This is a genomic window from Stutzerimonas kunmingensis, from assembly GCF_021432085.1.
Classification (GTDB): domain Bacteria; phylum Pseudomonadota; class Gammaproteobacteria; order Pseudomonadales; family Pseudomonadaceae; genus Stutzerimonas.
In genome coordinates, this window is the sequence record NZ_CP090366.1 from 165,304 (window position 1) to 220,582 (window position 55,279).

Annotated in this window: 52 protein-coding genes, 1 other RNA gene and 1 pseudogene (1 of these 54 cut by a window edge); 36 read left to right on the forward strand and 18 right to left on the reverse strand. The window is 64.6% G+C overall.

Going from position 1 to position 55,279, the window contains the following annotated elements:
• From hisA to LW136_RS00855, 4 genes are all read left to right on the forward strand, one after another.
• Positions 1-172, forward strand: the 3' end of a protein-coding gene (gene hisA / locus LW136_RS00840; protein WP_234174446.1) for a 1-(5-phosphoribosyl)-5-[(5-phosphoribosylamino)methylideneamino]imidazole-4-carboxamide isomerase. Its footprint begins 572 nt before the window's first position; the window shows 172 of its 744 coding nt (coding positions 573-744); its start codon lies off the left edge, out of view; its stop codon occupies positions 170-172.
• 98 nt (positions 173-270) lie between these two features.
• A complete protein-coding gene (gene hisF / locus LW136_RS00845; RefSeq protein ID WP_014818634.1) occupies positions 271-1,041 on the forward strand; it encodes an imidazole glycerol phosphate synthase subunit HisF in 771 nt (256 codons plus the stop codon).
• A gap of 87 nt (positions 1,042-1,128) precedes the next feature.
• Complete coding sequence (locus tag LW136_RS00850) at positions 1,129-1,875, forward strand: substrate-binding periplasmic protein (RefSeq protein WP_014818635.1); 747 nt, start codon at positions 1,129-1,131, stop codon at positions 1,873-1,875.
• Positions 1,876-2,110: 235 nt separating this feature from the next.
• Positions 2,111-2,830, forward strand: coding sequence for a substrate-binding periplasmic protein (locus LW136_RS00855; RefSeq protein WP_234174447.1), 720 nt, complete (start codon positions 2,111-2,113; stop codon positions 2,828-2,830).
• A 3-nt stretch (positions 2,831-2,833) separates the two neighbouring features.
• Here the strand turns inward: LW136_RS00855 and LW136_RS00860 are convergent, their stop codons facing one another.
• From LW136_RS00860 to gpmI, 4 genes are all read right to left on the reverse strand, one after another.
• Positions 2,834-3,625 carry a divergent polysaccharide deacetylase family protein gene (locus LW136_RS00860; RefSeq protein ID WP_376779852.1) on the reverse strand — a complete coding sequence of 264 codons (792 nt, stop codon included), beginning with the start codon at positions 3,623-3,625 and terminating at the stop codon, positions 2,834-2,836.
• Positions 3,626-3,627: 2 nt separating this feature from the next.
• Entirely contained in the window at positions 3,628-4,953 is a 1,326-nt protein-coding gene (locus LW136_RS00865) for a S41 family peptidase (protein WP_014818638.1), read from the reverse strand.
• Positions 4,954-5,024: 71 nt separating this feature from the next.
• Positions 5,025-6,284 carry a murein hydrolase activator EnvC family protein gene (locus tag LW136_RS00870; protein WP_023444019.1) on the reverse strand — a complete coding sequence of 420 codons (1,260 nt, stop codon included), beginning with the start codon at positions 6,282-6,284 and terminating at the stop codon, positions 5,025-5,027.
• 116 nt (positions 6,285-6,400) lie between these two features.
• The gene (gpmI, locus tag LW136_RS00875) at positions 6,401-7,948 is read right to left on the reverse strand and encodes a 2,3-bisphosphoglycerate-independent phosphoglycerate mutase (protein ID WP_234174451.1); all 1,548 of its coding nucleotides are present in this window, start codon (positions 7,946-7,948) and stop codon (positions 6,401-6,403) included.
• A gap of 140 nt (positions 7,949-8,088) precedes the next feature.
• Here gpmI and LW136_RS00880 point away from each other — a divergent pair, with 140 nt between their 5' ends.
• The 3 genes from LW136_RS00880 to secB all read left to right on the forward strand — a co-directional run bounded on the left by LW136_RS00880 (position 8,089) and on the right by secB (position 9,318).
• On the forward strand, positions 8,089-8,502 hold the full coding sequence (locus LW136_RS00880; protein WP_014818641.1) for a rhodanese-like domain-containing protein: 414 nt from the start codon (positions 8,089-8,091) through the stop codon (positions 8,500-8,502).
• A gap of 2 nt (positions 8,503-8,504) precedes the next feature.
• The gene (grxC, locus tag LW136_RS00885) at positions 8,505-8,759 is read left to right on the forward strand and encodes a glutaredoxin 3 (RefSeq protein ID WP_234174453.1); all 255 of its coding nucleotides are present in this window, start codon (positions 8,505-8,507) and stop codon (positions 8,757-8,759) included.
• A 64-nt stretch (positions 8,760-8,823) separates the two neighbouring features.
• Entirely contained in the window at positions 8,824-9,318 is a 495-nt protein-coding gene (gene secB, locus LW136_RS00890; protein ID WP_014818643.1) for a protein-export chaperone SecB, read from the forward strand.
• 55 nt (positions 9,319-9,373) lie between these two features.
• Here the strand turns inward: secB and LW136_RS00895 are convergent, their stop codons facing one another.
• A complete protein-coding gene (locus LW136_RS00895; protein WP_234174454.1) occupies positions 9,374-10,354 on the reverse strand; it encodes an NADPH:quinone oxidoreductase family protein in 981 nt (326 codons plus the stop codon).
• Between the two features lie 231 nt (positions 10,355-10,585).
• Here LW136_RS00895 and LW136_RS00900 point away from each other — a divergent pair, with 231 nt between their 5' ends.
• A complete protein-coding gene (locus LW136_RS00900) occupies positions 10,586-10,972 on the forward strand; it encodes a flagellar basal body-associated FliL family protein (protein WP_230697652.1) in 387 nt (128 codons plus the stop codon).
• 1 nt (position 10,973) lies between these two features.
• Here LW136_RS00900 and LW136_RS00905 read toward each other — a convergent pair whose 3' ends face one another.
• Positions 10,974-11,423, reverse strand: coding sequence for an EVE domain-containing protein (locus LW136_RS00905; RefSeq protein WP_234174455.1), 450 nt, complete (start codon positions 11,421-11,423; stop codon positions 10,974-10,976).
• Positions 11,424-11,618: 195 nt separating this feature from the next.
• On the opposite strand from LW136_RS00905, the gene LW136_RS00910 reads away from it, so the two are divergent.
• Positions 11,619-11,771, forward strand: a complete 153-nt coding sequence (locus LW136_RS00910) for a hypothetical protein (protein WP_014818647.1) — start codon at positions 11,619-11,621, stop codon at positions 11,769-11,771.
• 28 nt (positions 11,772-11,799) lie between these two features.
• On the opposite strand, the gene LW136_RS00915 is transcribed toward LW136_RS00910, so the two are convergent.
• The 4 genes from LW136_RS00915 to LW136_RS00930 form a co-directional block, all read right to left on the reverse strand.
• Positions 11,800-12,402, reverse strand: coding sequence for a 5-formyltetrahydrofolate cyclo-ligase (locus LW136_RS00915; protein WP_125897337.1), 603 nt, complete (start codon positions 12,400-12,402; stop codon positions 11,800-11,802).
• A 6-nt stretch (positions 12,403-12,408) separates the two neighbouring features.
• Positions 12,409-12,587: non-coding RNA, 6S RNA (gene ssrS, locus LW136_RS00920), on the reverse strand.
• A gap of 33 nt (positions 12,588-12,620) precedes the next feature.
• Positions 12,621-12,935, reverse strand: a complete 315-nt coding sequence (locus LW136_RS00925) for a cell division protein ZapA (protein ID WP_003303305.1) — start codon at positions 12,933-12,935, stop codon at positions 12,621-12,623.
• Positions 12,932-13,141 (reverse strand): TIGR02449 family protein, encoded by a 210-nt coding sequence (locus LW136_RS00930; protein ID WP_003303302.1) that lies wholly within the window; start codon positions 13,139-13,141, stop codon positions 12,932-12,934. Before LW136_RS00930 ends, LW136_RS00925 begins: the two co-directional genes overlap by 4 nt.
• A gap of 130 nt (positions 13,142-13,271) precedes the next feature.
• On the opposite strand from LW136_RS00930, the gene LW136_RS00935 reads away from it, so the two are divergent.
• From LW136_RS00935 to gcvP, 10 genes are all read left to right on the forward strand, one after another.
• A complete protein-coding gene (locus LW136_RS00935; protein WP_014818649.1) occupies positions 13,272-13,826 on the forward strand; it encodes a YecA/YgfB family protein in 555 nt (184 codons plus the stop codon).
• Between the two features lie 16 nt (positions 13,827-13,842).
• The gene (gene pepP / locus LW136_RS00940) at positions 13,843-15,177 is read left to right on the forward strand and encodes a Xaa-Pro aminopeptidase (protein ID WP_044314849.1); all 1,335 of its coding nucleotides are present in this window, start codon (positions 13,843-13,845) and stop codon (positions 15,175-15,177) included.
• A 1-nt stretch (position 15,178) separates the two neighbouring features.
• On the forward strand, positions 15,179-16,357 hold the full coding sequence (gene ubiH / locus LW136_RS00945; protein ID WP_044314848.1) for a 2-octaprenyl-6-methoxyphenyl hydroxylase: 1,179 nt from the start codon (positions 15,179-15,181) through the stop codon (positions 16,355-16,357).
• 25 nt (positions 16,358-16,382) lie between these two features.
• Complete coding sequence (locus LW136_RS00950) at positions 16,383-16,871, forward strand: DUF4442 domain-containing protein (RefSeq protein WP_014818652.1); 489 nt, start codon at positions 16,383-16,385, stop codon at positions 16,869-16,871.
• Positions 16,871-18,091: a 2-octaprenyl-3-methyl-6-methoxy-1,4-benzoquinol hydroxylase gene (locus tag LW136_RS00955; protein ID WP_234174456.1), complete on the forward strand. Its 1,221-nt coding sequence runs from the start codon at positions 16,871-16,873 to the stop codon at positions 18,089-18,091. The genes LW136_RS00950 and LW136_RS00955 overlap by 1 nt, the downstream gene beginning before the upstream one ends.
• 109 nt (positions 18,092-18,200) lie before the next feature.
• On the forward strand, positions 18,201-19,202 hold the full coding sequence (locus tag LW136_RS00960) for an extracellular solute-binding protein (RefSeq protein ID WP_014818654.1): 1,002 nt from the start codon (positions 18,201-18,203) through the stop codon (positions 19,200-19,202).
• A gap of 117 nt (positions 19,203-19,319) precedes the next feature.
• Positions 19,320-20,936, forward strand: coding sequence for an ABC transporter permease (locus tag LW136_RS00965; protein ID WP_046617455.1), 1,617 nt, complete (start codon positions 19,320-19,322; stop codon positions 20,934-20,936).
• A gap of 212 nt (positions 20,937-21,148) precedes the next feature.
• Positions 21,149-22,231 (forward strand): glycine cleavage system aminomethyltransferase GcvT, encoded by a 1,083-nt coding sequence (gene gcvT / locus LW136_RS00970; protein ID WP_234174457.1) that lies wholly within the window; start codon positions 21,149-21,151, stop codon positions 22,229-22,231.
• A 52-nt stretch (positions 22,232-22,283) separates the two neighbouring features.
• Positions 22,284-22,673, forward strand: coding sequence for a glycine cleavage system protein GcvH (gene gcvH, locus LW136_RS00975; RefSeq protein WP_003303288.1), 390 nt, complete (start codon positions 22,284-22,286; stop codon positions 22,671-22,673).
• Positions 22,674-22,731: 58 nt separating this feature from the next.
• Positions 22,732-25,608 carry an aminomethyl-transferring glycine dehydrogenase gene (gene gcvP / locus LW136_RS00980; RefSeq protein WP_234174458.1) on the forward strand — a complete coding sequence of 959 codons (2,877 nt, stop codon included), beginning with the start codon at positions 22,732-22,734 and terminating at the stop codon, positions 25,606-25,608.
• 183 nt (positions 25,609-25,791) lie between these two features.
• On the opposite strand, the gene yihA is transcribed toward gcvP, so the two are convergent.
• Positions 25,792-26,445, reverse strand: a complete 654-nt coding sequence (gene yihA / locus LW136_RS00985) for a ribosome biogenesis GTP-binding protein YihA/YsxC (RefSeq protein WP_014818659.1) — start codon at positions 26,443-26,445, stop codon at positions 25,792-25,794.
• Between the two features lie 267 nt (positions 26,446-26,712).
• On the opposite strand from yihA, the gene LW136_RS00990 reads away from it, so the two are divergent.
• The 5 genes from LW136_RS00990 (at position 26,713) to LW136_RS01010 (ending at position 31,760) form a co-directional block, all read left to right on the forward strand.
• On the forward strand, positions 26,713-27,345 hold the full coding sequence (locus LW136_RS00990) for a c-type cytochrome (RefSeq protein ID WP_234174459.1): 633 nt from the start codon (positions 26,713-26,715) through the stop codon (positions 27,343-27,345).
• Positions 27,346-27,527: 182 nt separating this feature from the next.
• Positions 27,528-28,157, forward strand: a complete 630-nt coding sequence (locus tag LW136_RS00995) for a thiol:disulfide interchange protein DsbA/DsbL (RefSeq protein ID WP_014818661.1) — start codon at positions 27,528-27,530, stop codon at positions 28,155-28,157.
• A 6-nt stretch (positions 28,158-28,163) separates the two neighbouring features.
• The gene (locus LW136_RS01000; RefSeq protein WP_234174460.1) at positions 28,164-29,021 is read left to right on the forward strand and encodes an endonuclease/exonuclease/phosphatase family protein; all 858 of its coding nucleotides are present in this window, start codon (positions 28,164-28,166) and stop codon (positions 29,019-29,021) included.
• A gap of 8 nt (positions 29,022-29,029) precedes the next feature.
• Complete coding sequence (locus LW136_RS01005; RefSeq protein ID WP_234174461.1) at positions 29,030-30,841, forward strand: GGDEF domain-containing protein; 1,812 nt, start codon at positions 29,030-29,032, stop codon at positions 30,839-30,841.
• Between the two features lie 130 nt (positions 30,842-30,971).
• Positions 30,972-31,760 carry an N-acetylmuramoyl-L-alanine amidase gene (locus tag LW136_RS01010; protein ID WP_234174462.1) on the forward strand — a complete coding sequence of 263 codons (789 nt, stop codon included), beginning with the start codon at positions 30,972-30,974 and terminating at the stop codon, positions 31,758-31,760.
• 1 nt (position 31,761) lies between these two features.
• Here LW136_RS01010 and LW136_RS01015 read toward each other — a convergent pair whose 3' ends face one another.
• The 3 genes from LW136_RS01015 to algB are packed head-to-tail and all read right to left on the reverse strand — an operon-like array spanning position 31,762 to position 35,318.
• Positions 31,762-32,166 (reverse strand): DUF1330 domain-containing protein, encoded by a 405-nt coding sequence (locus tag LW136_RS01015; RefSeq protein ID WP_234174463.1) that lies wholly within the window; start codon positions 32,164-32,166, stop codon positions 31,762-31,764.
• 21 nt (positions 32,167-32,187) lie between these two features.
• Positions 32,188-33,975 (reverse strand): KinB sensor domain-containing domain, encoded by a 1,788-nt coding sequence (locus LW136_RS01020; RefSeq protein WP_023444003.1) that lies wholly within the window; start codon positions 33,973-33,975, stop codon positions 32,188-32,190.
• Positions 33,972-35,318, reverse strand: coding sequence for a sigma-54-dependent response regulator transcription factor AlgB (gene algB, locus LW136_RS01025; RefSeq protein ID WP_228207981.1), 1,347 nt, complete (start codon positions 35,316-35,318; stop codon positions 33,972-33,974). Before algB ends, LW136_RS01020 begins: the two co-directional genes overlap by 4 nt.
• 313 nt (positions 35,319-35,631) lie before the next feature.
• Here algB and LW136_RS01030 point away from each other — a divergent pair, with 313 nt between their 5' ends.
• From LW136_RS01030 to LW136_RS01045, 4 genes are all read left to right on the forward strand, one after another.
• Positions 35,632-36,063 carry a PA2169 family four-helix-bundle protein gene (locus tag LW136_RS01030; RefSeq protein WP_042925513.1) on the forward strand — a complete coding sequence of 144 codons (432 nt, stop codon included), beginning with the start codon at positions 35,632-35,634 and terminating at the stop codon, positions 36,061-36,063.
• Between the two features lie 179 nt (positions 36,064-36,242).
• Positions 36,243-36,479: a hypothetical protein gene (locus LW136_RS01035; RefSeq protein ID WP_230357581.1), complete on the forward strand. Its 237-nt coding sequence runs from the start codon at positions 36,243-36,245 to the stop codon at positions 36,477-36,479.
• Between the two features lie 109 nt (positions 36,480-36,588).
• Positions 36,589-36,759, forward strand: coding sequence for a DUF1328 domain-containing protein (locus LW136_RS01040; RefSeq protein WP_003282841.1), 171 nt, complete (start codon positions 36,589-36,591; stop codon positions 36,757-36,759).
• A 424-nt stretch (positions 36,760-37,183) separates the two neighbouring features.
• Positions 37,184-38,413 (forward strand): nucleoside recognition domain-containing protein, encoded by a 1,230-nt coding sequence (locus tag LW136_RS01045; RefSeq protein WP_234174464.1) that lies wholly within the window; start codon positions 37,184-37,186, stop codon positions 38,411-38,413.
• Positions 38,414-38,524: 111 nt separating this feature from the next.
• Here the strand turns inward: LW136_RS01045 and LW136_RS01050 are convergent, their stop codons facing one another.
• Positions 38,525-41,077 (reverse strand): TRAP transporter permease, encoded by a 2,553-nt coding sequence (locus tag LW136_RS01050; protein WP_234174465.1) that lies wholly within the window; start codon positions 41,075-41,077, stop codon positions 38,525-38,527.
• Between the two features lie 120 nt (positions 41,078-41,197).
• A complete protein-coding gene (locus LW136_RS01055) occupies positions 41,198-42,163 on the reverse strand; it encodes a TAXI family TRAP transporter solute-binding subunit (protein WP_014818672.1) in 966 nt (321 codons plus the stop codon).
• Positions 42,164-42,773: 610 nt separating this feature from the next.
• Between LW136_RS01055 and LW136_RS01060 the strand changes: the two genes are divergently transcribed.
• From LW136_RS01060 to LW136_RS01085, 6 genes and pseudogenes are all read left to right on the forward strand, one after another.
• Entirely contained in the window at positions 42,774-44,357 is a 1,584-nt protein-coding gene (locus tag LW136_RS01060; protein WP_101275379.1) for a methyl-accepting chemotaxis protein, read from the forward strand.
• A 299-nt stretch (positions 44,358-44,656) separates the two neighbouring features.
• Positions 44,657-44,821, forward strand: a complete 165-nt coding sequence (locus tag LW136_RS01065) for a hypothetical protein (protein WP_167362157.1) — start codon at positions 44,657-44,659, stop codon at positions 44,819-44,821.
• A gap of 123 nt (positions 44,822-44,944) precedes the next feature.
• Positions 44,945-46,531: a methyl-accepting chemotaxis protein gene (locus LW136_RS01070; RefSeq protein ID WP_234174466.1), complete on the forward strand. Its 1,587-nt coding sequence runs from the start codon at positions 44,945-44,947 to the stop codon at positions 46,529-46,531.
• A gap of 130 nt (positions 46,532-46,661) precedes the next feature.
• Positions 46,662-48,584: a sensor domain-containing diguanylate cyclase gene (locus LW136_RS01075; protein WP_234174467.1), complete on the forward strand. Its 1,923-nt coding sequence runs from the start codon at positions 46,662-46,664 to the stop codon at positions 48,582-48,584.
• A gap of 291 nt (positions 48,585-48,875) precedes the next feature.
• Positions 48,876-49,205: pseudogene (locus LW136_RS01080) on the forward strand (7TMR-DISMED2 domain-containing protein); the annotation flags it as partial.
• Positions 49,206-49,284: 79 nt separating this feature from the next.
• Positions 49,285-50,712 carry a sensor domain-containing diguanylate cyclase gene (locus LW136_RS01085; RefSeq protein ID WP_234174468.1) on the forward strand — a complete coding sequence of 476 codons (1,428 nt, stop codon included), beginning with the start codon at positions 49,285-49,287 and terminating at the stop codon, positions 50,710-50,712.
• A gap of 14 nt (positions 50,713-50,726) precedes the next feature.
• Here LW136_RS01085 and LW136_RS01090 read toward each other — a convergent pair whose 3' ends face one another.
• Complete coding sequence (locus LW136_RS01090) at positions 50,727-52,127, reverse strand: sensor histidine kinase (protein WP_234174469.1); 1,401 nt, start codon at positions 52,125-52,127, stop codon at positions 50,727-50,729.
• Complete coding sequence (locus tag LW136_RS01095) at positions 52,120-52,791, reverse strand: response regulator (protein WP_014818677.1); 672 nt, start codon at positions 52,789-52,791, stop codon at positions 52,120-52,122. Before LW136_RS01095 ends, LW136_RS01090 begins: the two co-directional genes overlap by 8 nt.
• Before the next feature lie 181 nt (positions 52,792-52,972).
• Here LW136_RS01095 and LW136_RS01100 point away from each other — a divergent pair, with 181 nt between their 5' ends.
• Together LW136_RS01100 and LW136_RS01105 are read left to right on the forward strand one after the other, a co-directional pair.
• Complete coding sequence (locus tag LW136_RS01100; RefSeq protein WP_234174470.1) at positions 52,973-54,235, forward strand: OprD family porin; 1,263 nt, start codon at positions 52,973-52,975, stop codon at positions 54,233-54,235.
• A 27-nt stretch (positions 54,236-54,262) separates the two neighbouring features.
• Entirely contained in the window at positions 54,263-55,237 is a 975-nt protein-coding gene (locus LW136_RS01105; protein WP_234174471.1) for a Bug family tripartite tricarboxylate transporter substrate binding protein, read from the forward strand.
• Positions 55,238-55,279 lie beyond the last annotated feature (42 nt).

Consider the following 55,279-nt stretch of genomic DNA (forward strand, 5'->3'; position numbering starts at 1 on the left):
CATCCCGGTGATCGCCTCCGGCGGCATCCATAACATCGGCGACATCCAGAAGCTGCTCGATACCAACACGCCGGGTATCGTCGGCGCCATCACCGGCCGGGCGATCTACGAAGGCACGCTCGACGTCGCCGAGGCGCAGGCGCTCTGCGACCTGAAGTACAAGGACGAGTGATTCGCTGAACTGCGGTGGATCGGTGAAGCGCGATCCACCCTACACGCTACCTGCAGCTTGAAGCCTGCGGCTTGAATAAGCCGCTTTCGGAGAAAGCCATGGCCCTGGCCAAACGCATCATTCCCTGCCTCGACGTGGACAACGGCCGCGTGGTCAAGGGCGTCCAGTTCGAGAACATTCGCGACGCCGGCGACCCGGTGGAAATCGCCCGCCGCTACGACGAGCAGGGCGCCGACGAGATCACCTTCCTCGACATCACCGCCAGCGTCGACAACCGTGACACCACTCTGCACACCGTCGAGCGCATGGCCAGCCAGGTGTTCATCCCGCTGACCGTGGGCGGCGGCGTGCGCAGCGTGCAGGACATCCGCAACCTGCTCAATGCCGGCGCCGACAAGGTCTCGATCAATACCGCCGCGGTGTTCAATCCGGACTTCGTTGGCGAGGCCGCGGACCGTTTCGGCTCGCAATGCATCGTCGTCGCCATCGATGCGAAGAAGGTCTCCGCGCCGGGCGAGCCGGGTCGCTGGGAAATCTTCACCCATGGCGGGCGCAAGCCCACCGGCCTGGATGCGGTGGCCTGGGCGAAGAAGATGGAAGACCTCGGCGCTGGCGAAATCCTGCTGACCAGCATGGATCAGGACGGCGTGAAGAGCGGCTACGACCTGGGCGTCACCCGGGCCATCAGCGAAGCGCTGTGCATCCCGGTGATCGCCTCCGGTGGCGTCGGCAATCTGCAGCACCTGGCCGATGGCATCCTCGAAGGCAAGGCCGATGCGGTGCTCGCCGCGAGCATCTTCCACTTCGGCGAATACACGATTCCGGAAGCCAAGGCCTATCTGGCCGCCCGCGGCATCGTGATGCGCTGATCGCGTTGCCGGCAGAGCGAAAGGCTTCGCTCTCGAAACATGGACACGTCCGCGGCTGTTGCGGATAAGTACTCAGGGGGTACACACATGCGCAAGACAATCTCTACCATCGCCGCAGCTTTGCTGCTGGGCGCTACGCTGGCGCACGCTCAGGCGCCAGACAAGATCAATCTGCTGACCGAGAATTTCCCGCCCTACAACATGGCGGACGATGGCAAGAACTTCGCGCGTGACGAGCACATCACCGGGATCGCCGCGGACATCGTGCGCGAGATGTTCAAGCGTGCCGGCATCGACTACACCTTGACGCTGCGCTTCCCCTGGGAGCGTATCTACGGCATGGCGCTGGAGCAGCCGAACTACGGGGTTTTCGTCACGGCGCGCCTGCCCGAGCGCGAAGAGCTGTTCAAGTGGGTTGGTCCCATCGGCCCGGACGACTGGGTGTTGCTGGCTCGTGGCGACAGTCCGATCAACCTGACCAGCCTGGATCAGGCGCGCCAGTACAACATCGGCGCCTACAAGGGTGATGCCATTGCCGAGCACCTGGACGGTCAGGGGCTGCAGCCGCAGCTCGCCCTGCGCGATCAGGAGAACGTGAAGAAGCTGATCGACGGCAAGATCGACCTGTGGGCCACTGGTGATCCCGCTGGCCGCTACCTCGCCCGCCAGGACGGCGTGACCGGACTCAAGCGCGTGCTGCGTTTCGACAGTGCCGAGCTGTACCTGGCGCTGAACAAGCAGGTCGCCGATGAGACGGTGCAGAAGCTGCAGAAAGCGCTCGACCAGATGCGTAGCGAAGGTGTGATCGACGAGATCAACGCGCGCTACCTCTGAGCCTTCCCAGGTCGGCGCATCTTCTGCGCCGACTTTCTCGAGTGATGGCGGTGCGCCAGTAGCGTGCACCGATCCTCCTGCTCGCGCGGTCGTGGCGCATGCACGCTTCCCTGATTCAGCGGGCGCTCAGCTGCTGGCGCCGTGGCGCTTCGCTGGTTCGCATCTTGCTTTGGACAGCCCCCGGCTCTGGCTCGCGGAGGGGTGGGCCAGGGAATCGAGAAGAAGGGAGCGATCCATGTTCAAGCGAATCATTGCCGTCGTCTTGCTGCTGCTCTGCGCTCATGCGCACGCCGCGCTGCCTGACGACTACCGAGTCGTGCTGCTGACCGAGAATTTTCCACCATTCAACATGGCCGAGGACGGCAAGAACTACGCCGCCGACGCGCGCATCCACGGCATCAACGCCGACATCGTGCGCGAGATGTTCCGCCGCACGAATATCCGCTACGAGCTGACCCTGCGCTTTCCCTGGGATCGCATCTACAAGCAGGTGCTCGAACAGCCGGATCAGGGGCTGTTCTCCACCACCTTCACGGCCGAGCGCGAGCAGCAGTTCAAATGGGTCGGCCCGTTGGCGAGCATCAGCTGGGTGCTGCTGGCGCCCGCCGACAGTCCTCTGCGCCTGACCGGACTGGAGCAGGCACGCGACCTGCGCATCGGTGCCTACAAGAACGATGCGGTCAGCCAGCATCTGGAGGGCAAGGGCCTGGCGCCGATCAACTCGCTGCTTGATCAGGAGAACATCGGCAAGCTGCTCAAGGGTCAGATCGACGTCTGGGCTACCGCCGATCCGGTCGGACCCTACCTGGCCAAGCTGGAAGGTGTGACCGGTCTGAAACCGGTGCTGCGTTTCAATGAAGCGCGGCTGTTCCTCGCGCTCAACCGGGCGACACCGGACGAGGTGGTTGAGCGTCTGCAGCGGGCGCTGGATGCGATGCTGCGCCGCTATCTCTGAAGCTCAGCGGTAGACGCCGCCACGACCGTGGGCGGCCATCGCGCGGTTGCTGCGGGTGGCGATCATCTGCCCGACATCGACCCATTCGATGCCCTGCGCCGAGAGTCGCGGCAGTTCGCGTTCGAGCACGGCCAGCGTGCTCTCGTGGGGATGACCGATGATGACGACCGAGCCTTGCTTGCGCGCCAGCGCGACTGCCGCGTGAAAGCGTTCGGCTACCGCGGACGGTGAAGGGTCGTCATCGAGAAAGATGTCCCGAGACAGGCTGGCCAGTGCCGTGCGTTGGGCGCTGGCGGCGGCCACGGTGCGCGGGCTGGTGCGGCTGTCGAGAAAGAACAGGTGGCGGCGCTGCAGTTCGCCCATCAGCCAGGTCATGGCCTGTATCTGATCGGTCATGGCGCTGCCCATGTGGTTGTTCAGCCCGCTGGCATGCGGTACCGCCGCAAGCGCTGCGTCGAGACGGCGCGCCAGTTCGTCATGAGGTAGTTGGGGATGCCAGGCGAAACGGCCTTGGGCAGGCGCCATCGGCATGTGCAGCATGACCGTTTTGCCGGCGCGATGGGCCTGCTCGGCAAGGTCGGCTGCATGGCGGGTGTCGGGAAGGATCGCCAGCGCGACCGGCCCCGGCAGTTGCAGCACTCGGCGGTCGCGTGCCGGGTTCTGCCCGAGGTCGTCGATTATCAGGGTCAACCGCGGTCGCGGGACATGGTCCGGCGTGGCTGCGGGCTCGCTGGCATACAGCGCCTGGCTGGCGAGCAACATCAGCAGCGCCAGCCCTGCTACCCAGCCTGACATCTTCACTGGCCGCGGGTGAGGTTCAATCCCTTGAGCAGATTCAGGGCCTGACCGAGCTGGTAGTCATCGTCCTGCGGGCGCGGCGAGTCGCTGGCGATCTGGGTGGCGGTGGGACGGTCCGGACCGCCGTTGCCGTTGCCCAAGTGGCCAGCAAGATCTGCCTCGCGGAAGCCATCGGCGGCCTGCTCGCGGGTCAGCTTGGCACGCTCGACCTTGATGTCCGGCTCAATGCCCTGGGCCTGGATCGAGCGGCCGTTGGGGGTGTAGTACAGCGCGGTAGTCAGCTTCAGTGCACGATCGTTGTTCAGCGGCAGCACGGTCTGTACCGAGCCCTTGCCGAAGCTGTCGGTGCCCATCACCACACCGCGCTTGTGATCCTGCAGCGCGCCAGCGACGATCTCCGAGGCCGAGGCGCTGCCGCCGTTGATCAGCACCACCAGCGGTACGCCTTCGCTGGCATCGGCCGGGTCGGCGTTGAAGCGCAGCTCGGAATTGGCGATGCGACCCTCGGTGTAGACGATCAGGCCCTTGGTCAGGAAGTGGTCGGAAATCTCGACAGCCGCCTGCAGCACGCCACCGGGGTTGTTGCGCAGGTCGAGGACCAGGCCGTTGAGCTTCTTGCCGTCGTTGTCCTTCTTCAGCTTCGCCAGCGCCTTGCCCACTTCCTCGCCGGAGTTGACCTGGAACTGAGTGACGCGCAGGTAGCCGTAGCCCGGCTCCAGGATCTGGCTGCGGACGCTGCGCACCTTGATGACCGCGCGGGTCAGCTTCACGTCGAACGGCTGGCCGCCTTCGCGCACCAGCGTCAGGCTGATGCTGCTGCCCGGCTTGCCGCGCATCTTGCCGATGGCGTCCATCATCGACAGCCCCTTGGTCGGCTGGCCATCGATCTTGACGATCAGGTCGCCGGCTTCGATGCCGGCCTTGGACGCCGGGGTATCGTCGATCGGTGAAACGACCTTGATGAAGCCGTCTTCCATGCCGACTTCGATGCCGAGACCACCGAATTCGCCGCTGGTGCTTTCCTGCAGCTCGGCGAACGCTTCGGGCTCGAGATAGGCGGAATGAGGATCGAGATTGCTGAGCATGCCTTTGATGGCATTTTCCAGCAGGGTCTTGTCATCCACTGGTTCGACATAGGCAGCCTTGATACGGTCCAGTACCTCGGCAAAGGTGCGCAGTTCCTCCAGCGGCAGCGGGGCTTTGGCACTGGCACTTGGCGCCGCGGCCTCCTCCATGGGCTGCTGGGCCCATGCGCCGCCCTGCATCCCCAGCAATACGGCCAGGGCGAGCGTGGATGGGCGGGCGAAACGGCGCAGGTGCAACATGTCGAACTCCAATTATGAGAGGGCGCGCTTGGTGGTGCGGGCGGCTCGGCAGGACCGAACGCCGCTGATCGCTAACCTTGCGCGCGGCACCATTGGGCAGGATCGCTGGGGCGCCCCTGCTGGCGAATGGCGAAATACAGTGCGGCAGTTTCCTGGCCGCCGCTGGTGCCTACCGTGGCAATTGCGTCGCCGGCCTTGACGATATCGCCGGCGTCGCGCAGCAGGCTCTGGTTGTGGCCATACAGGCTCAGATAACCATTGCCATGGTCGAGGATTACCAGCAGTCCAGCGCCGCGCAGCCAGTCGGCGAACACTACGCGTCCGCCATGGACGGCGCGGACCTGAGTACCGACGCTGGCGCCGATCAGTACGCCGTCCCACTTGGTTCGAGCGTCGCCGCCGCGCGGAGTGCCATAGCGGGCGACGAGACGTCCATCCACCGGCCATGGCAGCTTGCCCTTGGCCTTGGCGAACGGGCCGCCGAAGTTGCCGCCGGCACTGGAAACCAATGGGCCGCTCGGCGCAGTGCTGGCGCCGGGCCGGGATTGTTGTTGCTCCTGACGCTGGCGCTCGGCAAGCAGTTCGCGTTGCCGGGCTTCCTCGGCTTCGCGAGCCTGGCGCGCCAGAGTTTCCTCGATGGTCTTGAGTACCCGTTCGAACTGGGCCTGCTCCTGACGGCGGGCCTGCAGCTTCTGTTCGCGGCTGGACAGGTCGCTGTTGAGCTTGGCCAGCGTTTGCTGTCGCTCCTTGCGCACCTCGGCGAGTTGCTCGCGCCGCTCCAGCAGGCCGTCCTTCTTTTCCGCCAGAAGGTTCTGCTGCGCTTCGATGTCAGTCTCGACTCCGGCCAGTTGGCGCAGGGTCTCGTTGAAGCTGTCGAGCTGTTCGAGGCGCGCCTTGTTCAGGTAGTCGTAATAGGTGATGGTGCGGCTGAATTTTTCCGGGTTTTGCTGGTTGAGCAGCAGCTTGAGGTATTCCTGCCTCCCATTCTGATAGGCGGCGCGGGCCTGCAGCCCGATCAGGCGCTGCTGCTCCAGACGTGCGCCTTCGAGGGTGGTTTTCTCCTCGTTCAGGCGTTCCAGCTCCGCCTCGCTGCGGTCGATCTCCTGCTGCAGGGTGTCGACCTGCTTTTCCAGCTGACCCATCTCGCTTTCGGTGGTCTTCAGCTGCTTCTGAACGCCGGATTTCTCCTGCTCGATCTGCTTGAGCAGTTTCTGCAGTTCGGCAATGTCCTGGCGAGCGGCTTCGATCTGCTGCCGCGCTGCGGCACGTTCGTCCGCCACGGCGGGACCGAGCAGGCAGAGGAAGGCGAGGGCGAGAAAGGTACGAGGCATTGGAGGGCGTCAACCGAGCGTTATGACCGACGTAGTATGCCTAAAAAGCAAGCTGGAAGCTTGAAGCCTGTAGCGGGAAACGGCGGGTGGCGCCAGCCGCTTCCCGCCCGGCTCGATCAGCTCAGCTCGACGATCGAGCGACCGGTCATCTCCGGCGGTACCGGCATGCCGAGCAGGGTCAGCATGGTTGGCGCGACATCGGCCAGCACGCCGCCTTCGCGGATCGAGACGTTGCGCTTGCCTATATAGATGAAAGGCACTGGCTCACAGGTATGCGCGGTGTGCGCCTGGCCCGTCATGACGTCTTCCATCTGTTCGACGTTGCCGTGGTCGGCGGTCAGCAGCGCTTCGCCACCGACCTTGTCCAGCGCCTCGACGATCCGCCCGACGCAGCTGTCCAGGCATTCCACCGCCTTGACCGCGGCATCGAACACGCCGGTATGACCGACCATGTCGCCGTTGGCGTAGTTGACCACGATAACGTCGTAGCGCTGGTTTTCGATGGCATCGACGATACGATCGGTGACCTCGGGCGCGCTCATCTCGGGTTTCAGGTCGTAGGTGGCGACCTGAGGCGAGGGGATCAGAATGCGCTCTTCGCCGGGGAAGGGCTCTTCGCGGCCGCCGGAGAAGAAGAAGGTGACGTGGGCGTATTTCTCGGTTTCGGCGATGCGCAGCTGGGTCTTGCCGTTGTTGGCCAGGTACTCGCCGAGCACGTTGGTCAGTGCTTCCGGGGCGAAGGCTGCCGGCGCTGGAATGCTCGCGGCGTACTGGGTGAGCATGACGAACTCGGCCAGTTGCGGCACTCGGGCGCGTTCGAATTCATTGAAGCCGGGTTCGACGAAGCAACGGGTCAGCTCGCGGGCGCGGTCGGCACGGAAGTTCATGAACACTACGGCGTCGCCATCCTCGACGCGCACCGGTTCGCCGATGGTGGTCGCCTTGACGAATTCGTCGCTTTCGCCACGCTCGTAGGCGGCGATCAGGCCATCCACGGCGTAGTCGGAGCGGTACTCGGCCTTGCCCTCGACGATCAGCTCGTAGGCCTGTTGTACGCGATCCCAGCGGTTGTCGCGGTCCATGGCGAAGTAGCGGCCGATCAGGCTGGCGATACGGCCCTTGCCCAGGCGCGTGAAGGTGGCCTGGAGCAGTTCGATGGAGTGCTGTGCGCTCTTCGGCGGGGTGTCGCGGCCGTCGAGGAAGGCATGCAGGTAGATCTTCTCGGCGCCGCGCTGGGCCGCCAGCTCGGCCATGGCGACCAGATGATCCTGATGGCTGTGCACGCCACCGTCGGAAAGCAGGCCGAGGATGTGCACCGCCTTGCCGGCCCCCGCGGCCTTGTCGACGGCGGCACAGATGGTCGGGTTGGCAAAGAACTCGCCGTCGCGGATCGCCTTGGTCACCCGGGTGAAGTCCTGATACACCACACGCCCGGCGCCCAGGTTCATGTGGCCGACCTCGGAGTTGCCCATCTGCCCGTCCGGCAGACCGACATCCATGCCGCTGCCAGAGATCAATCCGTGCGGCTGGCTGGCCAGCAGGCGATCGTAGACCGGCTTGCGGGCGGCGTGGATGGCGTTGAAGTCCGGACTGTCGCTGTGCCCGAAGCCATCGAGAATGATCAGTACCAGGGGTTTGGGCGTGGCGGTGGGTGCGACGGACATGCTTTCGGGCTCCTTGCACGGGGGCGGAAAAGGGCAGCCAGTCTACTGGCTGGCCGGGGCGAGGTCACGAATCATCAGGGTTCAGCCGGTAGGAGGGGCTGTGTATACTGGCCCGCATTTTATCGTCCGGGTACCCGTTGATGCTCGCTAACCTGATTGAATTTGTCTCTAACCACTATGTACTCAGCAGCCTGTTCGTGGTGCTGTTGATCCTTCTGTTCATCACCGAGACCCGCAAGGGTGGCAAGAGCCTGAGTAATCGCGAACTGACGGCACTGGTCAACAGTGGCGAGGGCGTGGTGTTGGACGTGCGCGTCAAGAAGGAGTTCGACGCCGGTCATATCGTCGATGCATTGAACATTCCCTACGAGAAGCTGGTCAGCCGCACAGGCGAGCTGGAAAAGCACAAGGCCAAGACCATCATCGTGGTCGACGCCATGGGGCAGCACGCCGGAACGGCCTGCCGTGAGCTGCAGAAGGCAGGCTTCACCGCCGCCAAGTTGTCGGGAGGGATTTCCAGCTGGCGCGGCGACAATCTGCCAGTGGTCAAGTAATCATGCCCAACGTCGTCATCTATACCACCGCCTGGTGCCCGTTCTGTATCCGCGCCAAGGCGCTGCTCGATCGCAAGTGTGTCGCCTACGAGGAAGTTCCCGTGGATGGCAACCCGTCCCTGCGCGCCGAGATGGCCAGCAAGGCCGGACGCACCTCGGTGCCGCAGATATGGATCGGCGACAAGCACGTCGGCGGCTGCGATGAGCTGCACGCTCTGGAGCGCGCCGGACGTCTCGACCCGTTGCTGCAGGCTTGAGGCCGGCAGCGCGGGTCTGCGAACAATTCAAACGACACGCACAACTGGATAGAAGGTTGCAGAAATGACCGAACAAGCTAACAACGGCGGCGCAGCGTCGCAGAACGAACAGGGCGCGCAGTTCTCCCTGCAGCGCATCTACGTCCGCGACCTGTCCTTCGAAGCGCCGAAGAGCCCGGAAATTTTCCGTCAGGAATGGAATCCGAGTGTCGCGCTGGACCTGAACACCAAGCAGAAGGCGCTTGAGGGCGACTTCCATGAAGTCGTGCTGACCCTTTCGGTCACCGTGAAGACCGGCGAAGAAGTTGCCTTCATTGCCGAAGTGCAGCAGGCCGGGATCTTCCTGATCAAGGGTCTGGAAGCGGCTGCGATGAGCCACACCCTTGGCGCGTTCTGCCCGAACATCCTCTTCCCGTACGCCCGTGAGGCGCTGGACAGCCTGGTGACCCGCGGTTCGTTCCCGGCGCTGATGCTGGCTCCGGTGAACTTCGACGCACTCTACGCCCAGGAAATGGCGCGCATGCAGAGCGCCGGCGAAGCCCCCAGCACCGCCCACTGATCCATGCGGATCATGCAGGAAGCGTCTGACGCTTCCTGCATTTCCCTTCTGCGCATTAGCGCACCTGCACCACCAGCTTGCCGACCGCCTTGCGCTGCCCCAGCGTGGCGATAGCCTGGCCAGCCTCTTCCAGCGCAAAGCGTTGCGACACCAGCGGCTTGAGCTTGCCTTCGGCATGCCAGGCGAACAGCTGACGGAAATTTGCGGCGTTGTCCTGCGGTTGACGCTGGGCGAAGGCGCCCCAGAACACGCCGATCAGTGCGGCACCCTTGAGCAGCGGCAGGTTGGCCGGCAACGCCGGAATGTCGCCACCGGCGGCGAAACCCACCACCAGCATGCGGCCGTTCCAGGCGATGCTGCGGAAGGCTTCCTCGAACAGCTTGCCGCCCACCGGATCGTAGATGACATCCACACCCTGGCCGCCGGTGAGTTCCTTCAGGCGCTCCTTGAGGCTGACTTCGCTGTAGTTGATCAGCTCGTCGGCGCCGGCATTCTTCGCCACCTCCAGCTTTTCGGCGCTGGAGGCGGCGGCGATGACTCGCGCGCCCATGGCCTTGCCGATCTCCACGGCAGCCAGGCCGACGCCTCCGGAGGCACCGAGCACCAGCAAGGTCTCGCCGGGTTGCAGGTTGGCGCGCTGCTTGAGCGCATGCATCGAGGTGCCATAGGTCATGCTGAAGGCGGCAGCGGTGTCGAAGTCCATGCTCGGCGGGATCGGCAGTGCGTTGGTACCGGCCACGGCAACCTGTTCGGCAAAGCTGCCCCAGCCGGTGAGCGCCATGACCCGGTCGCCGACCTTGAGGAGGCTGACCTTCTCTCCGACTGCGGCAATCACGCCGGCCGCCTCGCCGCCGGGCGAGAACGGGAACGGCGGCTTGAACTGATACTTGCCCTCGATCATCAGCGTGTCAGGGAAATTCACCCCGGCGGCATGCACGTCGAGCAGGATCTCGCTCGGCTTGATCTGAGGGGAGGGGGCATCTTCGACAACCAGGCTTTCGGGCGGGCCGAAGCTTTTGCACAGGACGGCTTTCATCGCTTTTCCTTGTTCGACTGGTCGGACGCTTGCCGCCCGACATGGGATGGCTCGACTGCTCAGGACTTTCCAGTCTAGGAGCGCTGCGTGGCGAGGCAATCAGCATCGTTCACTGTAATGGCGGCGTATAAGTGGCAGGCGGTTGCGCGATAGGCTTGGGTGGGCCGCGGCGACTGGTTATGCTGGCGCAGGAATCCCTTGGAGCAGTACCGCGTGAAATACCTCATCTCGATGTTTTTCTGCCTCGCCCTGGCTGGGCCCGCGCTGGCTGAGGAGCCGGCCGAAGACGCCGCCGCCACGCAGACACTCTATTACGCGCTGACGCCTGCGATGGTTGGCAACTACGGCTCCGGCGAGCGACTGAAGTACTACAAGGCCGATGTTGCGCTGCGTATCTCCAGCAAGGAGGTGGAGGATCGCGTCAAGCATCACGAGCCGCTGATTCGCCATCAGCTGGTGATGCTGTTTTCCCAGCAGACCGACGAGACGCTGAGCGGCCCCGAAGCCAAGGAACAGCTGCGTCAGGAAGCCTTGCGCCAGGTGCGCGAGGTGCTGGAGCAGGAGGAAGGCAAACCGCTGGTGGATGATCTGCTGTTCAACAATCTGATCATCCAGTAGCTCAGCGCATCGCCAGGATTGCCTGCCATTCGTCTTCGCTGACCGGCATCACCGACAGGCGGCTTCCTTTCTTCACGAGTGCCAGTTCGTGCAGTGCTGGCTCGGTTTTCAGTCGCGCCAATTTCAACGGTGTCGCAAAGGCGTCGACGAACTCGACATCGACCGCGCTCCACGGATTTGCATCATCGCGAGCCTTGGCATCGTGATAGGGGCTGGCAGAGTCGAGGGCAGTGGGATCGGGATAGGCGCTGCGACTGATCCTGCCGATGCCGGCGATTCCTGGCTCGGCGCAACTGGAGTGATAGAAGAAGAACTGATCGCCTTCCTGCATCTGGCGCATGAAGTTTCTCGCCTGGTAGTTGCGTACACCGTCCCAGCGTCCGTGACCCATTTTTTTCAGGTCCCGGATGGAAAATTCGTCGGGTTCTGACTTCATTAGCCAGTAAGGCATGAACCTTGCTCTCCTATCAGACGGTTCGATCAGACCATGATGGCAAAATCTCCGACAATCGGCTGCAATACCTGTTTGCGCGGTGCCGACGCTTCACGGAAAATGCCGCAGCTGTAAGGTGGCCTATCGAGTCCTAGAACGAAAACACATCGACTCGACGCAAGCATTTCGCCTGGTAGGGGGAGGCGAACACAAATGAAACGTAAGCCCGATATTCTGTGGATTTTGGTCTTTATCTTTGGTCTCGGCGTAGTCACCACGGGCTATACGCAGAGTCTGTGGGATCAGCACGATGGCGCGGCCGGCATGGCCCCGGTCATTCAGGTGCAGCAGGCTCAGCAGCGATGACCTTGTGCCGCATGGACGCGGCGTTCCATCACCCGGCGTACCAGCCCTGGTCCGTCACCGTAGCCTGAAGCGCTACATCCCAGCTCTCCAGCGGCAGTCGATCGACGCGCTGACATTCATGAGCCAGTCCCAACAATGTCGGTTTGTGACTTTTTTTGCGCATGGCGCGATACGCTAGGCTGCGATCATAGAAGCCGCCACCCATGCCAAGCCGTCCGCCCTTTCCGTCGAAGCCCACCAGTGGCATGAGCAGCAGGTCCAGCGCCCAGACACGGCGTTGCCGAGCGGCCCGGATCACGGGTTCCGGAATGCCGAAGCGGTTGCGGCGCAGCTGTTCGCCGGGCTCGATGCGCTGGAACACCATGCGCGTACGTGGCCAGGGGTTGAGTACCGGAAGATAGGTTGCCTTGCCGCGGCGCTGAGCCGCTTGCAGCAATAGGCGCGGATCGATTTCGCCATCATTGGGCAGGTACAGGGCGATATGCCGGGCGCGCCGAAACCAGGGATGCTGAGCCAGCTGCCGATAGAGATGGCGAGCGGCCAGGCGCTGCTGGGCGGGTGTCAGTTGGCGTCGAGCGTGGCGCAGCTTGCGGCGTAGCGCCGGGCGCGAAAGGCCTTCGGCTACGATCATCAGAAGTGGCTCCCCAGCATGCCGCTGCCAGCGTAGGCCCTTGAACCCGAGAGTTCAAGGTGGCGACTACAGAGTACCTTAAGGCTTTCCGTCAGGCGGACATGCACACCGGCACCACGTGTAGCCTCCATGGTGTTGCTTATCGGGAGAGGGTCATCGCCGACTGGCGAACATGCCAGGGAGTTGGGCGGAGTATAACGCAAACCGGCTGCCGTTGATCAGTTGCCGGAAGGGTTCGGGTCGGTGGCCAGTGCGCTGTCGACGCGCTCCAGCAGCATGCGTACGTGCTCGCGCGCGCTGTTGGCTTCGGCATCCAGGCGATCATGCTTGTGCAACAATTCGTGGGTGATGTTCAGCGCGGCCATCACCGCAACGCGGTCGGCGCCGATGACTTTGCCGCTGCTGCGGATCTCGCGCATCTTGCGATCCAGATAGCGGGCCGCGCCTTCCAGATTGCTGCGTTCCTCTGGCGGACAGGCAATGCAATATTCCTTATCCATGATGTGCACGGTGACGGTGTTCGGCTGGGTCATGAGTCCTGCTCCAGGGCTTTCAGGCGCGAAATCATTGATTCGACCTTCAAGCGGGCCATTTCGTTCTTTTCGATCAGATGAGCGCGCTCTTCACGCCAGTTCCGCTCGTTGGCCAGTAGCAGGTGGTTCTGCGCCTTGAGCTGTTCGATGCGCTGAATCAGCTGCTCCAGCTTGGTGGTCAGCGCTTTCAGATCGGCGTCTTCCATGGGATTCCTGTTGGGGCACTGAGTGAAGACGGAGGCGATGCCCGGGGGCTTCGATGGTCTTGCCGCGGCCGCCGGTGCTAGGATACGAAGCCTTCATTCTAGTCATTGCGCCATCGTGCGCCTAGCCGCCATGTCCATTCAGAATTCCCCATATGCCGCTTTCGCCACACTTCTGGCTGGCGCACCGCAAACTGTTTCTCCTGCCGAATTGCATGGCCTGTTGCTCGGGCGCAGCTGCGCCGGTGCCGGCTTCGATGTCGAACCCTGGCTGACCGATGCTTCGGACCTACTTGGCGAAGCGCCGCAGGACAATATCCGTCAGGCCTTGATCGGCCTGCAGGAGATGGTCAAGGGTGAGCTCGCCGGCGACGACATTGCCGTCGTTCTGCTGCTGCCCAGCGATGATGCGCCGCTGGCCGAGCGCGCTGTCGCGCTGGGCCAGTGGTGCCAGGGCTTTCTCGCCGGCTTCGGTCTGACCGCTGGCGACCGCGCGCTGAGCGCCGAGGCCATGGAAGTACTGCAGGATCTCTCGGCCATCGCGCAGATTCAGGACTCGCTGGAAGAGTCCGAAGACGGCGAGACCGATTACATGGAAGTGATGGAGTACTTGCGCGTGGCGCCGTTGCTGCTGTTCACCGAGTGCGCCAAGCCGGTACCTGCTGCTCCGAAACCTTCCCTGCATTGAGGAAATCGTTCCGCTCATGACTCGCATCCCGAAATCGGAATACGCCCGTCGGCGCAAGGCGCTGATGGAGCAGATGGAACCCAACAGCATCGCCATTTTGCCGGCGGCGCCGATGTATATCCGCAACCGCGATGTCGAGCATGTCTACCGCCAGGACAGCGACTTTCAGTACCTGTCCGGCTTCCCCGAACCGGAGGCGGTGATCGCGCTGATTCCCGGGCGTGAGCATGGCGAATACGTGCTGTTCTGCCGCGAGCGCGACCCCGAGCGCGAGCTGTGGGATGGCCTGCGTGCCGGGCAGGACGGCGCGATAAGTGAATACGGTGCCGACGATGCCTTTCCCATCGGCGACATCGACGACATCCTCCCCGGGCTGATCGAAGGCCGCGACCGTGTCTACTACGCCATCGGCACCAACGAAGCCTTCGATCATCGGCTGATGGAGTGGATCAAGACCATTCGCGCCAAGGCGCGCCAGGGTGCGCAGCCGCCCAGCGAGTTCGTCGCGCTCGATCACTTGCTGCACGACATGCGCCTGTACAAGTCGAGCAACGAGGTGAAGGTGATGAAGCATGCGGCGGATATTTCCGCTCGTGCGCATATCCGTGCCATGCAGGCCAGCCGCGCTGGCCTGTTCGAGTACCACCTGGAAGCCGAGCTGGATTACGAGTTCCGCAAGGGCGGGGCCAAGATGCCCGCTTACGGCAGCATCGTCGCCGCGGGTCGCAATGCCTGCATCCTGCATTACCGCGAGAACGATGCGCCGCTGAAGGATGGCGACCTGGTGCTGATCGACGCCGGTTGCGAAATCGACTGCTACGCCAGCGACATTACCCGCACCTTTCCGGTCAACGGCCGCTTCTCGCCCGAGCAGAAGGCCATTTACGAACTGGTGCTCAAGGCCAACGAAGAGGCTTTCAAGCACATCGCACCCGGCAAGCACTGGAACGAGGCCCACGAGGCCACCGTACGGGTAATCACCGGCGGGCTGGTCGAGCTGGGCCTGCTGCAGGGCGAGGTCGACGAACTGATCGCAAGCGAGGCCTACAAACCCTTCTACATGCACCGCGCCGGGCACTGGCTGGGCATGGACGTGCATGACGTCGGCGACTACAAGATCGGCGGCGAGTGGCGCGTGCTCGAGCCGGGCATGTCGATGACCGTCGAGCCGGGCATCTATATTGCCGTGGACAATCAGAACGTCGCCAAGAAGTGGCGCGGCATCGGCGTGCGCATCGAGGACGATGTGGTGGTGACCCGGACCGGCTGCGAAATCCTCACCGGTGGCGTGCCGAAGAGCGTCGCCCAGATCGAGGCGCTGATGGCCGCCGCTCGCGAGAAGGTCGCCTGACATGCAGAGCCTGGCGATCATCGGTGGCGGGCTGGTTGGTGCCAGTCTCGCGCTGGCCTTGCAGGATGGCGCCCGTGAGCGCGGCTGGCGGATTCATCTGATCGAGCCGTTCGAGCCCGGCCACGAGTACCAGCCGAGTTATGACGCGCGCTCCACCGCGCTGTCCTATGGCACCCGGCTGATCTACCAGCGCCTCGGCCTGTGGGAGCGGATTGCCGAGCGCGCCGAACCGATTCTGCGCATTCATGTATCCGAGCGCGGCAGTTTCGGGGCGGCACGCCTCGATTGCACACGCGAAGGCGTCGAGGCGCTGGGTTACGTGGTGGAGAACGCCTGGATCGGGCATTGCCTGTGGCAGGCACTGGATGATGCGGTGGTGACCCGCCACTGCCCGGCCGAGGTCGAGCGACTGGAGCCCAGTACCACCGGTTACCGGTTGAGTTTTACCGATGGTCAGCAGCTGGAGTGCGACCTCACCGTGCTCGCAGATGGTGGCCGCTCCGGGCTGCGCGAGCAGCTTGGCATCCAGGTGTCGCGCCGGCCGTACGGCCAGACCGCCCTGATCGCCAACATCACGCCAGGCAAACCGCACGGCGGTCTGGCGTTCGAGCGCTTCACCGAAGATGGCCCGATGGCGCTGCTGCCGCTGCAGGATGATCGCTGTGCGCTGGTATGGACGCGCTCCCAGGTCGATGCCGCGCGCCTGGCGCAGGCACACGAGGCGGTTTTCCTCGGCGAACTGCAGGAGGCCTTCGGCTATCGCCTGGGCGCGTTGCAGCAGGTCGGTGCCCGGCATCTGTATCCGCTGACGCTGATCGAGGCCGAAGAGCAGGTACGTTCGGGGCTGGTGGTGCTCGGCAACGCGGCGCACAGCCTGCACCCGATCGCCGGGCAGGGCTACAACCTGTCGCTGCGTGATGTGGAGGCACTGAGCGTCGCTTTGCTGCGTAGCGACGCCGCGCTGGGCGACCTGGCGGTGCTGCAGGAGTATGCCCGCAGGCAGCGCTTCGATCAGCGCGTGACGGTCGGTTTCTCCGATCAGGTCACCCGGCTGTTCGGTGATTCCGGTCGGCTGGTCGCGGCCGGACGCAATCTCGGTCTGCTCGGGCTGGACCTCATGCCCGCCGCCAAGCGTTGGTTTGCGCGCCAGGCGATGGGCCTGGGCACTCGCGCTGGCTGAAAAGCGGCAACCAAAAGGACTCGGCATGAGCGGCTCCCGTTTGGCGCGCAAGGCGCGGTTTCTGCGCTGGGCCATGAATTTCTACCCGCCATACATCGGAGCCGGTGTTCGGGTGCGGCACATCAGCGCGGATATGCGCCTGGTTCAGGTCAAGATGGTGCTGCGCTGGTACAACCGCAATTATGTCGGTACGCAGTTCGGCGGCTCGCTGTATTCGATGGTCGACCCGTTCTTCGTGCTGATGCTGATGGAGAATCTCGGGCGCGACTACATCGTTTGGGACAAGGCGGCCAACATAGAATTCGTCAGCCCCGGGCGCGGCGCGGTCTACGCCGAATTCGCCATCAGCGACAGGCTGCTGGATGAGATCCGCGCGCACACGGCCGACGGCAGCAAGTACCTGCCCAGAATGCATGTCGAAGTGCGCGACGGCGAGGGCACGCTGGTGGCACGGGTGCAGAAGACCCTCTACATACGACTCAAGCCGCGGGCGCGGCAGCCAGGAGAGAAGTGATGCAAGCGGATCTGATCATCGTGGGTGCCGGCATGGTCGGCAGTACCCTGGCACTCGCCCTCGAAGGTTGCGGGCTGAAGATCGTCGTGCTCGATGCGAGCCCGCTCGAGGTCGTCGACTTCGACCCGCAGGGCGGCTTCGAACCGCGGGTCAGTGCGCTGTCCGCAGCCAGCCAGCGCATCCTGCAGCGGGTCGGTGCCTGGCCGGGCATCGCCGCGCGCCGCGCGAGCCCCTACACCGACATGCACGTATGGGACGGCTCGGGCACCGGGCAGATTCATTTTTCCGCCGAGACCGTACATGCCGAAGTGCTTGGGCATATCGTCGAAAACCGTGTGGTGCAGGATGCGCTGCTGGGGGTGATGCAGCGCCGTGGCGGACTGCAGCTGATCGGCGACGCGCGAGTCGAGCAGCTGGCGCGCACCCCTGACGGCTGGCAGCTGACGCTGGTCGACGGCCGCGAGTTGCGTACGCCCCTGCTGATTGCGGCGGATGGCGCCAACTCGGCGATTCGCCGCCTGGCTGGTTGCGAAACTCGCGAATGGGATTATCTGCATCAGGCCATCGTCACCAGCGTGCGTTGCAGCGAGCCGCACCAGCGTACGGCCTGGCAACGCTTCACCGATGACGGCCCCCTGGCGTTTTTGCCGCTCGAGCGCGATGGCGACCGGCACTGGTGCTCGATTGTCTGGTCGGTTACTGAAGCTGAAGCCAAGCGGCTCATGGCGCTGGATGACGCGGCATTCCGAACGGCGCTTGGTCGAGCCTTCGAGGAGCGCCTGGGCGAAGTGCTCGAGGTCGATCCGCGGCTGTGCATCCCGCTGCGCCAACGCCATGCCAAACGCTATGTGCAGCCGGGCCTGGCGTTGATCGGCGATGCCGCACACACCATCCATCCGTTGGCGGGGCAGGGCGTGAATCTTGGTCTGCTGGATGCCGCCGTGCTGGCGGAAGTGCTCAAGGCGGCGATTGCCCGCGGTGAGCGGCTGGCCGATGTCCAGGTGCTGAGCCGCTTCGAGCGCCGGCGCATGCCGCACAACTTGGCGATGATGGCTGCCATGGAAGGCTTCGAACGGCTGTTCCAGGCTGATCCACTGCCGCTGCGCTGGCTGCGCAATACCGGTCTCAAGGCCGTACAGGCGCTACCGGAGGCGAAGGCGCTGTTCGTTCGTCAGGCGCTCGGATTGAGCGGCGATCTGCCGGAACTGGCCAAACCCTGATGTCAGATTGATATTTACAAAACATTACCTGCACGATTTGTCGCATTGAGAAGGTAAATAACATTCACTACTATTCAGCCTCTGTTCCAACTCACCAAGAGGCTGTTCCATGCAGGCAAGCAAAGGTTTACTCGCCGCCCTGGCGCTGACGGCGCTGTCGGGTGCCGTCCAGGCTGCCGACGAAGTAGTGGTCTACTCCTCGCGTATCGATGAGCTGATCAAGCCGGTGTTCGACGCCTACACCGAGAAGACCGGTGTAGCGATCAAGTTCATCACCGACAAGGAAGCCCCGCTGATGGCCCGCATCAAGGCCGAAGGCGCGAACACCCCGGCGGACCTTCTGCTCACCGTCGATGGCGGCAACCTCTGGCAAGCCGAGGAAATGGGCATCCTGCAGCCGCTGAACTCTCAGGTGGTCAAGGACAACATCCCGGCCCAGTATCGGTCCTCCAACGACGCCTGGACCGGCCTGTCGCTGCGCGCACGGACCATCGTCTACTCGCCGGAGCGGGTCAAGGACGGCGAGCTGAGCACTTACGAGGCGCTGGCCGACGAGCGTTGGGACGGCCGCCTGTGCCTGCGCACCAGCAAGAAGGTGTACAACCAGTCGCTGACCGCGACCATGATCGAGACTCACGGCGCCGAGAAGACCGAAGAGATCATCAAGGGCTGGGTCGGCAATCTCGCCACCGACGTCTTCGCCGACGACACGGCGCTGGTGCAGGCCGTCGACGCCGGGCAATGCGATGCCGGCATCGTCAACACCTACTACTTCGGTCGCCTGCACGCGCAGAATCCGCAGCTCAAGGCCAAGCTGTTCTGGCCGAACCAGGAAGATCGCGGCGTGCACGTCAATCTGTCGGGCATCGGCCTGACCAAGCACGCACCGAACGCGGACGCCGCGCGCAAGCTGGTGGAGTGGATGACCAGTGAGGAAGCGCAGAGCATCTTCGCCGACATCAACATGGAGTACCCGGCCAACCCGAGTGTGAAGCCGTCTGCCGAAGTGGCGGCATGGGGCGAGTTCAAGGCCGACACCATTCCGGTGGAAGTGGCCGGCAAGCGCCAGGCCGAAGCCATCAAGCTGATGGACCGCGCCGGCTGGAACTGATCAGCCTCCGCGCTTGCAGCGGTGACGTGCAGCTCCGGCCGCCACGTTCACCGCTGCGGTTATACTCGGTGCCCCGGCCTGGTCCGGGGCGTCGTCTTTTTTGCTGTCGAGGCTTGAGTGTCCCATCCCGTCGAGCGCCGCTGGTATCCCATCACGTTTGCTGTCGCAGCCCTGGTGTTGCTGCCACTGAGCATCCTACTGTTCAGCTGGAGCAGTATCGATACCGAGATCTGGTCGCACCTGTGGGACACGCAGATGCCGCGTCTGCTGGGCAATACCCTGACGCTGGTTCTCGGCGTGGGCATCGGCGTGGTGGTGCTCGGCGTCAGCCTCGCCTGGCTGACGGCATTGTGCGAATTTCCCGGTCGCCGCTGGCTGGATTGGGCGCTGATGCTGCCGTTCGCGATTCCTGCCTATGTGTTGGCGTTCGTCTTCATCGGGCTGCTCGATTTCGCCGGTCCGGTGCAAACCCTGGCGCGCGAGTGGTTCGGTAGCGGCATCCGCTTTCCGCGGGTGCGCTCCACGGGCGGTGTGATCACGGTGCTGGTGCTGGTGTTCTACCCCTATGTCTATCTGCTGGCGCGCTCGGCCTTTCTCGCTCAGGGCAAGGGACTGATGGAAGCGGCGCGGGTGCTCGGCCAGTCGCCCTGGCAGGCCTTCTGGCGCGTGGCGCTGCCGATGGCGCGACCGGCGATCGGTGCCGGTCTGGCCCTGGCAATGATGGAAACCCTGGCTGACTTCGGTGCGGTGTCGGTGTTCAACTTCGATACCTTCACCACTGCGATCTACAAGACCTGGTACGGCTTCTTCAGTCTGACCAGCGCCACCCAGCTGGCCAGCCTGTTGTTGCTGGCGGTGATGCTGGTGCTCTACGGCGAGCGCTTGGCGCGCGGTGCTGCGCGACCGGCCAATGAGCGAGCGCGCTCCGCGGCGCTGTATCGGCTGACCGGTGTGAAGGCGTTCGCGGCCAGCGCCTGGTGCGGCCTGGTATTTCTCTGCGCGTTCATCATCCCGCTGTTGCAGCTGCTGGCCTGGCTCTGGCAGCGCGGTCGCTTTGATCTCGACGAGCGCTACGCCGGGATGATCCTGCACACGCTCTATCTCGGCGCTATCGCCGCACTGATCACTGTGAGCGTAGCGCTGCTGCTGGCCTTCGCCCGACGTCAGGCGCCGGTGCGCTCGATCCGCAGCGCGGTGAGCCTGGCCAATCTCGGCTATGCCTTGCCGGGTTCGGTACTGGCGGTTTCGATCATGCTGGCGTTCAGTTACCTCGACCGGCACCTGGTCATTCCGCTGTCGAGCTGGTTGGGCGCTGGCGGCAAGCCGATCCTGCTCGGCAGCCTCGGCGCGTTGCTGCTGGCCTATCTGATCCGCTTCATGGCGGTTGCCTTCGGCCCGCTGGAAAACGCCCTGGCGCGGATTCGCCCCTCGCTGCCGCAGGCATCACGCAGCCTGGGTGTCGGTGGCCCGGCGCTGTTCTTCCGGGTCTACCTGCCGTTGCTGCTGCCAGGCACGCTGAGCGCGGCACTGCTGGTATTCGTCGACGTGCTCAAGGAAATGCCGGCGACCTTGCTGATGCGGCCATTCGGCTGGGACACCCTGGCCGTGCGCATCTTCGAAATGACCAGTGAAGGCGAATGGGCCCGCGCGTCGCTCCCGGCACTGACCTTGGTGCTGGTCGGACTGCTGCCGGTGGTGCTGCTGATTCGCCGTTCGGCGCGGCGCCCTGGCTAGTCACGCAGCTCTGGCGGCAGGGTGCTGAGCGACGCAGCCGCGCTACTGCGGGCCGCCATTCGACCTCCAGTCTCCTGCCGCCTGATCTGCCGTGACCTGCTGCGACCTTGGGGCTACAATGCGCGCCATTCGAAAGTCGCCGACCCCCGCAGGGCCCGGCTTTACTGACTTTTCCAATGCCGATTCGGCGACCTGCCCGGAAGGAGAAACCCATGGGTCAGCGTACTCCCCTCTACGATCAGCACCTTGCGCTCGGTGCCAAGATGGTCGACTTCGGTGGCTGGGACATGCCACTGCATTACGGCTCCCAAGTAGAAGAACATCATCAGGTTCGTCGTGACTGCGGGGTGTTCGACGTCTCGCACATGACCGTGGTCGATGTCTCCGGCGAGCAGGCCCGCGACTATCTGCAGCGCTTGCTGGCCAACGACGTGGCACGCCTGAAAAGCACCGGTCGGGCGCTTTACACCGCGATGCTCAACGAGCGCGGCGGGGTGATCGATGACCTCATCGTCTACCTGACCGACTGGGGTTATCGCCTGGTGGTCAATGCCAGCACCCGCGACAAGGATCTGGCCTGGATGCAGGCCCAGGCGGCCGGCTTCGCCGTCGAGGTCAGGGAGCGCCCCGAGCTTGCCATGCTGGCCATCCAGGGACCGCATGCCCGCGCGCGTACGTCCGAGCTGGTGAGCCAGGCCCGGGCCGGGCTGATTCACGATCTCAAGCCTTTTCAGGGCATGGCCGATGGCGACTGGTTCATCGGGCGTACCGGCTATACCGGCGAAGATGGCCTGGAAATCATCCTGCCCGCGGAGCAGGCGCCGGACTTCCTCAGCGAGCTGGTCGGCGCCGGCATCCCGCCGATCGGCCTCGGTGCGCGCGACACCCTGCGTCTGGAGGCCGGCCTCAACCTGTACGGCCAGGACATGACTGAAGACGTATCGCCACTGGCTGCCAACATGGGCTGGACCGTGACCTGGGAGCCGGCCGAGCGCGACTTCGTCGGCCGTGCCGCCCTGGAGCAGCAGCGGGCGCGTGACGACCTGCCCAAGCTGGTCGGCCTGGTGCTGGAGGAGCGCGGCGTACTGCGTGCTCATCAGGTGGTGCGGGTGAATGGCGTCGGCGACGGCGAGATCACCAGCGGCAGTTTTTCTCCTACGCTTGGCAAGTCCATCGCCCTGGCCCGCGTGCCGGCCGGGACCGCCGAGCGCGCGGAAGTGGAGATTCGTGGCAAGTGGTATCCGGTGCGGGTCGTGCAGCCGACATTCGTGCGCCACGGCAAGGTACTGGTGTAAATTCGACCGACTGTTTTGCGCGACTGCTGTCAACAGCCTTGAGGACCCAGCAATGAGCAATATCCCCAGCGATCTGCGTTACGCCGCCAGCCACGAGTGGGCCCGTCTCGAAGCGGACGGCAGCATCACCGTCGGTATCTCCGATCACGCCCAGGAAGCGCTGGGGGATGTGGTCTACGTCGAGCTGCCCGAGGTCGGGCGCCAGCTCAATGCCGGCCAGGAAGCCGGTGTGGTCGAATCGGTGAAAGCCGCGTCCGACATCTATGCGCCGGTGGCTGGAGAGGTGATCGCGGTCAACGAGGCGCTTGCCGATTCGCCCGAGCTGGTCAACAGCGACCCTTACGGCAGCTGGTTCTTCCGCCTGCAGCCGAGCGATACGTCGGAGCTGGACAAGCTGCTCGACGCGGCCGGTTACCAGGCCGCCTGCGACGCCGACGCCTAAGCATCATCCGCAAAAGCCCCGCTCTGTCGGGGCTTTTGTTTTTCCGAGAGTAGCGACCATGCCGTATATGCCGAGCCTTTCCCAACTCCAGCAACCCGATGCCTTCCTGCGCCGTCACCTCGGCCCGGATCAGGGCGAACAGCAGGCCATGCTCGACGCCCTGGGCCTGAGCAGCCGCGAACAGCTGATCGAGCAGACCGTGCCGCCGGCGATCCGCCTGCAGGCCGAGCTGAACCTGCCGCCGGCGCTGGACGAGCAGGCCGCGCTGGCCAAGCTGCGTGGCTATGCGGAGCAGAATCAACTCTGGACCAGCCTGATCGGCATGGGCTACCACGGCACCATCACCCCGCCGGTGATCCTGCGCAACGTGCTGGAGAATCCGGGCTGGTACACCGCCTACACCCCCTATCAGCCGGAGATCGCCCAGGGTCGGCTGGAAGCGTTGCTGAACTATCAGCAGATGATCATCGACCTCACCGGTCTCGACCTGGCCAATGCCTCGTTGCTCGATGAGGCGACCGCAGCGGCCGAGGCCATGACCCTGGCCCGGCGCATGGCCAAGAGCAAGAGCAACCGCTTCTTCGTCGACGAGAACTGCCACCCGCAGACGCTCTCCGTGGTGCAGACCCGCGCCGAGGCGTTCGGTTTCGAGCTGGTGGTCGGCACGCTGGACGAGCTGGCCGGACAGGAAGTGTTCGGCGCGCTGTTGCAGTACCCGGATACCCATGGCGAGATTCGCGACCTGCGTCCGGCCATTGAGCAGCTGCATGCGCAGCAGGCGCTGGCCTGCGTCGCCGCCGATCTGCTCAGCCTGCTGCTGCTGACCCCGCCGGGCGAGCTGGGCGCCGACGTCGTGCTCGGCTCAACCCAGCGCTTCGGTGTGCCGATGGGCTACGGCGGCCCGCACGCGGCCTATTTCGCCAGCCGTGACGAATTCAAGCGCGGTATGCCGGGACGCATCATCGGCGTGTCCAAGGACGCTCGCGGCAACACCGCGCTGCGTATGGCGCTGCAGACCCGCGAGCAGCACATCCGCCGCGAGAAGGCCAACTCCAACATCTGCACGGCCCAGGTGCTGCTGGCCAATATCGCCGGCTTCTATGCCGTCTATCACGGCCCGCAGGGCCTCAAGCGCATCGCCCAGCGCGTCCACCGGCTGACCGCCATCCTCGCCGCGGGTCTCGAGCAGAAGGGCATCGTTCGGGTCAACCAGCATTTCTTCGACACTCTGACCCTCGAGGTCGGCGGTGCGCAGAGCGCGATCATCGATAGCGCCGAAGCGGCGCAGATCAACCTGCGCATCCTCGGCCGCGGCCGTCTCGGTGTCAGCCTGGATGAAACCAGTGATGAGCGTACCGTCGAGCAGCTCCTGGCGGTCTTCCTCGGTGCCGATCACGGCCTCGATGTCTCCGCGCTGGATTCCGGTGAGCTGGCCGCGGGCATTCCCGATGCGCTGCAACGCGAGAGCGGCTATCTGGAGCATCCGGTGTTCAACTCGCACCACAGCGAAACCGAGATGCTGCGCTATCTCAAGCAGCTGGAGAACAAGGACCTGGCGCTGAACCAGGCAATGATCCCGCTCGGTTCTTGCACCATGAAGCTCAACGCCACCAGCGAGATGATCCCGATCACCTGGGCTGAGTTCGCCAACCTGCATCCGTTCGTTCCGCGCGGTCAGGCCCAGGGTTACAAGCTGATGATCGAGGAGCTGGAAGCCTGGCTCTGCGCGATCACCGGTTTCGACGCGATCAGCATGCAGCCCAACTCCGGTGCTCAGGGCGAATACGCCGGACTCGTGGCGATCCGCAAGTATCATGAGAGCCGTGGCGAAGGGCAGCGCGACATCTGCCTGATTCCGTCCTCGGCCCATGGCACCAACCCCGCCTCGGCGCAGATGGTCAGCATGCGCGTGGTCATCGTCGAGTGCGACAAGGGCGGCAACGTCGATCTGGAAGACCTCAAGCGCAAGACCGCCGAGGCCGGTGATCGTCTGTCCTGCCTGATGATCACCTATCCGTCGACCCACGGCGTTTACGAAGAAAACGTGCGCGAGATCTGCGCCGCGATCCACGCTCACGGCGGCCAGGTGTATATGGACGGTGCCAACCTCAACGCTCAGGTCGGTTTGGCGCGGCCGGCGGACATCGGCGCCGACGTCTCGCACATGAACCTGCACAAGACCTTCTGCATCCCGCATGGCGGTGGCGGCCCAGGCATGGGGCCGATCGGCGTCAAGGCGCACTTGGCACCGTTCGTGGCCAATCACCCAGTGGTCGAACTGGAAGGCCCGCAGCCAGGCAACGGCGCGGTTAGCGCAGCGCCCTGGGGCAGCGCGAGCATCCTGCCGATCAGCTGGATGTACATTGCCATGATGGGCCCGCAGCTGCGCGACGCCACCGAGGTCGCGATTCTCGGCGCCAACTACCTGGCCAATCGCCTGGGCGATGCATTTCCCGTGCTCTACGCCGGGCGCAACGGCCGCGTCGCCCACGAGTGCATCCTCGACCTGCGCCCGCTCAAGGCCGAGACCGGAATCAGCGAGGAGGACGTCGCCAAGCGCCTGATGGACTACGGCTTCCACGCACCGACCATGTCTTTCCCGGTGCCCGGCACATTGATGATCGAGCCCACCGAGAGCGAGTCGAAAGCCGAGCTGGATCGCTTCGTCGAAGCGATGCTGAGCATCCGCGCGGAGATCGCCAAGGTCCAGGGTGGTGAGTGGCCGGCGGACAACAATCCGCTGGTGCGCGCGCCGCATACGCTGGCTGACGTGATCGGCGAGTGGGATCGGCCGTACAGTATCGCCGAGGCGGTGACGCCGAGCGCCCACGCTCGTGCCCACAAATACTGGCCGGCGGTGAACCGGGTGGACAACGTCTACGGCGATCGCAACCTGTTCTGCGCCTGCGTGCCGGTGGATGCCTATCGCGACTGAGTTGCGCTGAGGGCCGGGTGGGCGTCGATTCTCGGCGCCTTTCCGGCTTCTGCGAGGTGATTGGTGGGGTGAAATTCGGGTGATTTCAGTGATTGGTGCCGGACTTCGTATGGTGGATGTCGCTTTTTACATCCACCGGAGCTCCGGCCCAAGGCTGCAGGAATCGGCAACGCCTGACCCACTCTATGCCTCAGGCTCGTGCTCGTCTTCGGCTGCCTCGTCCAGCATTCCCAACCAGTTCGCCAGCACCAGCTGCGCTTCCTCGACCCCCTGCCGCTTCGGTGCCGAGAACAGCTGGACGCTGACGTCGGCGCCCCAGCCCTTGTGAATGTCGCGCTGGATGGCCAGCAAAGCGTTTTTCGCGGCGCCGAAGGCCAGCTTGTCGGACTTGGTCAACAGGATGTGCAAGGGCATCTGGCTGGCGCTCGCCCAGTCCAGCATCATGCGGTCGAACTCGGTCAGCGGATGGCGGATATCCATCATCAGGAACACGCCGGCCAGGCTCTCGCGGCTGCCCAGGTAGGCTTCCAGGTGGCGCTGCCAGTGCTGCTTGAGCGGGATCGGCACCTTGGCGTAGCCGTAGCCGGGCAGGTCGACCAGTCGGCGTTCGTCATCGAGGCGGAAGAAGTTGAGCAGCTGGGTGCGGCCCGGGGTCTTCGACGTGCGGGCTAGGTTGGCATGGGTCAGGGTGTTCAGCGCGCTCGACTTGCCTGCGTTGGAACGGCCGGCAAAGGCTACTTCCAGACCCTCGTCGGCCGGGCACTGATCGACCTTGGCGGCGCTGATCATGAAGGTGGCCTGTTGGCAAAGGCCGAGAATCGGGTTTTTCGGTAGCATGGTCGTTCCGGTGAGTGCACGCGGGTGCGGCAATGGTTCGTTTCCGTTTCAGAAACGGGAGTATATAATGCCGCAGTTTTTATGTGCGCTTTGGCCTGATATCGGGCCACGTGTGGTGTTCAGCCTGATCCGGACGCCGGTGCGGCGGTAGTTACCACCGCAATGCGGATGCCCAGCGTGCCACTATAACGAGCGTCGCCCCGGTTCGATGGCCGTGCGCGACCCGATGAATTCCTTTCAAACCCTTAGCCGTAGTTGGATTAGCTGATGAACAAAGTACTCGTGAGTCTGCTGTTGACCCTTGGCATCACCGGTATGGCCCACGCGGCTGGAGACGCCGAAGCTGGTCAGGGCAAAGTTGCAGTGTGTGGTGCGTGCCACGGTGTCGATGGCAACAGCCCGGCGCCGAATTTCCCGAAACTGGCTGGTCAGGGTGAGCGTTACCTGCTCAAGCAACTGCAGGACATCAAGGCTGGCAGCACACCGGGTGCCCCGGAAGGCGCAGGTCGCAAGGTGCTGGAAATGACCGGCATGCTGGACCCGCTGAGTGATCAGGATCTGGAAGACATCGCCGCCTACTTCTCAAGCCAGAAGGGCAGTGTTGGTTACGCCGATCCGGCTCTGGCAAAGCAGGGCGAGAAACTGTTCCGTGGTGGCAAGCTCGATCAGGGCATGCCGGCGTGCACCGGTTGCCACGCACCCAACGGCGTCGGCAACGACCTGGCTGGCTTCCCCAAGCTGGGTGGGCAGCACGCGGCGTACACCGCCAAGCAGCTGACCGACTTCCGCGAAGGCAATCGCACCAACGACGGCGACACCATGATCATGCGTGGCGTCGCCGCCAAGCTGAGCAACAAGGACATCGAAGCGCTGTCCAGCTACATCCAGGGCCTGCACTGATAACAGCGGCAGGTTGAACAGAAGGGCGTCGGGGCCGTTGGCTCCGGCGCCCTTTTGCGTTTTCACGCCTGGCTACACAATCTTCGTCACGGCTTTACACGCGCGGATGAAAAACGCTGGCGAGTCCTGACGTTTTGCTGCAGCCTGTTGCGCCATCGGTCCGTCGTAAACAGGAGTATTTCATGCGCAATTTCCTACTCACTGCCGTTTTTGCCGCTGCGAGCCTGTTCGGTGTCGCAGCCCAGGCAGCGGAGTTTCAGGCCGGCAAGGAATATGTCGAGCTGAGCAGCCCGGTCCCCGTTGCCGACCCGAGCAAGATCGAGGTGGTCGAGCTGTTCTGGTATGGCTGTCCGCACTGCTATCAGTTCGAACCGGTGATCAAGCCCTGGGCCGAACAGCTGCCGGATGACGTCCAGTTCAAGCGTATTCCGGCCATGTTCGGTGGCATCTGGAATGCGCATGGGCAGCTGTTCATCGCCCTGGAATCCATGGGTGTCGAGCCGAAGGTGCATGACGCGGTGTTCGCCGCCTATCACCAGGAGCGCAAGAAGCTCGCCACTCCCGAGGAAATGGCTGACTTCCTCGCCGGTCAGGGCATCGACAAGCAGGCGTTTCTCAAGGCCTACAACTCCTTTGGTGTACGTGGCCGGGTTGAGCAGGCGAAGAAGCTCGGCATGGCTTATCAGATCACCGGCGTACCGGTGATGATCGTCAACGGCAAGTACCGCTTCGACCTCGGCTCGTCTGGCGGCCCGGAGCGTACGCTGCAGGTGGCGGACTTCCTCATCGAAAAAGAACGCGCAGCGCGGTAACCCGCGATGCTGCGCCGTTGGAGCGCTCCGCGCCTTGCCGGCCCAGGCAAGGCGCGCGTCAATTCGCAGTGCCTGGCCAGTAGCGGGCTGCCCGCCGATGGGCGGCTAAGGCTGCTTAGCTTCAACATCCAGGTTGGCATCAGCACCGAGCGTTACCACCACTACCTGACGCGCAGCTGGCAGCATTTGCTGCCGCATCCCGGTCGCGCCAGCAACCTGCAGCGCATCGGCGAAGTACTGGGTAACTATGACCTGGTCGCCCTGCAGGAAGCCGACGGTGGCAGCCTGCGCTCCGGTTACGTCAATCAGGTCGAGCACCTCGCCCACCTGGGCGCCTTTCCCTACTGGTATCAGCAGCTCAATCGCAATCTCGGGCGTTTCGCCCAGCACAGCAACGGCGTCCTCAGCCGGCTCGAACCACAAGGCCTGGAAGATCACCCGCTTCCTGGTCCTTCGGGGCGCGGGGCGATTCTGTTGCGTTTCGGCGAGGGACCGGAGGCGCTGGTGGTGGTGATGATGCACCTGGCCCTGGGAGGCGGGGCGCGGACGCGTCAGCTGGCCTATATCCGCGAGCTGATTGGCGGCTATCGGCATCAGGTGTTGATGGGCGACATGAATACCCACGCCAATGATCTGCTGGAAAATTCGCCGCTGCGCGATCTCGGCCTGCTCGCGCCGCAAATCGAAGCGACCTTCCCGAGCTGGCGACCGCAACGCTGTCTGGACCATATTCTGCTAAGCCCGAGCCTGACGCTGGAACGCGTCGATGTGCTGGCGCTGCCGATCTCCGACCATCTGCCGGTGGCAGTGGAGATCCGTTTGCCGGACTCGCTTCAGGCCGATTCCCTGCCGGTACAGGTATAAGAAACGAAATGAGCGAAGAAGTCGAACGCTGGAAGGAAAAGTATCTTCAGCTCGCCGAGCGGCAGGAGCAGCTCGAGGCGCGCTGGGAGCAGCGCGTCGATCTGCTGCGGCGCAGCCTGGTGCGTAGCAGCCTGGCGGTGGAGGGTGCCGATCCCGCGGTCGAGCGCTGTCTGCACGAAATGCGAGAGATCCTCCGCGACGGCGATCTGGATGAGGGGCTCAGCCAGCTGGTGCCGCGCCTGGAGAAGGCTGTGCTGGAATCCGAACGCCACCGCCAGGAACGGGCCGTTCGCCTGACCGAGGCTTTGCATCGGCTGGTCTCCCAGCTACTGGGCATGTCGGTGCCGGCGGAGCTGCGCAAGCCGCTCAAGCGATTTGCCAAGGAGCTGGACCAGCGTGCCGCCAGGCTGCGTGAGCTGCCGGTGCTGCTCGGCGAGCTGAGTGACCTGCAGGGCCAGGTGCTGGATCTGCAGGGGCTGGCGGCGCCGCAGCAGAGCGGTTTTCTGAAGCGACTGTTTGGCGGGCGGGACATGCCGCTGGCACCGCCTGCAGCCGAGCGGGGTGAGGAAACCCCGCCGTCCGCCGCAGTCAATGAGGTCGACGCTGGCCCGGTAGTAGTGGAAGCGCTAGGGCTGCCCAAGCCTGCCGTTCAGGCTGCCCCGCTGCTCGAGGACGTGCCGCTTGCCGAGGCACCGGCCGACGAAGAAGCTATCGCTGAAACCGAGGCGGAGCAGAACGCGGCTGCGTATGCCCTGCCGGATTCGCCGGAGCCCGCGTTCAGCGTCGTCGCGGACCGCGTGGAGGCGACCCTCGGCAGCATGCTGGACAGTCTTCATCTGCCGGAACAGCACCAGCCGCAACTGCAGACCCTGCGGGCGCGCATCCAGCACGGCTTGAACTGGTATGAGCTGGTGCCGGTGCTGGACGATCTCGCGATGCTGATGATCGCCTTCAGCGACCAGGGCCAGCGGGATTTCGAAAACTACCTGCAGACGCTCAACGAGCGCCTGACTGCGATGCAGGAAAATCTCCTCGCCGCGCACCAGGGGCATAACGAAGGACGCGACGCCGCTCAGGCGCTGGATGCGGAGTTGCGTGAACAGGTTGGCGGGCTGCAGGACAGCATGCGCCAGGCCAAGGATCTGACCAGCCTGAAGCAGGTGGTCGAGGCGCGCCTGGATGGCCTGCTCACCACGGTGGACACCTACCGGCAACAGCGCAGCGAGCAGGAACAGAAGCTCGGTGAGCGCCTGCAGCAGCTGGTCAGCCGGGTCGGCAGCCTCGAACAGGCAGCACGCGGCCTGCGCGGGCACCTGGAGGAGCAGCGTCAGAAAGCGCTGCAGGATCCGCTGACCGGCCTGCCCAACCGGGCGGCATGGAACGAGCGCCTGGAGCTCGAGTTCGCCCGCTGGCAACGTTACGGCGGCGACCTGCTGCTGGCCGTGCTGGACGTCGATCACTTCAAGCGGGTCAACGATGGCTACGGTCACCTGGCTGGTGATCGGGTGCTGAAGATCATTGGCACCGAGCTGCACAAGCGTTTGCGCAAGACCGATTTCATCGCCCGCTTCGGTGGCGAGGAGTTCGTCGTGCTGCTGCCCAACACGCCCTATGACGCAGGGCTGCAGCTGATGGAGTCGCTGCGTGAGTCGATCGGCAGCTGTCCGTTCCATTTCAAGGGCGAGCGCGTTGCCATCACGCTCTCGGCCGGCCTGACCGCGTTCAGCGAAGGTGACAGCACCGAGCGTGCCTTCGAGCGTGCCGACAGCGCGCTCTACCGGGCCAAGGATTCGGGGCGCAATCGCGTCGAGGCGGCCTGACCGGCTGCCCTGGCCCGGTCCCGATCGGCCGGTATAATCACGCCCCTCACCGCACCGACATGAGCGGAGCCCCGCGCAACGGGCTACTGCTCATCTGCGTCATTTCGCCGTCGACACAGAGGTCGTCCCGATGAAAACCATCCCCGCCGTCCTGATGCTCCTGCTGCTGGCCGGTTGCGCCAGTGGTCCGCGCATCGATACCAGCTACCGCTCGACCGGCCACGACAGCCGCGCCCAGTTCATCATCCTGCATTACACCTCGACCGACCTGCCCCGTTCGCTGCAGCTGCTCAGCGGCCGCGACGTCAGCAGCCACTACCTGATCGGCGAATCACCGGCGACCATCTACCGCCTGGTGGATGAAAACCGCCGCGCCTGGCATGCCGGTGAGAGTGAGTGGAACGGGCGCACCTGGCTCAACGCCACATCGATCGGCATCGAGTTGGTCAACCGCGGCTACGTGGAAAGCGCCGACGGGCGCCGGCTCTGGTATCCGTACTCCGAAGAGCAGATCGACGCGCTGGTGGTGTTGCTCAAGGACATCATGGCGCGCCACGACCTCAAGCCGGGCGCCATCATCGGCCACAGCGACATCGCTCCGCAGCGCAAGGTCGATCCGGGGCCGCTGTTCCCCTGGAAACGCCTGGCCGAGGAGGGGCTGCTGCCCTGGCCCGATGCCGATGCGGTGGCGGCCGAGCGGATGCGTTATGCATCGGCCGGGCTGCCGACGATCACCTGGTTCCAGGATGCATTGGCGGCGCAGGGTTACCGGGTGCCGCGCCACGGCCATCTGGACGACGAGACGCGCAATGTGATCGCTGCGTTCCAGATGAAATACCGCCCGGCTCGCTTCGACGGCGAACCCGATGCCGAGACCGCCGCGATGCTGCAGGTGCTCGGCAATCAGGCGGGGCGCTGACTCAGCAGCGGGTCGTGCCGATCAGTCTCGAGTCGGCCAGCGCTGCGCTACGGTGCTCGGCTGCAGCCTGATAGTCGCTGTCGCCGATCATCGCCAGGAAGGCTTCCTTGGATGGATAGCTGACCAGTAGAAGGTCGTCCCACTGCTCGTCCGGCGGAGCGATCAGCGCGGCATGGGCCTTGGCCCTGACTTCCACCGCGCCACCGCTGGCCTGCACCTTGGCCAGCGCCACGCGGCTGTAGCGGGCGTAGGCCTCGCGACCACTGCACGGACTGTGCTGGCTACCTGACGGATAGGTCGCCTGGTCGTTATAGCGCAGCAGGTTGAGCATCAGGATCGGCACGCCCGAAGGCATCGACGCCGCGAAGTCGGCGAGCTGTTCGGGGCTGGGGTTCAGGCTCGGCATGTGGCCTCCTAGATGGCGCTGTCAGATCGGCAGCGCAACGTAGAAGATGGTGCCGTGGCCGATCCGTGAATGCACGCCGATACGCCCACCATGCAGCTGAGCGATTTCCTTGCATAAGGCAAGGCCCAGTCCGGCACCGCCACGGCGGCGACCGATCTGCACGAACGGCTCGAAGATGCGTGCCTGCTGGCTGTAGGGAATGCCTTCGCCGTTGTCCTCGACGCTGAGGATCATCCGCTCGCCGTGGTGCCGCGCCAGCAGCCGAACCTCGCCGCCCTTGGGCGTGTGGCGCAGGGCATTGCTCAGCAGGTTGTCCATCACCCGCTCGATCTGCTGGCGGTCGAGCATCAGCGTCGGCAGCGGCTGCTGCAACTCCAGCTTGAGCTGAACCTCCTGTTCGGCGGCGTTGACCTCGAAGCGTTGACGCGCGGCCTCGAGCAGTTCGGGGATGTGGCACTGCTCCAGCTCCAGCTTCTGCTGGCCACTCTGATAGCGCGAGAAGTTGAGCAGGTCATTGATCAGCCGGACCAGTCGCTGCATTTCCTCGTGTACGGTGTCGAACAGGTCCGACTCGCGGCTGCCGGCCGGGTAGCGCAGGCGTTCGCGCAGCAGGCTGAAGGCCATCTGCATGCCGGTGACCGGCGTGCGCAGCTCATGGGAGGCCCGCAGCACGAACTCGTTGCGCACCCGCTCGAAGGTGCGCTGATCGGTGACATCGTGCAGCACCATGACCGCACCGCTGATGCTGCCGTCGTGGTGGCTCACCGGGCTGATGCGCCAGGCCAGCAGGCGGCGTTCGCCGTCCGCCTCGATGATCAGGTCTTCAGGTGGGTCGGACAGTGGTTTGTCGTCCAGCACCTGCCGCGCGGCATTGTCTAGGTCCGGGTAGCCGAGCGCTTCGCCGAGGGTCGAGCCGAGGTGCTCGTTCTCCCAGGCCAGCTGCCGCTGGGCGACCGGGTTGGCGTGCTCCAGGCGTCCGTCGCGGTCGACGATCAGCAGGCCGTCGTCGATGCTATCGAGCAGTGCCTGCAGACGCTGCTGGCCATTGACCAGCGCCTCCACGTTGGTCTGCTTGAACTCGTGCAGCGCCTGAGCCATCAGGCCGAAGCGGCGGCTCAGCGAGGACAGCTCCGCGATGTGCGGCGTCGGCAGGGAAATGTTGAAGTCGCCGCGGCCGATCTGGTCGGCGGCGGCGGACAGCCGTTCGATCGGTTCGCCGAAGCGGCGGGCGAAGCTGTGCGCAGTGATGAAGCCGATCAGCAGTACCGCGATCGCCGTCAGGCCCAGCAGGCCGGCGAGCAGCGACGCCCGGTCACGGCTGCGCAGCTCGGTGTCGCGGATCTTGTCGTACGCCGTGCGCTGCATGTCGGTCATCAGGCTGCGCACCTGATTGAAGGCCTGGCTGAGCGGATTGTCTTCCAGCAGCGTCAGGTTCTGGTTGCGGGCGGCATCGACCTGCTGCAGGAAGCTGGCGTAGGCGCTGGCGACGGCCTGGAATGCCTGCCGATCGGTCTCGTCGCTGGCTTCGGCGATGCCGCGTTCGAGCGTCTGCTGAAACGATTGGCTCAGCGGTTCCAGCGCTTCACTGCGACCGCTGTCGGTGAGCATCACGATCAGGTGGTTGCCCAGCGTCTGCCGCAGCTGCTGGTTGATCTCGATGATGGCGAAGTTATTGCGGATCAGCTGTTCCTGGCTCTTGGCCATCTGCATGACGCTGACCAGCGCCAGCAGCAGGCCCAGCAGCGCAACCGTCATCAGCGCGGAGAAGCCGAGAAACAGGCGGGTCCGCAGCTTCATCTGGAGTTTCATAGGCCGTACTGCTTGCGTTTTCGGTAGAGGGTCGAGGCGTCGATACCCAGGATGCGCGCGGCCTGATCGAGAGTATCGCTGGTGCTCAACACGCCGGCGATATGCGCTTTCTCCAGCGCCTCCAGGCTGAGCGGCTCACCGATGCGTGGCGCGTTGCTGCCTACCTGTTCGCCCAGCCCGAGGTGGCTGACCTCGATCATCTGCTGCGGGCAAATGATGCTCGCCCGTTCCACCACGTTGCGCAGTTCACGCACGTTGCCCGGCCAGCGGTAGGTCTTCAGTGCGGCAACCGCTGCATCGCTGAAACCGCGCGCAGGGCGGCCATAGTTCTTCACGAACGAGGCAAGGAAGCGTTCGGCCAGGGTCAGCACGTCCTCGGGGCGCTCGCGCATGGGCGGCAGGTTGAGGGTGATGACATTGAGGCGATACAGTAGGTCCTCGCGGAACTTGCCCTCGCGCACCATTTCTTCGAGGTTCAGGTTGGTCGCCGCGAGGATGCGCACATCGGCGCGGCGGGTGACCGGGTCGCCGACCCGCTCGTACTCCTTGTCCTGGATGAAGCGCAGCAGCTTGGGTTGCAGCGCCAGCGGGAAGTCACCGATCTCGTCGAGGAACAGCGTGCCGCCGTCGGCCTGGTTGACCCGGCCCAGCGTGCTCTCCGTCGCGCCGGTGAAGGCGCCGCGGTTATGCCCGAACAGTTCGCTTTCCATCAGGTCGGCGGACAGCGACGGGCAGTTGATGGTGACGAAGGCCTTCTTCGAGCGCCGGCTCCAGGTGTGGATGGCGCGCGCCAGTTCACCCTTGCCGGTACCCGATTCGCCGAGGATGAGAATGTTGGCGTCGGTGTCTGCCACCTGCCGCGCGGTTTCCAGCACGGCCATCATCGACGGGCTGTGCGAACCGAGGGCGTCGCTGCGCTGCTTCATCTCGCCTTCCAGCGCTTCCAGTCGGGCCGCCATCTGGCGGACTTCCAGCTGCTTGGCGGCGGACAGGCGAAGCTGTTCCGGGCTGCATGGCTTGAGCAGGTAGTCCGCGGCGCCGGCCTGCATGGCGTCCACGGCGGTGTCGACAGCCGAATGGGCGGTGACGATGACCACGCGCATCCAGGGCGCGAGCAGGCGCATCTGTTGCAACACGTCCAGGCCATTGTCTTCGCCGAGTCTCAGGTCGAGGAAGCACAGGTCGAACACCTGACGCTGCAGAATGGCCTCGGCCTGTGCCGCACTGGCCGCTGTCATGACCGTGTAGCCGCGGTCCTCCAGGCAGTAACGGAAGGTGCGCAGGATCGCCGCTTCGTCATCCACCAGGAGGATGCGTCCGCCGTTGTCCGTCGTTTGGTCCATGGATGCTCCCCATCAAAAGGCGAATCGGTCGCTGAAAAATGCTTCGGATTATGGTGTGTCGGGCACCTGGCGGCGCCGTTGCGTTGCTGGCGAGACCTTAGTCTATGAAAAGTCTTGCAAGTTGCACGGTATTGGCAAGGCTTTCCTGCATGCTGCACTCCGACGCCTTCAGTGGCGTCGCCCAAGTGGCTGATTTGGTTACCGCTGGCGCTTGCGCCAGCCTGGCATGCGGCTTGCGACCCTGATGAAAGGGGCGTCACTTCCCGCCGAGCGGGCGTGTGGCGTATCTGTCGCAATCCATGCAGGAGGTGTCATGAATCAGTCCATGAATCAGCTCAATGAGCTTATCGAGATCACCCGCGACGGGCAGCGTTTCTACCAGCATGCTGCCGACGAAGTAAAGGACGTCGAGCTGCAGCACCTGTTTCGCGACCTGGCCCAAGCCAAGACGCAGATCATCCAGGCGCTTAGCGTAAAGGTTGCGACCAGCCATGAGCACCCGTCGCAGGGTGGGACGCTGACCGGCCGGATGCGCGAACTCTATGCCAACACGCGATCACGCATCGGCGACCACGACAGGGCCTATGTCGACCAGTTGGAGCAGACCGAAGCCAACATACTGCATGCCTTCGAGGATGCCGTCGGCGATGCCGAGCCGGATGTCAGGGCATTGCTCGCCATCGAGCTGCCCAAGCTGCGTACCTGCCATGAGCGCATGCGGCAGCTCAAGGAGGCCAGGCATTGAGCGTTCGTGCAAAACGCCCGGCATTGCCGGGGTGCTCATGCAAATTGAGTTGCCGGGGTGCTGAACATAATCTCTAACGTATTGATTTATAAGATTTTTAAATTGTAATGCGGGCTGGCACGGCGCCTGCAATATCCCCTTCAACGAAACGACGTCGCCACGCTTAGAAGGAGTTGAGGATGAATCGCCAAGCCCGCTTTTCATTGGCCAGCAAGGGGTTCCTCTCTGCTGCGGTAATCATGCTGATCATGGGTGCCGAGCGCCCGCTGTCGCAACCGCTCAGCCAGGCGCAACAGAATTCAGCGGAACGAATCGGCATGTATGACGCTCAACCTATTGAGCTCATGCGGACCGGCCAAGAGCCGCAGACCATCGACTATCGCCAGGCGCCGTCTGAACAGCGCTGGGTATTCTGAGCAACGAAGGGGACGTGCAAGCGAATCAGCAAGGATGCTTAACACACTCGATGCCGATCGGACTGACCGATCCGCTGAGAACCGTTCCTGAAACAAGAGGAGTCACACCATGCTGAGTTGGGCCATTACCTTCCTGATCATCGCCATCATCGCTGCGGTACTGGGCTTCGGTGGTATCGCAGGCACTGCAACGGGTATCGCCAAGATCCTGTTCGTGGTCTTCCTGGTTCTGTTCGTAGCGTCGCTGATCTTCGGCCGCGGCCGCGGTCCACGCGTGTGATGCAATCGATGGCCGCCCGCAAGGGCGGCTGATTGAGGAGTTTCAGCGGCATAGGAAGCCAATTTCGCCGGGTCATGTTCGGCTTTCGAAGGTGATCCAGAGCGCGCGGGCCTAACCGCTCCGCGCGCTTCACCCCTCAGCGGGGGGAACCAGGGGGTCGGGTTGTTCTGCATCGCGGAGCGACCTAGGGGTACAGGGAGTACCTCCTAATCGGACCGGGTTCTGTGAAGCTGCGGCCGGGGGCGCTATCGCTCCCGGCATGCAGCAACAAATGTCCGATCTGCTTCATCGTCTTTCACAGTCTCTCCACTCATCTCGCAGTCCCTCTACCTCATCGTTTTCCTCTTGCCGTCTACTGATCTGCGGATGACCCGTGCGCGCGCGCACCGCTATCATCGCGTCCAGCTTTCGACGGGAGAACGACATGCTCAACGGCCTCTGGCTGGGCTTTTTTCTGATCGCCGCGGTTGCCGCCCTCGGGCGCTGGCTGATCGGTGGCGACCCTGCAGTGTTCGCCGCGCTGGTGGAAAGCCTGTTCGCCATGGCCAAGCTGGCCGTAGAAGTGATGATCGTGCTGTTCGGCACCTTGACGTTGTGGCTGGGCTTTTTGCGCATCGCGGAAAAGGCCGGGCTTATCGAACTCCTCGCGCGTCTGCTCGGGCCATTGTTCCGCCGCTTGATGCCCGAAGTGCCGGCAGGCCATCCGGCGCTGGGGCTGATCACCCTGAACTTCGCCGCCAACGGCCTCGGACTGGACAACGCCGCGACGCCAATCGGCCTCAAGGCGATGCGCGCGCTGCAGGAGCTCAATCCGCTGCCGACCGTGGCCAGCAATGCGCAGATCCTGTTTCTGGTGCTCAACACCTCGTCGCTGACGCTATTGCCGGTGTCGATCTTCATGTACCGCGTACAGCAGGGCGCGGAAGACCCGACCCTGGTCTTTCTGCCGATCCTCCTGGCGACCAGTGCATCTTCGCTGGCCGGCCTGCTTGCGGTGGCACTGGTGCAGCGGCTGCGCCTGTGGGATCCGGTGGTGCTGGCATACTTCGTTCCCGGTGCACTGCTGCTCGGTGGCTTTATGGCGCTGCTGGCGGGGCTGTCGGCAACGGCACTGGCGTCGTTGTCGTCGTTGCTGGGCAATCTGACCCTGTTCGGTCTGATCATCGCCTTTCTGGCCGTCGGTGCGCTGCGCAAGGTGCCGGTGTACGAGGCGTTCGTCGAGGGGGCGCAGGAGGGCTTCGATGTCGCCAAGAGCTTGCTGCCCTACCTGATCGCCATGCTCTGCGCGATCGGCGCTCTGCGCGCCTCCGGCGCGCTGGATTTCGGTCTGGAAGGCATTCGCTGGCTGGTGGAGGCGCTGGGCTGGGACACGCGCTTCGTCGATGCCCTGCCGACTGCGTTGGTCAAACCGTTTTCCGGCAGTGCGGCGCGAGCGATGCTGATCGAGACCATGCAGAGTCAGGGCGTGGACAGCTTCCCGGCACTGGTGGCGGCGACGGTACAGGGCAGTACCGAGACGACCTTCTATGTGCTGGCGGTGTACTTTGGCGCGGTAGGCATCCAGCGCGCGCGCCATGCGGTGGGCTGCGCGATAGTGGCGGATCTGGCCGGCATCATCGCCGCGATTGCCGTGTGCTACTGGTTCTTCGGCTGAGCCGAAGCCGCGCACTGCCCGGCTCCGAATCTGACGGGCGTTTATAGCGCTTAAAAAAAGAAACCCCGACCACATGTCCTGTGGCCGGGGTTTCTCTTGCAGCGACTGCAGTCAGCGCTGGCGGCGGCGCCGCTGCATCCAGACGATCAACCCGAACAGCAGTAAGCCCGGAATCCACATGAATTCCTTCGGCCAGCGATCGGTCGGTGCGCGAACGCGCAGGATCTGCTGGTCGAACTCCAGGCCCGCCTCGGCGGCCGGGCTGCCGAAGGTCACGCTATCGATCAGCACCTTGCCATCGTCCTCGTAAGTCATCAGGCCGATCTTCTCGAGCTTTTCCTCACCGCTTTCGCCGTCAGGGATTGCCAGCAGTACGACGAACTCGCGCGGGTCGCCCACGTCATCCTCACCCAGCACGCGCAGGCGCAGCTGACTGTCTTCTTCCACCCGTTCCAGCGTCTCGACCAGCGCGGCTGGCTCGATGTCGCGATAGGGGTCGTGGATGATGTCCATCCAGAATCCCGGGCGAAACAGGGTGAAGGCCACCAGCAGCAGAAACAGGCTTTCATACCAGCGGCTGCGCACCAGGAAGTAACCCTGGGTGCCGGCGGCGAAGATCAGCATGGCGATGGTCGCCACGACAAAGATCAGCACGCCGTGCCAGAAGTCCACGTCGATCAGCAGCAGGTCGGTGTTGAAGATGAACAGGAACGGCAGAGCCGCCGTGCGCAGGCTGTAGTAGAAGGCGGTGATACCGGTCTTGATCGGATCGCCCTTGGACACCGCTGCGGCAGCGAACGATGCCAGGCCGACAGGCGGCGTGACGTCGGCCATGATGCCGAAGTAGAAGACGAACAGGTGCACCGCGATCAGCGGCACGATCAGACCATTCTGCTGCCCCAGCGCCACGATCACCGGCGCCAGCAGGCTGGACACCACGATGTAGTTGGCGGTGGTCGGCAGGCCCATGCCGAGGATCAGGCTGAGGAAGGCCGTGAGCAGCAGCATCAGCAGCAGGTTGCCCATCGACAGCAGCTCGACCAGGTCGGCCAGCACCAGGCCGACGCCGGTCTGCGATACCGCGCCGACGATGATGCCCGCCGCCGCTGTGGCGATACCGATGCCGATCATGTTGCGCGCACCGGCGATCAGGCCCTCGCGCAGATCGACGACGCCATCCATGAAGGTGCCGTGCTCGTGGGTCCCGTCCTTGCGCAGCATCGACAGCAGCGGCCGCTGGGTGAGCAGGATGATCACCAGCATCACCGAGCCCCAGAATGCCGACAGGCCGGGCGATAGCCGCTCGATCATCAGGCACCAGACCAGCACCACCACCGGCAGCAGAAAGTGCAGGCCGGAGAGCAGCACCGGACGCGTCTCGGGCAGCTGCTCGAGCGGAGCGTCAGGGTCTTCATGGGGCAGTGGCGGGTTGCTTGCGGCAATCTTCAGCAGGCCCAGATAGACCAATGCCAGTAACGCGCCGATGACCCAAAGCGCGGAATCGCCAAGTGCCGGTTTCAGCCAGCCAAGACCGTAATAGACGCCCAGCGACAGGCCGGAAATCAGCGCCGCGCCGAAGGCGAAACCAATCAGGCGCTGCATCCACGGCTTGGCGACGTTAGCCCGCGGCAATGCGGTGAGGCCGAGTTTGAGCGACTCGAGATGGACGATGTAGACCAGCGCGATATAGGAGATCAGCGCGGGAAGGAACGCGTGTTTGATCACCTCGACATAGGGGATGCCGACGTATTCGACCATCAGGAATGCCGCGGCGCCCATCACCGGCGGCATGATCTGGCCGTTCACCGATGAGGCGACTTCCACCGCGCCGGCCTTCTCGGCCGAGAAACCGGTGCGCTTCATCATCGGGATGGTGAAGGTACCGGTGGTCACCACATTGGCGATCGACGAGCCGGAAATCAGACCGGTCATGCCGGAGGCCACGACCGCGGCCTTGGCCGGACCGCCGCGGAAATGCCCGAGCATGCTGAACGCCAGCTGGATGAAATAGTGGCCAGCGCCGGCACGTTCGAGCAGTGCGCCGAACAGTACGAAAAGAAAGACGAAACTGGTGGAAACCCCCAGGGCGATACCGAACACGCCTTCGGTGGTGATCCATTGGTGATTGGCCAAGGCGGTGAAGCTCACCCCGCGATGGGCCAGCAGGCCGGGCATCCAGGGGCCGGCGACGCTATAGACGAGGAACACCAGGGCAATGATCGCCAGTGGCGGGCCGAGTGCGCGGCGCGTGGCTTCCAGCAGTAGCGGAATGCCGAGGCAGGCCGTGATCAGGTCCATGGTGGTCAGGTTGCCGGGGCGCTGCGCCAGTTGTTCGTAAACGATGAACAGGTAGGCGGCGGTGGAGGCAGCGATCAGCCCCAGGGCGATGTCGAACAGCGGTACGCGGTCCCTGGGCGATCTCTTGAAGGCCGGGTAGGCCAGAAATGCCAGCAGCAGCGCGAACGCCAGGTGGATCGAGCGGGTCTCGGTGTCGTTCAGCACGCCGAACCCTAGTACGAAGGGCAGCGGCGAGGCGATCCACAGCTGGAACAGCGACCAGAGCAGCGCCAGCCCGGCGATGACCGCGGCCATCGGGCCTTCGGGCAAGCGCGCACCGACATCCTGGGCGATCAGTTCCTCGGTGGACAGTTGTTTGTCTTGCATGAATTGAGGCCTGTTTTTTCAGGTAACGGAACCGCGAAAACCCGTGGCCATACGGCGCACGGGTTTTCGGCTAAGGCATCGACGTTCAGGGCCGCATCCGCGACGCGGCCCCGCTGAGCCTTACAGCCAGCCGCGTTCCTTGTAGTAACGCTCGGCGCCTTCATGCAGCGGCGCGCTCAGGCCGACTTCGATCATCTCTTCCGGCTTGAGATCCTTGAATGCCGGGTGCAGACGCTGGAAGCGCTCGATGTTCTCGAACACCGACTTCACCAGCTGGTAGACCACTTCGGCATCGACCTTGGCAGTAGTGGACAGCACGGCTTTGCCACCGATGGACTGCGTCGGCTGGTCGTTGCCCTTGTACAGGCCGCCAGGGATCTCAGCCTTGGTGTAGTAGCTCTTGGCAGCCAGCAGCTTGTCGATTTCCGGGCCGGTGATCGGCACCAGAACTGCATCGACGGTGGTGGTGGCTTCCTGGATGGCGCCATTCGGATGACCGACGAAGTAGGTCATGGCGTCGATGTTGTTGTCGCCCAGAGCGCTGGCCTGTTCGGCCGGCTTCAGTTCGGCGGCGAGGGAGAAGGCCGACTTGTCCCAGCCCTTTTCCTTCATGATTTCTTCGAGGGTGTCGCGCTGGCCAGAACCGGGGTTGCCGATGTTGACGCGCTTGCCCTTCAGATCATCGAGACCCTTGATGTTGGCGTCGCGACGCGCCAGCACGGTGAAGACTTCGCTCTGCAGCGAGAAGACGGCACGGATGTCGTCCATCTTGCCTTCTTTCTCGAACGGCGCCACGCCTTCCATCGCCTTGTACTGATGGTCCGACTGCATGATGCCGAAGTTGAACTCGCCACTGCGCAGGCCGTTGACGTTGGCCACGCCGCCGCCGCTCGCCGGCGCGTTGCACTTGATGTTTTCCGCGTTGCGGTTGACGAAGCGGCAGATCGATTGCCCAGCAACGTAATAAACGCCGGTCTGGCCGCCAGTGCCGATGGTGACGAACTTCTCTTGCGCCTGTGCCACTGCGCTCAGGCCGGTTCCCGCCAGAGCAGCGGTAAAGATCCATGCCAAGGATTTGCCTTTCATGGATGCACTCCTTTTTGGTTGTTTTCGGATTCCCGGCATCCCTTGTGAGTCTGCGCGGAACTTGAGTCTAGCAGGCGACCGCGTTGGTAACAGCCTGCGGACCTGCCATGTCGATCCGGGCAAGCGTTGCGCCCCAATGCTAGGACCGGATGACGACAGAAGGGTTGCGCGAGCGGCGCCATATTTTTATGTACACATGCTGTACCGCATGTATTATCTGTACAGCTTTGGTGGCCTACTGCCATGTCTGTTGTAAAAGCCGACCGGCGGAGTAGGACTTCAGTCGCATTGCTAGTCGAGATCGATGATATCAATCTGGCATCAGTCTCCGGGCGAGGAGACTTGCTGATCGGACAGGACCACGGGCCTGCCGACTGAAGCGCCATCAGGGGTCATCCAGAGAGGTGGATCAATGCTGGCGCTTTTTTTCGTGCCCGTCTTCGGCGCTACAAAACCGATACAAACGACCCGCTGGGCCGTCAGCAGCAAGGAGCGATCACCGCAGGGTGGCGATATTGGCAGGGAGTGCACGAGGTACCGAAAAGGTGCATCGACCGAGACGTCCGTGGCGGAGAACAACAACACGCTTTGCCTTGTTCACGAGACCACCATGCGCATGAACCTGCCGGTCACTGGCCGCGACGTTTCCATCAGCGACACCGCCAATATTCTCTCCACCACGGATCTCAACGGTGACATCACCTATGTGAATCCGGACTTCATCAAGATCAGCGGCTTCGAGGAAAGCGAGCTGCTTGGTCAGCACCACAACATCGTCCGCCACCCGGACATGCCCACCGAGGCCTTCGCCGACCTGTGGTCGAGCGTACGGGGCGGCAGCTCATGGATGGGTATGGTGAAGAACCGCTGCAAGAACGGCGATCACTACTGGGTCAGCGCGTTCGTCACGCCGATCAGCCGCAACGGTCGGGTCGTCGAATACCAATCGGTACGCACCAAGCCCGCGCCGGCTCAGATCGCAGCCGCCGAGCAGCTGTACGCGCAGTTGCGCAACAAGCGTCCGCCGCCTGCGTTGCGTCGTGCACCGCTGAGCGCCCGCAGTCGCGTCGCGCTTCTGGCGGCGCTGGGTGCCGCGCCGTGCGTGGTCGGCGCGCTGCTGGCTGGAGCGGGTCTGATCGCTGCGCTGGCCACCGCCGCTGCCGCCGTGCTGGGCGCAGGTGCAATGGCCTATGTCGCGCTGGCACCGCTGCAGCGCCTCGCCGAGCAGGCACGCAGGGTCGGTGACAACCCGGTGGGGCAGCTGGTCTATGCCGGCCGGCGTGATGAATTCGGCCAGATCGCCTTTGCCATGAAGATGCTGGAAACCGAGGCCGGCGCCATGGTCGGCCGTATCGGCGATGCCTCGCGTCAACTCAGCCAGCATGCCCACGAACTGCTCGGTGCGATGGACAGCAGCACGCAGAGCGCTGCACGCCAGCAAAGCGAAACCGATCAGGTCGCCACGGCGATCAACCAGATGGCGGTCAGCGTGCAGGAAGTGGCAAGCAACGCCCAGCGCACCGCCGAGGCAGCCAGCCGCGCGGACAGCGAAGCGGCGACCGGCACCGAGGTGGTCAACCGTACCGGGGCGGCCATCGGCCGGCTGGCGCAGGACATCCAGCAGGCCGGTGACGTGATCCATGAGCTGGAGGCGCACAGCAATGACATCACCAAGGTGCTCGACGTCATTCGCGGCATCGCCGAGCAGACCAACCTGCTGGCGCTGAACGCGGCCATCGAGGCGGCGCGGGCCGGCGAGCAGGGCCGTGGCTTTGCCGTGGTCGCCGATGAAGTACGCAGCCTGGCATCGCGGACCCAGCAGTCGACCCAGGAGATCAACAGCATGATCGGCGCGCTGCAGGGCGGGGCACGGCAGGCGGTGGAGGTCATGCAGCGCAGCCGCGAGCAGGCCATGCAGAGCGTCGAACATGCGGCCCAGGCGGCGCGCTCGCTGCAGGGCATCAACAGCCGGGTCAACGAGATCAGCGCGATGAGCATACAGATCGCCGCGGCCGTCGAGCAGCAGAGCGCGGTCAGCGAGAACATCAACCAGAACATCGTCAGCATTCGCGGCGGCTCCGATCAGCATGTGGAGAGCGGCCTGCGCAGCCGGCAGAGCGCGTCGGGCGTCGCCGAGCTGGCGAGCAGCATGGAGATGTTGGTGCAGCAATTCTGGACGCGGCGGCGTGGCTGAGCGGCTGTCGGTGAACCGCAATGGTGCGCGCTGCAGAGGGCGCGGCATGTTGCCTGCGCCGTCTGCGCCGGGCTTGTTACGCCGCGCGCGTAAAGGCAAAATGCCACTAGTTTCGCATGCCGCGAAAGCTGCTTTACCGCTCAGGACAACCGGACCTGATAGCTAAGGCGCCAGCCGTAACATTCCCTTGGGGGTGCACCACGGCTGGCGCCTTTTTTTTGGGGCTCGTTTCGCTGCAAGGCGCGCCCTGACAGAGATCGGCACTCAACCTGCATGTGCTTGCACGAAAAGATGAATCAATGCTGACCGAAGAGACGCTGCGCACTGCGCTGGAAGAAACCATTCAGGTACTGGAACGCACGCGACGCTCGTTCAAATCGCGCGAGCTCGGCCAGCTGCGCCGGCGCCTGATTGAACTGCTCGAGCAACTGGAAACCGACACGGGAGAGAAGGACGAGCGCTGATCGCCAAACCGTAACCGGCCTCCTGTACAAGGATGTCCGCCGCATCCATGCGAGCGCTGCCAACAGAAGCGGCGCCGAACCTGCCTCGCGTACTCAGACCCCATTTCCAAGGAAGATCTGTTTATGCGCACCAACCTTCCCGTCAGCGGCCGCGAAGTCACGGTCGGCGAGACGGCGAACATCCTGTCCACCACCGATCTGAACGGCACCATCACTTACGCCAATCCGGATTTCGTGGCGATTTCCGGCTTCAGCGAAGACGAGCTGCTCGGTGAGCCGCACAACCTCGTGCGCCACCCCGACATGCCCGAGGCCGCCTTTGCCGACCTCTGGCAAACGCTGCAGGCGAACAGGTCGTGGATGGGCATCGTGAAGAACCGCTGCAAGAACGGCGATCACTACTGGGTCAGCGCGTTCGCCACGCCCGTCGGCCGCGACGGCAAGGTCGTCGAATACCAGTCGGTGCGGACCCGCGCGCAGCCCGAACAGATTCGCGCCGCCGAGGTGCTTTACGCACGCCTGCGCGAGGGCCGTGCCGCAGGCGCATTGCGCGCTTCGCGGCTCGGGTTGCGTGGCCGCGTGGCGCTGCTGGCTGGCCTCGGCAGTGCCGCAGGCTCGGCGCTCGGCGCGTTGCTGCTCGGTGCGCCGCTGGCCGCCGGTGCCGCCGCGGTCGTGCTAGGCGGTGCGGTGGCCACTGGCTTGGCGGCGCTGGCGCTCGCACCGCTGACGCAGCTGGCGCGCCAGGCGCGACGCATCGGCCACAACCCGGTCAGCCAGTTGATCTACACCGGACGCCGTGACGAGATCGGCGAGATCGCCTTCGCCATGAAGATGCTGGAAACCGAAGCCGGCGCCATGGTCGGGCGCATCGCCGACTGCAGCCGCCAGCTCAGCAGCCACGCCCGCGACCTGCTCGGTGCCATGCATGGCAGTACCGAAAGCGCCTCGCGCCAGCAGCAGGAAACCGATCTGATCGCCACGGCGATTCGGCAGATGACCGCCAGTGTGCAGGAAGTCGCCCTCAACGCGCAGCGCACGGCCGAGGTGGCGGCCCGCGCGGACAGCGAAGCGGCCAGCGGCCGGGAGATCGTCGGCCTGACCGGCAGCAGCATCACGCGGCTGGCCGGTGACATCCAGCAGGCTGCCGAAGTCATTCATCAGCTGGAAAGCCACAGCCAGGAAATCAGCCGCGTGCTCGAGGTGATTCACAGCATTGCCGAGCAAACCAACCTGCTCGCGCTCAATGCCGCCATCGAAGCGGCGCGTGCCGGCGATCAGGGCCGCGGCTTCGCTGTGGTGGCCGACGAGGTGCGTCAGCTGGCATCGCGCACATCCAGCGCGACCACCGATATCCAGAGCATGATCGGCTCGCTGCAGGCCGGTGCGCGCCAGGCCGTGGACGTCATGCAGCGCAGCCGCGAGCAGGCGCAGCACAGCGTCAGCCATGCCGACCAGGCCGAGCATTCGCTCGGCGGCATCAACAGCCGGGTCAACGAGATCAGCGCCATGAGCAGCCAGATTGCCGCAGCGGTGGATCAGCAAAGCTCGGCCAGCGAGGAGATCACCCAGAGCATCGTCAGCATCCGCGGCAGCTCGGACAATCACGTTGCCACCGGTCTGCACAGCCAGCGCAGCGCCTGCGGCGTCGCCCAGCTGGCCGATGGCATGCTCGAGCTGGTGCAACAGTTCTGGGCGCGGCGGCGGGCGTGATCGCTGCAGTCTGTCGCTTGTACGGGACAGGTTGATATCAGAGTGGCATCATGCACTCGTCGGCGCTTATTAAATGACGCCGGTTGGCTGGCACTTCGCTGGCCATTGCCGCGCCGACGAGGCATTCCACATGATGCGCGCCTTACTGCTGATGGTCGCCTGCCTGACGTTGCTGCCCTGGACCGGCAACGCGATGGCGGCTGAGCCATCGCCGGTGCTGCAGACGAGGGGGGCGGCGACGCTGCAGGTCGGCGCAGTGGAATACCTGCTGGGCAGGCCGGACGCGGATTTCACCCAGGTCGCCGCAGCGGATCTGCCCTGGCAGCGGCTGAACAAACCCAACCTTGGCAAACAGCGCGACGGTGCCTGGCTGCGCCTCCGGCTGCATAACGCGGGCGACGCCGCGAAGCGCTGGTACCTGCTGCTGAAATGGCCGGTGCTCGACCGCGTCGCGGTGCGCCTGTATTACCCGGACAGCGACCGCTGGGGGCAATCCATGCTGGCTGGGGATGCCGTGGCACTGAGCAGCCGACCGCTGGCCGACCATCACTTCGTCTACCCACTCGAGCTGCCGGCGGGTGAGCGAGCGGTGGTCTATCTGCAGCTGCAGGCCAGGGAAACCCTCGCCCTGCCGCTGGAGCTGATCGACGAAAAGCAGCTGATCGAGGGCAAGCTTCGCGACGTCACGCTGGTCAGCCTGTTCTTCGGCGGCATCCTGGTGATCGTGCTGTACAACTGCAGCTTGCTGATCTTCACCCGCGACGGCAGCTACTTCCTCTACGTGCTTTACCTGCTCAGCGCGGTGTTCTACGTGCTGACCATTACCGGCTTCGGCCAGCTCTACCTCTGGCCGGAAATCCCCGAGCTGTCGGCACGCTTCTACGGCCTTTCCGCGGCGCTGTGCTTCTTCACGCCGATGCTGTTCGCCCTGCGCTTTCTCGGCATACGCCGCTATGGCGGCTGGGTCTGGGCGGTGTCCATCAGCCTGACCGGCTACTGGGGTGTGGCCGTGCTCATGCTGCTGCTGGCACCGACCCTGGCGCGCTATCTGTTCATGGACAGCGTCGCGCTGCTGCACTGCGTCGTGACCATGGCCGTGACGCTCAACCTGTGGATGCGCGGCAATCCGTCCGCGCGGCTGTTCAGCATCGCCTGGAGCACCTTGCTCGGCTTCACCGTGGTCAACCTGCTGGCGCTCAACGGCACCTTGCCACTCAATGCCTGGACGCTGAATGGCCAGCTGATCGGCATGTTCGCCGAGTTCGTGCTGCTATCCATGGCGCTGGCCGAGCGCATCAACGTCGAGCGCAACCGGCGCATCGCCGCGCAGCAACTGGCATTGCACGCCTCGGAATCGCTGGCCGAGGAGCGCGCACTGCGCTTGCAGGCCAAGCAGGAGGCGCTGGATCTGCAACTGCGCGCCAACGAGGTACTCGAAGCGCGGGTGTACGAACGCACCCGTGCGCTGGAAGAAGTCCGCCACGGCCTGGAAGCCGCCAATGCCGAACTGATGCGCTTGAGCACCACCGATTCGCTGACCCAGCTGGCCAACCGCAGGCGTTTCGATCGTCTGTTGGACGAGGAAATCCGCCGCGCGCGGCGCGCCGGCAGCCCACTGTCTGTGTTGCTCGCCGATATCGATCACTTCAAGCGGGTCAACGACAGCTACGGCCACCCCTTCGGTGACGAGTGCCTGCGCCAGGTCGCGGCAGTGCTCGCCGCCCACTGCCAGCGCGCCGGCGACGTCGCGGCGCGCTATGGCGGTGAGGAGTTCGTCGTCCTGCTGCCGGGGCTCGACGCCGAACAGGCCGTCGCCCTGGCAGAATCGATCCGCTGCACGATCGCGCACCTGCAGCTGCAGCATGGCGAACAGCCGGTGGCGCTGACCATCAGCCTTGGCGTCGCCACGCTGACCCCCTCGCTCGTCGCGCCGGCCGATCTGCTGGCGGCGGCGGATGCGGCGCTCTATCAGGCCAAGAACGCTGGTCGCGACCAAGTGGCTCTGGCCGCTGAGGTCAATGCTGGCGAGCAGACTCCGGCCCTCAACGCTTGAGCGGTATGAAACGGTCCTGCGCGAGGTCCGCGCGGCTCGCTGGCATGCCCTGAAAAAGGGACCGCCCGCTGCGCGCCTAAATACAAAAAGTTACATACAATGAGCCGCTTCAGGCTCCGGTCGCCCGGCGGGGCCGCGCCGATACCACACGTCCTTCCGAAGCGCTTCCGGCTCGATTCCGGCGGCGCTACCGGCCATGAGAAATCGATGCCATTCAATGCACTGCTGGTCCTGTGCTTCATGCTTCTGCTTGGTGCTGCGCCGGGCCGGGCGATGGCCGAAGACAGCCTGATGATCGAAAGCCGGCACGCTCCCGGGCTGCAGGTTGGCCAACCGGAGTACGCGCTTGGCCGGCTGGAGGCTGGCTTCGACCAGGCACACAGCGACGACCGGGGTTGGCAGCCGCTGCAGGTACCCAATCTGCTCCGCCAGCCAGCAGGCGCATGGCTACGATTCCCGGTGCACAACCTCCAGGCAAATGCCAGCAGCTGGTATCTGTTGCTCAAGTGGCCCGTGCTCGACCGCGTTACGCTGCGCGTCTACTACCCGCGGCAGGACCGATGGGGTGAGCCCATGGTCGCTGGCGATACGCTGGCGGTCAGTCAGCGGCCGGTGGTCGATCACAACCTGGTCTTCCCGCTGAGCCTGCAGCCCGGCGAGCAGGCGGTGGTCTATCTGCAAGCTGGAGGCCAGCGAGCTGATGGTGCTGCCGCTGGAGCTGGTCGACGAGACGAGCTTCATCGAGGGCAAGGTGCTCGATACGGCGCTGTTCAGCCTGTTCTTCGGCGGCATGATCGTCATCGTGCTGTACAACCTGAGCCTGCTGATTTTCACCCGCGACCTCAGCTATCTGCTGTACGTGCTGTATCTGCTCAGCGCAATGTTCTACGTCGGCACCATGAGCGGCTTCGGCCAGCTGGTGTTGTGGCCCGGCGCACCGCCGTTCTCGGCGCGCTTCTACACGCTGTCGGCAACCCTGTGCTTCCTTACTCCGCTGCTTTTCGTCGTACGCTTTCTGCAGGTTCGCAAGTACGGCGGCTGGGTCTGGCACATCACCTGGGTGCTGGGCTGCTACTGGATCACGGTGCTGTTGGCGGTGCTGCTGGTTCCGGAGCATGCACACTGGCTGTTCATGGAATACGTGGCGCTGCCCTACTGCCTGATCAGCCTGGCGGTGACGCTCACGTTGTGGGCCCGTGGCAACGTATCGGCGCGGCTGTTCAGCATCGCCTGGATAACGCTGCTGGGTTTCACCGTCATTCACCTTCTGGCGCTGTGGGGCTACATGCCACTCAATCGCCTGACGCTGCATGGCCAGCTGGTAGGCATGTTCATCGAGTTCGTGCTGCTATCGATGGCGCTTGCCGAACGGATCAACCTGGAGCGCGATCAACGCATCGCCGCCCAGCAGCTGGCGCTGGAGACCTCGCGCAGCCTGGCCGACGAACGCGAGCAGCACCTGCAGGCCAAGCAACAGGCACTGCTGATCCAACAGCGTGCCAATGAGGAGCTGGAAACGCGCGTAGTGGCGCGCACCAAGGCGCTCGAGGACGTCCGTCACGGTCTCGAGCTGGCGAATGCCGAGCTGCTCAGACTGAGCTCCACCGATCCGTTGACGCACCTCGCCAATCGCCGCCAGTTCGATCAGCTACTCGAAGACGAGGTCCGTCGCGGACGCCGCAACGGCGCGCCGTTGACGGTCCTGCTGGGCGACATCGATCACTTCAAGCGAGTCAACGACAGCTACGGCCATCCGTTCGGCGACGAGTGCCTGCGCCGGGTCGCGGCGGTACTCCAGCAACATTGCCAGCGAGCCGGTGATCTCGCGGCGCGTTACGGTGGTGAGGAGTTCGTCATCACGCTGCCGGCAACCGGCGGGCCGCAGGCGGTGCTGCTGGCCGAGCGGATGCGGCAGGATGTCGAGCGGCTTGAGCTCGACTGCGACGGCGAGCGCGTCAGTCTGACCATCAGCTTTGGCGTGGCTACGCTCGATCCGCAAGCCGCGGCGTCGCCGCTGGAGTTGCTCAGTGCGGCAGACCGTGCGCTCTATGAGGCCAAGCGCAGCGGCCGCAATTGCGTGGTCGAGGCCGCCGACCTCGGGTCGGATGGCGCGACCGTGTTTGCCTGAGGCGCGGCCGCCCCTCAGCCCTCAGCCGGTATGAAGCGCACCCGCACCAGCAATCCGCCCAGCGCACCCTGATCGAGGCTGATCTCGGCGCGGTGGGCGCGGACGATTTCGCCGACGATGGCCAGCCCGAGGCCGGCACCATGGCCGCCGGTGTCGCGGCGGTAGAAGCGCGCGAAGACGCGATCGCGCTCGGTGGCCGGAATACCTGGGCCGTCGTCCTCCACCTCCAGCACGGCGCCGTCGAGCACCCGCAGCACCACGTTGCCGCCGTCGCCGGTATGCGCCAGCGCGTTGTCCAGCAGGTTGCTCAGCAGTTCGCTGATCAGCGTCGGCTCGCCGTCGATCCATACCGGTGCCTCGGCCTCCAGCGCCAGGGCGACGCCGCGCTTGTGCGCCAGCGCGGCCATCGCCAGGCCCAGCTCACGGGCCAGCTGCGACAGGTCCAGGCGCTGCGCGCCGCCTTCGGCGATGGATTGCGCGCCGCTTTCGATGCGCGCCAGCGAGAGCAGCTGGTTGGCCAGGTGGATGACCTTGTCAGTGCTCTGTCCGGCGTCCTCCAGGGTGCTGCGCCAGACCGCCGGTTCGGCTTCGCGCAGGCCCAGCTCGATCCGCGCCTTGAGCGCCGCCAGCGGCGTGCGCAACTCGTGGGAGGCATCGGCGATGAAGCGCGCCTGGCGTTCGAACTGCCCGCGCAGGCGCTCGGTGAATCCGTTGAGCGCCGCCACCAGCGGCCTCAGCTCGCGTTGCACGCTGATCAGCGGCAGCGGCCGCAGGTCATCCGGTGCGCGCTCCTGCACCGCTTCGCTGAGCTGCCCCAGCGGTCGCAGCGCGGCACTGACCGCCAGCCACACCAGCACCAGCGCGGCAACCGCCAGCAGGCCGACGCGCCACAGGGTGTCGGTCAGCAGGCTGCGCGCCATGCGCTCGCGGGCGCCGAGGGTTTCGGCCACGCGGATCTCGGCGATGCCGTTGAGCTCCGGTTCGCTGACCGGCTGCAGCAGGCTGACCAGGCGCACGCCCTGGCCCTGGAACTCGCCGTCGTAGAAGCGCGCCAGCGCGGGGTAGTCGTCGGTGCGCGGGACGTCGGCAGCGGGCGCCGGCAGGTTCTCGTAGCCGCTGACCAGGCGCCCCTTGAGGTCCAGCACCTGATAGTAGATGCGCCCGGCGCTGTCGTAGGCGAAGGTGTCCAGCGCCACGTAGGGCACGTTGGCGCGCAGCACGCCTTCATGGGTGACCAGGCCATCGGCGATGGCCCGGGCCGAGGCGAGCAGGGTGCGGTCGTAGGCGGTATCGGCGGCGGCGCGGCCGTTCCAGTAGGCGCTCAGGCCGCCGAACAGCAACAGCAGCGCGAGCAGGATCGCCAGCCGCCGCAGCAGCCGCGCGCGCAGGCTGCCGGCGAGCGCTTTCTCAGCCATCGAGCGCCTCGAGCAGGTAGCCGAGGCCGCGGAAGGTGACGATGCGCACCGGCTGGCCCTCGAGCTTCTTGCGCAGGCGGTGGATGTAGATCTCGATGGCGTCGGCGCTGGCATCCTCGTCCAGGCCGAATACCTGGGCGGCCAGCTGATCCTTGCTCATCACCCGACCGGGGCGGGCGATCAGCGCTTCCAGCACGCCCTGCTCGCGGGAGGTCAGCGTCAGTGGCTCGTCGGCCAGGCTGAAGCGCCGCGCATCCAGATCGTAGACCAGCGCGCCGCAACGCTGCTGGCGTTCGCCGCCGCCGACGCTGCGCCGCAGCAGCGCCTTGACCCGTGCTTCCAGCTCGGACAGTTCGAACGGCTTGGCCAGGTAGTCGTCGGCGCCGAGGTTGAGCCCGTGCACGCGATCACTGACCTCGCCACGCGCGGTGAGCATCAGTACCGGCAGCGTCTTGCCGCGCTCGCGCAGGCGCGCCAGCACCTGAAAGCCGTCGAGCCGTGGCAGGCCGACGTCGAGAATCGCCAGCGCGTAGTCCTCGCTGGCCAGCGCCAGGTCGGCGGCGACGCCATCGTGCAGCAGGTCCACGGTCCAGCCGGCGGCGCGCATTGCCTGCGCCACGCTTTCGGCCAGCTGGGGGTGGTCCTCGACCAGAAGAATTCGCATTGCCTGTCCTCTGCGATGGCGACGGAGCGCCAGTGTAGCGGCAGAACTTTCACGCCGCTGCTGGCTTTCAGCGCTGAAAGGCTGGCGAAAGCTTGACCGCCTAGGATCGCTCGCGGGTGGCTCGAACCACCACGCGCGGCGCATGCGCCGTCACAACAAAAACAATAGTGGAGATACCCCGATGCTGACTGCCGTCAGACGTTCACTCGCTCCTGCCCGTCTCGCTTTGGCCGTTGCCGCCGCCTCGCTGGCACCCATGGCCCAGGCCGCATTCATCGAAGACAGCAGCGCGACCCTGCAGACCCACAACATCTACCTGAACCGCGATTTCCGCGAAGGCATCGGCCAGTCCAAGCGTGAAGAATGGACCCAGGGCTTCATCCTCGACGTCCAGTCGGGCTTCACCGAAGGCACCGTCGGCGTCGGCCTCGATGCCCTGGGCATGCTCGGCGTCAAGCTGGATTCCGGTGGCGGCCGCGCTGGCACCGACCTCTTGCCGGTGCACGACGATGGCAGCACGCCGGACGAGTTCAGCCGCCTGGGTCTGACCGCCAAGGCCAAGATCGGCGAGACCGAACTGCGCTATGGCTCGCACATTCCGGAGACGCCGGTAGTCAAGGCCAGCGACAGTCGCACGCTGCCGCAGGTGTTCGAAGGCGCCACCGTCACCTCGACCGATATCGATGGCCTGACCCTCACCGGCGGCCGTCTCGACAAGGTGATCGACCGCTCCTCGACCAACTCCCAGGACCTGCAGCTGAACAACAAGAACGGCCGCTTCGCCAGCGCCGCCGAGGCGGACAACCTGACCTTCGCCGGTGCCGAATACGCCTTCAACGAGAACCTCACCGGGCGCTACTACTACGGCGAGCTGGATGACGTGTACCGCCAGCACTTCTTCGGCCTGCTGGCGAACAGGCCGCTGAGCGACAACTCCGCGCTGAGTGCGGACCTGCGGGTGATGCTCAGCGACGACACCGGCGCGGCGAATGCCGGCAAGATCGATAACCAGGCCTGGAACGGCATGCTCGGCTACAGCCTGGGCGGGCACAAGGTCAGCGTCGGCTACCAGCAGATGCGCGGCGATACCGGCTACGCCTACATCGACGGCGGTGATCCGTTCCTGGTCAACTTCGTGCAGATCAACGACTTCGCCAACGCCGACGAGCGTTCCTGGCAGGCCCGTTACGACTACAACTTCGCCGCCATGGGCATTCCCGGGCTGACCTTCCTGACCCGCTACATCTCCGGCGACAACGCCGAGTACAGCGGCGGCAACAACGGCAGCGAGTGGGAACGCGACTTCGAGTTCAAGTACGTGGTGCAGAGCGGCCCGCTGAAGAACGTCGCGCTGCGCTGGCGCAACGCGATGTACCGCTCCGACTTCGCCCGTGATGCCGACGAGAACCGTCTGATCGTCAGCTACAGCCTGCCGATCTGGTAAACAGAACAAGAACGCGAGGACTACCCGATGAAAACCAGACTCAGCCGTTTCGCCCTGCTGTCGTCCTGCCTGCTGCTCTCGAGCCAGCTGCTGGCCGAACCCAAGCGCCCCGAGTGCATCGCCCCGGCCAAGCCCGGCGGCGGTTTCGACCTGACCTGCAAGCTGGCCCAGAGCGGCCTGAAGGACAGCGGCCTGCTCAAAGCACCGATGCGCGTCACCTACATGCCCGGCGGCGTCGGCGCGGTGGCCTATAACGCGGTGGTTGCCCAGCGTGCGGCGGAAGCCGGCACCATCACCGCCTTCTCCAGCGGCTCGCTGCTCAACCTCGCCCAGGGCAAGTTCGGTCGCTACGACGAGAACGCCGTGCGCTGGCTCTCCGCGGTCGGCACTGATTACGGCGCCATCTCGGTACGTGCCGACGCGCCGTACAAGAACCTCGACGAGCTGATTGCCGCGGTGAAGAAGGACCCGGGCAGCGTGGTGTTCGGCGCCGGCGCCACCATCGGCGGTCAGGACTGGATGCAGACCGCGCTGATCGCCCGCGCTGCCGGTGTCGATCCGAAGAAGCTGCGCTACGTCGCCTTCGAGGGCGGCGGCGAAACGCTCACCGCCATGCTCGGCGGCCATGTGCAGGTCACTTCCAGCGGCCTCGGCGAAGTCACCCCGCAGCTCGACGCCGGCAAGATCCGCATCCTCGCCGTGCTGTCCGACGAGCGTCTGCCGGGCAAGCTGGCCGACATTCCTACTGCCAGGGAACAGGGCTACGACATCAGCTGGCCGGTGATCCGCGGCTTCTACATGGGGCCGGAAGTGCCTGACGAGAACTTCAACTGGTGGAAGACCCGGTTCGACACCCTGCTCGCCGACGAGGACTTCGCCAAGCTGCGCGAACAGCGCGACCTGTTCCCGCTGTCGATGACCGGCGATGAGCTGGAGGCCTTCGTCAAGAAGCAGGTGCAGGACTACAAGGCGCTGGCCGGCGAGTTCGGCCTGGTCAAGTAACGCGAACCGGCCCGCGTTCGCGGGCCGCACGGTCGACCCGGC

What these genes read in the sequence shown, in the direction of transcription:
- hisF (WP_014818634.1), top strand. Translation starts at nt 271, where the DNA reads ATGGCCCTGGCCAAACGCATCATTCCCTGCCTCGACGTGGACAACGGC.
- LW136_RS00850 (WP_014818635.1), top strand. Translation starts at nt 1,129, where the DNA reads ATGCGCAAGACAATCTCTACCATCGCCGCAGCTTTGCTGCTGGGCGCT.
- LW136_RS00855 (WP_234174447.1), top strand. Translation starts at nt 2,111, where the DNA reads ATGTTCAAGCGAATCATTGCCGTCGTCTTGCTGCTGCTCTGCGCTCAT.
- LW136_RS00860 (WP_376779852.1), bottom strand. Translation starts at nt 3,625, where the DNA reads ATGTCAGGCTGGGTAGCAGGGCTGGCGCTGCTGATGTTGCTCGCCAGC.
- LW136_RS00865 (WP_014818638.1), bottom strand. Translation starts at nt 4,953, where the DNA reads ATGTTGCACCTGCGCCGTTTCGCCCGCCCATCCACGCTCGCCCTGGCC.
- LW136_RS00870 (WP_023444019.1), bottom strand. Translation starts at nt 6,284, where the DNA reads ATGCCTCGTACCTTTCTCGCCCTCGCCTTCCTCTGCCTGCTCGGTCCC.
- gpmI (WP_234174451.1), bottom strand. Translation starts at nt 7,948, where the DNA reads ATGTCCGTCGCACCCACCGCCACGCCCAAACCCCTGGTACTGATCATT.
- LW136_RS00880 (WP_014818641.1), top strand. Translation starts at nt 8,089, where the DNA reads ATGCTCGCTAACCTGATTGAATTTGTCTCTAACCACTATGTACTCAGC.
- grxC (WP_234174453.1), top strand. Translation starts at nt 8,505, where the DNA reads ATGCCCAACGTCGTCATCTATACCACCGCCTGGTGCCCGTTCTGTATC.
- secB (WP_014818643.1), top strand. Translation starts at nt 8,824, where the DNA reads ATGACCGAACAAGCTAACAACGGCGGCGCAGCGTCGCAGAACGAACAG.
- LW136_RS00895 (WP_234174454.1), bottom strand. Translation starts at nt 10,354, where the DNA reads ATGAAAGCCGTCCTGTGCAAAAGCTTCGGCCCGCCCGAAAGCCTGGTT.
- LW136_RS00900 (WP_230697652.1), top strand. Translation starts at nt 10,586, where the DNA reads ATGTTTTTCTGCCTCGCCCTGGCTGGGCCCGCGCTGGCTGAGGAGCCG.
- LW136_RS00905 (WP_234174455.1), bottom strand. Translation starts at nt 11,423, where the DNA reads ATGCCTTACTGGCTAATGAAGTCAGAACCCGACGAATTTTCCATCCGG.
- LW136_RS00910 (WP_014818647.1), top strand. Translation starts at nt 11,619, where the DNA reads ATGAAACGTAAGCCCGATATTCTGTGGATTTTGGTCTTTATCTTTGGT.
- LW136_RS00915 (WP_125897337.1), bottom strand. Translation starts at nt 12,402, where the DNA reads ATGATCGTAGCCGAAGGCCTTTCGCGCCCGGCGCTACGCCGCAAGCTG.
- LW136_RS00925 (WP_003303305.1), bottom strand. Translation starts at nt 12,935, where the DNA reads ATGACCCAGCCGAACACCGTCACCGTGCACATCATGGATAAGGAATAT.
- LW136_RS00930 (WP_003303302.1), bottom strand. Translation starts at nt 13,141, where the DNA reads ATGGAAGACGCCGATCTGAAAGCGCTGACCACCAAGCTGGAGCAGCTG.
- LW136_RS00935 (WP_014818649.1), top strand. Translation starts at nt 13,272, where the DNA reads ATGTCCATTCAGAATTCCCCATATGCCGCTTTCGCCACACTTCTGGCT.
- pepP (WP_044314849.1), top strand. Translation starts at nt 13,843, where the DNA reads ATGACTCGCATCCCGAAATCGGAATACGCCCGTCGGCGCAAGGCGCTG.
- ubiH (WP_044314848.1), top strand. Translation starts at nt 15,179, where the DNA reads ATGCAGAGCCTGGCGATCATCGGTGGCGGGCTGGTTGGTGCCAGTCTC.
- LW136_RS00950 (WP_014818652.1), top strand. Translation starts at nt 16,383, where the DNA reads ATGAGCGGCTCCCGTTTGGCGCGCAAGGCGCGGTTTCTGCGCTGGGCC.
- LW136_RS00955 (WP_234174456.1), top strand. Translation starts at nt 16,871, where the DNA reads ATGCAAGCGGATCTGATCATCGTGGGTGCCGGCATGGTCGGCAGTACC.
- LW136_RS00960 (WP_014818654.1), top strand. Translation starts at nt 18,201, where the DNA reads ATGCAGGCAAGCAAAGGTTTACTCGCCGCCCTGGCGCTGACGGCGCTG.
- gcvT (WP_234174457.1), top strand. Translation starts at nt 21,149, where the DNA reads ATGGGTCAGCGTACTCCCCTCTACGATCAGCACCTTGCGCTCGGTGCC.
- gcvH (WP_003303288.1), top strand. Translation starts at nt 22,284, where the DNA reads ATGAGCAATATCCCCAGCGATCTGCGTTACGCCGCCAGCCACGAGTGG.
- gcvP (WP_234174458.1), top strand. Translation starts at nt 22,732, where the DNA reads ATGCCGTATATGCCGAGCCTTTCCCAACTCCAGCAACCCGATGCCTTC.
- yihA (WP_014818659.1), bottom strand. Translation starts at nt 26,445, where the DNA reads ATGCTACCGAAAAACCCGATTCTCGGCCTTTGCCAACAGGCCACCTTC.
- LW136_RS00990 (WP_234174459.1), top strand. Translation starts at nt 26,713, where the DNA reads ATGAACAAAGTACTCGTGAGTCTGCTGTTGACCCTTGGCATCACCGGT.
- LW136_RS00995 (WP_014818661.1), top strand. Translation starts at nt 27,528, where the DNA reads ATGCGCAATTTCCTACTCACTGCCGTTTTTGCCGCTGCGAGCCTGTTC.
- LW136_RS01000 (WP_234174460.1), top strand. Translation starts at nt 28,164, where the DNA reads ATGCTGCGCCGTTGGAGCGCTCCGCGCCTTGCCGGCCCAGGCAAGGCG.
- LW136_RS01005 (WP_234174461.1), top strand. Translation starts at nt 29,030, where the DNA reads ATGAGCGAAGAAGTCGAACGCTGGAAGGAAAAGTATCTTCAGCTCGCC.
- LW136_RS01010 (WP_234174462.1), top strand. Translation starts at nt 30,972, where the DNA reads ATGAAAACCATCCCCGCCGTCCTGATGCTCCTGCTGCTGGCCGGTTGC.
- LW136_RS01015 (WP_234174463.1), bottom strand. Translation starts at nt 32,166, where the DNA reads ATGCCGAGCCTGAACCCCAGCCCCGAACAGCTCGCCGACTTCGCGGCG.
- LW136_RS01020 (WP_023444003.1), bottom strand. Translation starts at nt 33,975, where the DNA reads ATGAAACTCCAGATGAAGCTGCGGACCCGCCTGTTTCTCGGCTTCTCC.
- algB (WP_228207981.1), bottom strand. Translation starts at nt 35,318, where the DNA reads ATGGACCAAACGACGGACAACGGCGGACGCATCCTCCTGGTGGATGAC.
- LW136_RS01030 (WP_042925513.1), top strand. Translation starts at nt 35,632, where the DNA reads ATGAATCAGTCCATGAATCAGCTCAATGAGCTTATCGAGATCACCCGC.
- LW136_RS01035 (WP_230357581.1), top strand. Translation starts at nt 36,243, where the DNA reads ATGAATCGCCAAGCCCGCTTTTCATTGGCCAGCAAGGGGTTCCTCTCT.
- LW136_RS01040 (WP_003282841.1), top strand. Translation starts at nt 36,589, where the DNA reads ATGCTGAGTTGGGCCATTACCTTCCTGATCATCGCCATCATCGCTGCG.
- LW136_RS01045 (WP_234174464.1), top strand. Translation starts at nt 37,184, where the DNA reads ATGCTCAACGGCCTCTGGCTGGGCTTTTTTCTGATCGCCGCGGTTGCC.
- LW136_RS01050 (WP_234174465.1), bottom strand. Translation starts at nt 41,077, where the DNA reads ATGCAAGACAAACAACTGTCCACCGAGGAACTGATCGCCCAGGATGTC.
- LW136_RS01055 (WP_014818672.1), bottom strand. Translation starts at nt 42,163, where the DNA reads ATGAAAGGCAAATCCTTGGCATGGATCTTTACCGCTGCTCTGGCGGGA.
- LW136_RS01060 (WP_101275379.1), top strand. Translation starts at nt 42,774, where the DNA reads ATGCGCATGAACCTGCCGGTCACTGGCCGCGACGTTTCCATCAGCGAC.
- LW136_RS01065 (WP_167362157.1), top strand. Translation starts at nt 44,657, where the DNA reads ATGCTGACCGAAGAGACGCTGCGCACTGCGCTGGAAGAAACCATTCAG.
- LW136_RS01070 (WP_234174466.1), top strand. Translation starts at nt 44,945, where the DNA reads ATGCGCACCAACCTTCCCGTCAGCGGCCGCGAAGTCACGGTCGGCGAG.
- LW136_RS01075 (WP_234174467.1), top strand. Translation starts at nt 46,662, where the DNA reads ATGATGCGCGCCTTACTGCTGATGGTCGCCTGCCTGACGTTGCTGCCC.
- LW136_RS01085 (WP_234174468.1), top strand. Translation starts at nt 49,285, where the DNA reads ATGGTGCTGCCGCTGGAGCTGGTCGACGAGACGAGCTTCATCGAGGGC.
- LW136_RS01090 (WP_234174469.1), bottom strand. Translation starts at nt 52,127, where the DNA reads ATGGCTGAGAAAGCGCTCGCCGGCAGCCTGCGCGCGCGGCTGCTGCGG.
- LW136_RS01095 (WP_014818677.1), bottom strand. Translation starts at nt 52,791, where the DNA reads ATGCGAATTCTTCTGGTCGAGGACCACCCCCAGCTGGCCGAAAGCGTG.
- LW136_RS01100 (WP_234174470.1), top strand. Translation starts at nt 52,973, where the DNA reads ATGCTGACTGCCGTCAGACGTTCACTCGCTCCTGCCCGTCTCGCTTTG.
- LW136_RS01105 (WP_234174471.1), top strand. Translation starts at nt 54,263, where the DNA reads ATGAAAACCAGACTCAGCCGTTTCGCCCTGCTGTCGTCCTGCCTGCTG.